This window comes from Brevibacterium sp. 91QC2O2 (assembly GCF_024580695.1).
GTDB classification, from domain to species: Bacteria; Actinomycetota; Actinomycetes; order Actinomycetales; family Brevibacteriaceae; genus Brevibacterium; species Brevibacterium moorei.
In genome coordinates this window covers 1-57,671 of the sequence record NZ_JANIJY010000015.1, presented here as the reverse complement: position 1 = coordinate 57,671, position 57,671 = coordinate 1, and the positions used below count along the sequence as shown (strand labels likewise).

Below are 57,671 nucleotides of genomic sequence, written 5' to 3'. Positions count from 1 at the left end.
GCCCCATCACCGCCCAGGACATGAAGTTCGGGATCGAACACGCGCTGGATCCCAGCCTGGCCATCGGCCTGGACGATGTGCAGAGTTATATCAAAGGCGCCTCGAAGTACAAGGGCGTGTTCGAGGATCCCAAGGGACTCGATTCCATCAAGGTGATCGACGACCGGACCATTCAGATCACAACCGAACAGCCGATGGCCGATTTTCCAAAGGTGATGGCCACCGCTCCTGCTGTGCCCTTCCCCAAGGACAAGGTGACCAAGGCCGACCAGATTCAGAAGGATCCAATCTCCTCCGGCCCCTACAAGGTCAAGGAGTACAAGCGGGGCGAATCGCTGACGCTGGAACGCAATGAGAACTGGAAGCAGGAAACGGACGATATCCGTCCGGCGAACTTGGACGGCTACAAGTTCCAGCTGGGTCTGGACCAGAACACCATCGACCAGCGGCTGATCTCCGGTCAGGGCGAGGACAAGAACGCAATCGCGTCATCGACCAACCCCGTGGTGTCGGCGAACCTGGCGAAGATCACCCAGGATAAGAAGCTGGCGGCGCGGACCGTGCAGGGCCAGGCCTCGTGCAACTACTACATGGCCATGAATACGACCAAGAAGCCATTGAACAATGTCAAGGTGCGCCAAGCGCTCAACTGGGCAGTCGACAAGTCCAGCGTGGTCAATGCCTCCGGCGGACCGAAGCTGGCGGAAACCGCTCCGAACCTGCTGTTGCCCAACGTGCCCGGCTATAAGTCCGAGGATCCGTACGCGACGGACGGCAACAAGGGCGACCCGGAGAAGGCCAAGGCCATGCTGAAGGAGGCCGGGGCCGAGAACCTGAGCCTGACCATGGACGTGCGCGCCCTGCCGATGTGGCAGGCCCAGGCCGAGGCCGTACAGCAGTCCCTGGCCAAGGCAGGCGTCACCGTCAAGCTCAACGTCATCGACCAGGCCAAGTTCTACGAGGTTGTCGCCACTCCCAGCCAGCAGAAGGACATGACCATCACCGGTTGGTGCGGAAACGGTTGGTTCTCCGGCCAATCCCTGCTGCAGTCGAACTACGATGGCACCCGCATCACGGAGACCGGCAACCGGAACCAGTCGCAGATCAACGACAAAGAACTGAACAAAATGTTCGCCGATGCCGCCATCGATCCGAACCTGGAATCGAAGAACGAGAAGTACATCAAGATCAGCGACAAGATCGCGGAGCTCGCTCCAGTCGCCCCGCTGGTGCGTCCTCGCCCGCTGCAGATGGTGGGAACGAACATCGGTGGTGCCTTCGCGAATCCGTCGAAGACCGGCTACATCGATTACAACCAAATCGGTCTGCTGAACCCGGAGGGATGATCCACTCATGACCGCCTCGCCCAACACCCAAGTTGGAGAGTTTGGTCAACCGGCCCCGGGCGAGTCCTTCTCGCCTGGGGTCCGGGCTTTCCGGAAGATTATCCGCAAGCCCTCGGTGATCCTCTCTCTCGCATTTCTGGCACTGATCGTCCTGTTGGCGATCTTCGCCCCGCTGGTCACCCGGCTGTCCGGCTGGGACCCTTTCACCTATGACGAAGCCGCGGTGGACCCGTCCTCCGGCGGTCTGCCACTGGCTCCGCTGGGTGGCATAAGCGCAGAGCACTGGCTGGGCGTCGAACCACAGAACGGCCGCGACATCTTCGCCCGTATCGCCTATGGGGCCAGAGTGTCGCTGCTGGTCGGCATCTGCGCCACCGCCATCACCATGCTCCTGGGCGTGGTTATGGGGTTGCTGGCCGGATTCTTCGGCGGCATCGTCGATGCCGTGATTTCGCGCCTGATGGACTTCCTCATGGCCTTCCCTGCCCTGATCTTCATGATCGCGATCCTCTCCGCACTACCCCAGGGCAATCGTCCCGCCCTGCTCGTGATCGTGCTCAGCATCTTCAGCTGGCCGGCCACAGCCCGCGTGATCCGCGCTCAGACCATGTCACTGGCGAACCGGGAATTCGTCGAGGCGGCACGAACCTCGGGGGCCGGCTGGGCGCCGCTGGTGTTCCGCGAGGTCCTGCCGAACCTGTCGGGCACGATCATCGTGATGGCCACTCTGGCGATCCCGAACTTCATCGCCACCGAGGCCGGTCTGTCCTTCCTGGGTGTGGGCATCACCCCGCCGAATCCGTCCTGGGGACAGATGATCGCATCGGCTGTTCCCTGGTATTCCAGCGATCCGATGTTCTTCGCGATTCCCGGCATCCTGCTGTTCCTCACCGTCTTCGCATTCACCGTGCTGGGTGACAACCTGCAGAAGATCTTCTCCGGAGGGTTCGAATGATCTCCTATCTGCTCAAGCGCTTCGGCGCGGCGATCATCATCATGCTGTTCGTCGTGTTCTTCACCCTCCTGGTGTTCTTCAAACTTTCCCCGGACCCGGCCGCCAGCATTTGCGGTCAGACCTGTACGCCGGACCGGATCGAGACGATCAGGACCCAGATGGGACTGGACCAGCCCTTCTTCGCCCAGTTCTTCGCATTCCTGGCTGGCATCTTCGTGGGTCGCGATTACGGCGAGGGTGCATCTGCGATCCATTGCGGGGCCCCGTGCATCGGGTATTCGTTCCAGACCGGCCAGAGTGTTCTGCAGGGCATCATGGATCGGATGCCCGTGACCCTGACCATCGCCATCGGCGCTGCCGTTCTATGGCTGCTGACAGGCGTGGCCGCCGGCGTCATCAGCGCGGTCAAGGAGGGTACCTGGTGGGATCGAGGGGCGATGGCCTTCGCCCTGGCAGGCATCTCCCTGCCGAATTACTTCGTCGCACTGGTTCTGCAGTACCTGTTGGTGGTCCAGCTCGAATGGTTGCCATTCCCCACCGCCGTTCCGTTCAGTGAGAGCCCGGGACAGTGGTTCGCCACCTACATCATGCCGTGGATGGTGCTTGCCCTTATGTATGCCTCGATGTATGCACGGCTGACCCGAACGAACATGATCGACACCATGGGGGAGAACTTCATGCGGACGGCCAGGGCAAAGGGTCTCAAACCTGGCCCTATCCTGATCCGCCACGGGCTGCGGCCGTCGTTGACCCCGATCGTCACCCTGCTGGGCGTCGACTTCGCCACCCTGCTGGGCGGTGCGCTCATCACGGAGACGGTGTTCGGCCTGCCCGGTATCGGCAAGTTCGCCTACGACGCGATCTCCGTGAACGACCAGCCGGTCATCATGGGCGTGACCCTTGTAGCGGCATTCGCCGTGGTAATCGCCAATATCATCGTCGACCTGCTGTACCGGGTCCTGGACCCCCGAGTGAGAGTGAGCAGCACATGAGTACTCCCGCCGAAACCGGCCGGACGAACGCGTCCACGGACACCCCCGTGCTCTCCGTACAGGGGCTGACGGTGGAGTTCCCCCTGGGAACCGTCGTCGATGATATCTCCTTCGAAATCGCCCAGGGTCAGACCATGGGCCTGGTTGGCGAATCCGGGTCGGGTAAATCGATGACCTCGCTTGCGGTGATGGGCCTGCTGGCCAAGGAGGCCAAGGCCAGCGGCAGCGTGAAGTTCCACGGTGAGGAACTGCTGCACAAATCCGATGCGGCAATGCGCAAGTTGCGCGGGAACAAGATCGCCATGATCTTCCAGGACCCGCTGTCCTCACTGAATCCCTACTACACAGTGGGCTTTCAGATCGCCGAGGCCTACCGCGCGCACAAGGGCGGCAGCCGTGCCGCGGGGCTCAAGAAGGCCGCCGAGGCCATGGACCGGGTGCGGATTCCCGACGCGGCCGGCCGCGTGAACCACTATCCGCATCAGTTCTCCGGCGGCATGCGCCAACGCGTGATGATCGCCATGGCGCTGGTATGCGAACCGGACCTGATCATCGCCGACGAACCGACCACGGCCCTGGACGTCACCGTGCAGGCTCGCATCCTGGACCTGCTGGCCGAGGTGCAGGAACATACCCAGGCTGCGATGCTGTTCATCACCCACGACCTGGCAGTGGTCAGTCAGATCTCGAACCACATCACCGTGATGCAATCCGGTAAGACGGTCGAACAGGGCACTGCCGAGGGCATCTTCGCCAATCCGCAGAACGCCTACACTCGAAAGCTCCTGGCTGCGACCCCGCGCCTGGACGATGTGGTGAACCTGCCGGAGCCCATTATCGGTACAGGGTCGGCCACCGGACCGGAAACCGCAAAGGGGAAACGACCATGAACACGACGACGCCCCTGCTGCGGGTGAATAACCTGGTCAAAGAGTTCAAGACGGGCCGCAAGGACATCTTCCGCGCCGTCGACGACGTGTCCTTCGAACTCAACCGCCGCGAAACCATCGGGATCGTGGGCGAATCGGGTTCGGGCAAGTCGACCACGGCCAGGATGATCGCCCGACTGATCGATCCGACCTCTGGCACCGTCGAGTTCGAAGGCACCGACATCACCGGTAAATCCGGCAGGGGCCTGCTGGGATTCCGCAGCGGAGTACAGGTCGTCTTCCAGGACCCGTACTCCTCGCTCAATCCGCGCCACACAGTGGAAGAGGTGATATCGGCTCCGCTGCGATATCAGAAGCGCAAGGTCGCCGGCGGCTATAAAACCCTGGTCAAGGCGGCAATGGAGCGCGTCGGTCTCAACCCCGATCACTCCGAACGCTATCCGCGCCAGTTCTCCGGCGGCCAGGCTCAGAGGATAGGGATCGCCCGGGCCCTGGTGGTCGAACCCAAGCTGGTGATCTGCGATGAGGCGGTGTCCGCTTTGGACGTCTCCGTCCAGGCACAGGTCCTCGAACTGCTGGTCGACCTCCAGCGCGAGCGGGACATCTCCTATATCTTCATCGCCCACGATTTGGCCGTGGTCAGGCAGATCGCCCACAAGGTCGCGGTGATGCGCACCGGCAAGGTCGTGGAGCAGGGCGCCCGCGATGAAATCTTCGACCACCCGCGCGAACAGTACACCCAGGATCTCCTGGCCGCAGTGCCGAAGATCAACGCGGCATGGGACACCGCACGCGAACAACACGACGCATAGACGCGACACAGATACAGAACCGAAGGGAACAACCAACCACATGGCACACGAATCGACCGAACCAGCCCCCGGTACTACGGCGAGCCCGGCACCCCAGGACGACCTGGTCACCAGTGAGCACTCCATAAAACTGCCCGCCGGTCCCTTGAACTATCGGGTCACCACGGGTACCACGGTGATCGGCCAGGAGGAAGTCACCGATGGCGTCTATTGCGGTGATGTGCCCGCAGCCCGAGTCTTCTCCACCTCGTATACGGTGACGGACGCCGCAGGCCAGACGGACCCGCAGCGCCCTGTGATCTTCGCCTTCAATGGGGGCCCCGGCTCATCATCGGCCTGGCTGCACATTGGACTGTTCGGCCCGCGCCGCGTCGTCATCAACGACGTCGACGAACCCGCACAGCCGCCCTACGGACTGACCGACAATCTGGAGACGACCCTGGCCGATGCCGACCTGGTCTTCATCGATGCGATCACCACGGGCTACTCCCGCCCGATGGAAGGCCGGAAGGATCAGGAGTTCCACGGGTTCACCGGCGACCGTGACATCGTCGGCGAGGCCATTCGTCTGTGGCTGACCCGGAACAAGCGCTGGACCTCACCGAAGTTCCTGGCCGGGGAATCCTACGGCACGACCCGTGCTGCGGCGCTCGCCGGGCACCTGGCACGGCGTCACGGGATCGCCTTCAACGGCATCATCCTGATCTCGGCGGTCCTGGACTTCGCGACCATCGACTTCACCGAGGGCAACGAAGCACCGTACGTGCACTACCTGCCGACCTTCGCTGCCATCGCCCAGTACCACGGCAAGCACCCTGGTCGTAGCGCCGAGGATGTGATCGCCGAGGCGACCGAGTTCGCCTATGGCGACTACTCACGGGCACTGGACAAGGGCAAGCGCCTGAGTGCGGAGGAACACGCGGATATCTGTTCCCGTCTGGCGGATCTGATTGGACTCGACCCCGAATTCGTGCGGATCTCCGATCTGCGCGTCGACGAATTCACCTTCTTCAACGAGCTGCTCAAGGACCAGCGGCTGAAGACCGGACGACTGGATGCCAGGTGGACCGCACACCAGGGCAAGCTCAGCGGTGAGGTGTTGGGAGACGACCCCTCGTACCCGATGATCCAGTATCCGTACACCGTGGGTATCAACGAATTGCTGCGCAGCGAGTTCGGCTACGAATCCGATATCACCTACGAAGTCCTGACCGGCCGGGTGCACCCGTGGTCGTACAAGGAGTTCGAGAACTCCCATGTCACCACCGCCGAGGACCTGGCCTACGCTATGCGGATGAACCCGGACCTGAAGGTCTACGTCGCCTTCGGATATCACGACTGTGCGACGCCGTTCGCAGCTTCGGAACACGTGCTGGCCCACCTGCGGATCAGCGAGAAGTCCTGGAACCAGATCGTCCGGCGCTATTACCCTGCCGGACACATGATGTACGCCCACCCGGGTTCGCGCATCGACCAGCTGCACGATATTGCGGACTTCGTCGCCTGGAGCACCGGCCGGGCCGATAAGCCGGAATCCAACCAGCCTGCCTGAACGCCGGTAGACGTGAAGTAATCGGGAATCGAGAAGGAGAAGAACGATGAGCGCGAATTCGTCCGACACACGCCGGCAGACTGAAGCCGGAAACCGGTTGTACGACATCATCGAGTCGGAATGCAACTGGCGTGGAGGCGAATTCGGCTCATCGGGCTGGAAATCAGGGGTACGGGACTCGCTTCCCGATGTGTCGGTAACTGCACAGGATCGCCGCACCCGGAAATGGGAAGACACTCTGACCCAGCTGGATACGGTAGACGTTCCAGGGCTCAGTACGGAGGAACTGGTCGATTACCAGGTCTATCGCAACCAGGTCCAGACCCTGCTCGAAGCACAGCAGTACCGGATGTTCGAACGCCCCGCCACCGCCGACACCGCCTTCTGGCGGGACCTGGCCTTCGACGCCTACCGGCTGGCGCTGGCGGATGCGGACCAGGCACAGGCATATCTGCAGATGCTGGGTCAGATCCCCCGGTACTTCGCCCAACAGATCGACAATATGCGGGCGGGCCTCCAGCGGGGCTTCGGCCCAGCCCGAGTGTGCATGACGGGGCGGGAAGAACCCGTCCGGTCGGTCGCCCAGACCTCCGATGTGAAATCCCTTCCGTTCTTCGGACCGTTCACCCGGATGCCGACGGCAACCGCGGCCACCGTGGTAGCAGAACTGCAGGATCGGGCCGTCTCAGTCCTGACCGAACTGGTAGTGCCCGCTTACCAAGGACTCTACGAGTTCTTGAGTGGGGAATATCTGCCGCAGCTACCGGAATCCATCGCGGCGGTCGACCAGCCCGATGGGCCGCAGTTCTACCGTTCGCAGATCCGCGAATATGCGACCACCGAAATGGATCCGCAGCAGATCTTCGACCTGGGGCTGAGCGAAGTTGCGAAGATCCGTGCGGAGATGGACAAGATAGCCGGGGAACTCGGCTACGCCGGCGATCTGGATGGACTGTTCGCCTTTATGCGCACCGACCCGCAGTTCTACGCAACCACGCCCCGGCAGCTGTTGGCCGAAGCCGCCTACACTTGCAAGGCCTTCGACGGAGTGGTGCACCGGTACTTCGGCAAACTGCCGAACGGGCGTTTCTCCATTATGGAAACGCCCAAGGAGATCGCGGCCTTCGATACCTTCGGACGTGGCGCCCCCGACCGCTATCTGGTCAACACCTACAACCTGCCGGCCCGGCCGCTGTATTCGCTGCCGGCACTGACACTGCACGAATCAGCGCCGGGGCATTCCTTCCAACTCTCCCTGGCCCAGGAGATGGACCTGCCGGAGTTCCGCCGCGAATACATTTCGGCCTTCGGAGAGGGCTGGGGTCTGTACACCGAGCGGCTGGGCGATGAGATGGGCATGTACGAGACCCCGTACGAGCGCATGGGCATGCTGTCCTTCCAGATGTGGCGCGCGGTCCGACTGGTCGTCGACCCCGGTATGCACGAACTGGGGTGGACGCGTGAACAAGCGCAGGACTACCTGCGGGAGAACACCGCGATCGCCGAACACGAGATCGTCACGGAGATCGACCGGTACATTTCCTGGCCGGGCCAGGCGACCGCGTACTACCTGGGGCAGCTGACCATTCAGGACCTGCGCGCGGAGGCCGAGGCCGCACTGGGGCCGGCCTTCGACATCCGGGCCTTCCATGACCAGGTGCTGAGCCTTGGTTCAGTTCCACTGACCGTTCTGCAGTCCGAAGTCCGCCGCTGGATAGCGGAGGAATCCGAGGTCATTTCCGGTTGAGAATGTAGCCGCAACCTGACTGCCCGAAGCCATACAACCACAACAAAGGAGTTCAGTCCCATGGCACAACTGGCAATCGTCAACGCCACCGTCATCGATGCGACCGGCGCCCAGCCGATCGACGGCGGCACCATTCTGATCGGCGCCGACGGAACCATCGAAGCGGTGGGTCCCGCCGCCGCGGTGAGCATTCCGGAAGGCGTGCAGACAGTCGACGCGCGCGGAGGCTTCGCGATCCCCGGCCTGATGGACGCCAATGTCCACCTGGTCGCCGCGCGTACCGCGGACACCCTGTTGGACTTCCAAGGGCGTTATGACGAGCTGGCCCGTGAGGCCGCCGAGCTGACCCTGAAGTACGGTGTGACGACGGTGTTCGATACCTGGGGGCCGGCTGCGGCCGCGACCAGGGTGCGCGATGAGATCAACGCCGGGAAGACCACGGGATCGCGGATCTACTGTTCCGGCAATATCATTGGCCTGGGCGGACCATTGTCCGATGACTTCGTGGCGCCGGGCACCTTCCTGCAGAAGGACACGATCGCCTCGGTCAATCACGAATGGGAGCGGGGGACCGGACCCGGTCTGACCACTATGTCGGTGTCCCAGATCGCCGAGGCCGTGGCACAGTACATCGAGGAGACCGGCGTCGACTTCATCAAGTGGGCGGCCACAGACCATCTGGCCATCGCCAGCGGGGCCGCCGTCTTCCTGATGTTCTCCGAAGCCGCCCAGCAGGCGATCCACGATACGGCACACGGTTACGGCCTGCCCACCCAGGCGCATACGACCTCGGTCGACAGCCTGCGGATCTCCGTGGACCTGGGGGTGGATCTGCTGCAACACGGCGATATGACCGTCGGGCAGCCCGCTCCGGCCGAGCTGTTGGACCGGATCGCAGACAAGCGGATCCCGACCGCGGCCCTGGTCTGCACCGATGACTACCTGAAGTGGAGCGCCTCGTTCCCCGGTACTGCGATCTCACACGGGGCAAGGGAGAACTCCGACATCAACCAGCGGGGACTGATCGAACGCGGTGCCCGGCTGCTGTTGACGACCGATGGATTCGCCTACGGACCGCGCATCACCGAACATCCCGGGTTCAGGGCCGGCACGCTCAAGCCCACGGTGCCCGATCAGTGTGTGCAGCTGGGCTATAGCCATTTCAACTGGCTCAAGGGCGCGTGGGAGAAGGGAATGGAGCCCATGGAGGTGCTTCGTTCGGCGACTGCCTACCCTGCCGAGGCGTATGGCGTGAGCGAGGTCGTCGGCACTCTGGAAGTCGGTAAGAAGGGCGATGTGCTGATCCTTGACGCCGACCCGCTGACCTCGGCTGCGGCGTACAAGGAGATCCGGCATGTGATCAAGGAGGGTGCGGTCGTGGATCGCGACAAGCTGGCACGCGATATGCAGGTCGGCCTCGACGTCATGGCCGAACTGGGCTGAGAACCGGCTCATCCGATTTGAGGGTGTAGTTGGGCTCTGAACCCGCCTGTTTCAAGCAGGCAGCGGGCGATGTAGTTAGCCAGGTTGCGGAAGCCGAGGGCGGAGCCTCGGAGGTGCTCGAGCCTGCCATTGATGGCCTCCGTTGGGCCGTTGGATGTGCCGGGGTTGTCGAAGTACGCCAGGATGTCGCTTGCCCGGCGTTTGAGTGTGCGTCCCAGCGTGATGACCTCGCGCAGTGCTTTTGGCACCCCGTGGCTGATGTTCTCGATGAGCCTGGTCATGATGCGCTTGCCCTCCTGCGGATCGGGATGCCGGTAGGCGGCCACGACGTCTTGGTACACGCCCCACGTCGCTTCGACTTCGGCGTGACGCTCATCGGTGAACGCGACCATCAGCTTGGCCCGCTGCTTGTCGGTCAACAGGTCGTCTCCGGTGTGCAGGGTTCGGCGGATCCCGTAGAGCGGATCCCCTGCTCGTCCGCGATGCCCTGTGGTCTCCTGCTGAATGCGCTGCCGATTCCGATCAACAGCGTCACCGGCGAGCTGGACCACGTGGAAGGGATCCATGACCTCGACGGCGTCGGGCAGTTCAGTCTCGGCTGCTGTTTTGAACCCGGTGAATCCGTCCATCGCCACGACCTCCACGTTCTCTCGCCAGTCACGGGGCCTGGCCTGAAGCCAGGCCGTGAACACGGCTTTCGAGCGGCCCTCGACCATGTCGAGCAGGCGCGCGGGCCCGGTCTTGTCCCGTACAGGCGTGAGGTCGATGATGACGGTGACGTATTTGTCGCCCTTGCGCGTGTGCCGCCACACGTGCTCGTCAACGCCGATGACCTGCACGCCGTCGAACCGCTCGGGCCGATCAATGAGCACTCTCCGTCCCTCAGCGAGCACCGCGCTGTTCGCGGTATCCCACGACACGGCCAGGCTCTCGGCGACACGAGAAACAGTGAGGTGTTGGCACACGATTCCCTCCAGCGCCCAGCGCAGTCCTGTCCGGGACAGCTTGGCGCGGGGCTCGGCCGCAGCGCTTGTGTCCTGCCGCCACACGTGGCCGCATTCTGTGCACTTGTAGCGGCGGACGCGCACGTGCAGAGTGGTCGGCCGCCAGCCCAGCGGCTGATGGGCAAGCCCGCGCACCAGTGTGTCCCGAGGAACTCCAGGAGAGCCGCAGCGATGGCACCAGTCATCCGGATCTACCACGACACAGCGCAGGACAGCGCGGTCCGGTGCCAGGTACTGCCCGACGGCCTGCAAGCCAAGGCTGTCGAGTCCGGTGAAAGTCGTGAGGTCAGGAGTCGTGAAGGTAGGCTTGAGCATCGAAGGCCTTGCGTTGTGGAACCGGTGTCTAGACAACTTCGATTCTCACCGCAGGGCCTTCTTCACACCCCTACGACACGCATACCCTTGTCGGATACCTCTCTACACCCTCAAATCGGAAGAGCCTGAGAACCAACCCGGGCCCCGAACCGTCGAGTGGCTGGGACACGCCGGAACCTGACTTCGGGTTTAGGCGTGTCCCAGCCACTCGACGGTGAACCGGGGGATCCGGTTTCAAGCCTGTGAGACCTGCGGGAACCGGGCGAAGGTGAACGGCTCCAGCTCGGCGGGGCGCTCACCGGAGGTGATCCACCCCGCCAGCAGTGTTGCCACCGCCGGCGAGATCGCGAAACCGTGGCCCGACCAGCCGGTGGCGAAGAAGACGCCGGGGTTGCCGGGCACTTCGTCGATCACCGGGATGTCGTCGACCGTCAGCGATTCGGGCCGGGAGGCGTCGGTCACGACCACCTCGGCGCCGGCAAAGGCCGGATAGATCGAGGTGGCGTCGATGATGGACTTCTCCGCCGTTTCCGGGCGCGGAGTGCCGATTTCGGACTCGTAGTCCCAGTCGCCGGTCCGTCCGCCGGAGAGCATGACCACGTCCTCACCGTCGATCGTGATGGTCTTCGCCGCGAAGGGCAGCGAGTGGTGGCCCAGCAGGTGCTTGAAGGTGAACCCGCCGGCCGCCCGCACGGGTGTCATCTGCGGGTTGAAACGGGTGATGGGAACGTCGATGCCGAAGGAATCGGCCAGCAGCCGGCGGCTATAGCTGTTCGCCGTCACCAGTACGCCACGGGTGGCCGTGTGGGCGGTGCCGTCTTCGGTGGTGACGGTGTAGAGGCCCTCGGTGTTCTTGCCGGTCAGCCCGGTGACAGAGGAGTACTCCTTGAGCTCGGCACCGGCGGTCTGAGCCGCGGTCGCATAGCCGCGGGTCACCTCGGTGTGGTCACCCGTGCCGTCGGCCGGGCAGTACAGGGCACCGGCTACGGTTTCCGACGAGGCCCCCGGTTCCAGGGTGTCCAACTCTGCCCTGTCGATGATGCGGGTCTCGATGCCGAAGGCCGACTGGACGCCCACCCGGGTCTTCAACTGGTCGTGCAGGCTCTTGTCGGCGAAGACATCGGGGCCGACGAGCTCGATCCCGCCGGTGCGCTCGTAGCCGACCTGCAGGCCCAGCTCCTCATTGATTCCTGGCCACATATCGTAGGCGATCTTCATCAGCGGCAGTTCGCGGATATCGCGGGCATTGGCCCGTACCCCGCGCTTGCCCACTCCACCCGAGGCGCCCGAAGCGACGGTCTTGGCCTCCAGTAAGAGGACGGAGACGCCGGACTTCGCAAGGTAGTAGGAGGCTGCGGAGCCGTGCACGCCGGCGCCGATGACGATGTAGTCGTGGGGCATCAAACCTGCTCCGCATCGTCTGCATGTCGTCCGAGCTTGAGATCGTCTAGGTAGAACCGCTCTGGGCGCATCGCAGCGAGCTCGGGCTGTACGTCTTGCTGGAGAATCTCACGGGCAGCCATGATTCCCCAAGTGGGCCCCCAGCCAATTCCGCCGTGGGAGACAGTGAAATACAAGTTTGAAAGCCAAGGAACACTGCCGACAATCGGACCACCCGGAGGAACTGGGCGAATGCCGATAGAGGAGCGAGCAGGAAGAGAACCGACGACCGATGGAATGGTCTTCTTGATAGAGCTGATCATCTCGCTGTCGGCGGCAGAATTGGAGCCGTGATTCTCAGTCTGCGAATGGCCACGCCAGTGAACTGCATAACCACCGCTAGGATCTGGGCGGCCGGCCCACGTAGGTGTGTTGATGATGAACGAGGGTCCGGCACCCGATGCGAATGGTTCGGTGTAGATGATCCGACCAGGAACAAGGTCCAGCGGTATAGCCAGACCTGCCATAGCCGCGATGTGGCTCGACCAACTACCCGCTGCATTGACAACGTAGTCTGCTTCGATCCTGCTGCCATCGTCAGTCAGAACTGCCTTGACAGACTCACCTTGTATGTCGAAGCCGCGTACCTGACTACGGAACTGTGTCTTTCCGCCTAGCTTGGAGAAAGCACTGATCAGGGCCTGAACGACTGCAGGCGCGTCAACCCAGCCCGAGTCCTTCTCGAGGAACACTGTCTCCTCTGGATCGATGCGTAGAGCGGGTTCGAGCTCCATCGCAGTCTTACCCGAAATGATCTCTACGCCGACGCCGCGCGCCTGAGCGATCTTGGCCAGCCGCGTGAACTCTGTCCGTTCCTCTTCTGAACCCCAAAGCAGAGTCCCAGACCAAGAAAGGTAGGAGCCCGGAACCTCCAGCGCAAGTTCCTTGAAAAGTTCATCGGTGGTCACACGCAAGGCGGCTTTTCCGGGCTCTTCCTCCCAAGCGCGTTGAGGAAACTGCGAAAGCCACGCGATCGAAGATGCCGAGGTCCCGGTACAAGGATCGGCCGCATCGAGCAAAGTAACTGAGGCTCCCTGTTCTTGCAACCTATACGCGACATGGGCGCCGACTGAACCAGCACCGATAACAACGATTTTCATATTAGTTCTCACTTTCCTTTAGCTATTTAGCTAAATTGCTCCATCAGGATTACGCTTGGGCCGCTCAATCTTGGGGTCGGGAATCGGTGCCGCGGAAACCAGCTGCTTAGTATAGGAGTGCGAAGGCTCGTTGATCACTTGACTAGTCTCCCCGATTTCGACTACCTCTCCAGACTTCATCACAGCAATTCTGTCAGAAATATGTGCGACTACCGACAAATCATGAGTCACGAAAATGTAGGTGAGTCCACGTTCATCTCGCAAATCCTCAAGTAGATTGATGACCGCAGCCTGCACGGAAACGTCCAATGCGGAAACAGGCTCATCTAAAACAATTACTTCAGGATCAGTAGCCAATGCTCGAGCAATGGCAATACGTTGGCGCTGTCCACCCGAAAACTCATGAGGGTAACGATCGGCCATGTCGGGAGAGAGGCCAACGCTTGTTAGGAGTTCATCGACACGATCGCTCCAGCCCTGCTTGCTAACCCGTCCTAGGCGCATGGCTTCGGTTAAGACCTCTTCAACCGACATACGTGGATCCATGGACGAGTAGGGATCCTGAAAAACCATCTGAACTTTGCGACGGTACTTTTTCCGGGTACTACGACTACCCTCAGAAATGTCCGAACCATTAAGCCTGATAGATCCGCTCGTTACATCATGAAGACCCACGATAGCGCGACTGAGTGTCGATTTGCCGCTTCCGGACTCGCCAACAATACCGAGAGTCTCGCCGTTCCTCAGCGTAAACGAAACATCATTGAGAGCCCGGTGAGACTGCTTTCTAAAATGCTTTTTCGAGCTAACCGAATAGTCTTTTATAACATTCTCAACCTCCAGCACTATATCGTCACTCACCTGTCGGGATGAAGGTGGTTGAGTGCCGGAATCGGACGAGGGAGTTTCCTCTATGCCGGGAAGCTCTAATGCATCGAAGTTATCATCATCTAGAACATCATCCAGCTGCTTGGTAACTTGACGTGGAATAGGCAGGAGGCGCTCTGAGCGCTTATCGATTCGTGGGATCGCTCGGAGTAAGCCTCGCGCGTACGAGGTTTTAGGAGACTCAAAGAATTCGTTTATACCACCAGTCTCGAGAATCCGACCGCCATACATGACGGCCACCCTGTCAGCGTGACCGGCGATCACACCTAAATCATGTGTCACGAGAATCATCCCGGCGTTGACGTGCCGGCGTGCGGCATCCAGGGCGTGGAGGACCTGGTTCTGGACCGTAACGTCTAGAGCAGTTGTCGGCTCGTCGGCGATGATTAAGTCAGGCTTGTTCGCAAGTGCAATAGCGATCACGACTCGTTGCCTCATACCGCCGGAAAATTCATGAGGATAACTATCCATGCGATTTTGCGGTTCAGGAATTCCAACGACGTCGAGTAGCTCAATAGCTTCCTGTTTTGCCTTTTCCTTACCCATCGGTCGATGTATGAGGATGGCTTCGGTAATCTGATGACCGACCGTCAAAACTGGATTGAGGGTAGACAGAGGGTCCTGGAAAACCATGGAAACCTTGGAGCCACGCAGTTTGCGCATGACCTGATCCGATGCCCCAACAACCTCTGTTCCGACGAGTGACACCGATCCCGTGACATTCGCAGTGTCGGGGAGAAGTCCGATAGAGGCCAAGGACGTCATAGACTTTCCCGAACCGGACTCGCCAACGATAGCAAGAGTTTCACCCCGGCGAACGTCGAATGAAATTGAGCGAACAGCTTTCTTCTCGCGACCAGGTTTCCCGAAACTCACCGTGAGGTCTCTGACAGACAAGAGAGTAGTTGAACCACCGGTTGGCGTGGTAGTCATGCTCGGCCTCCTCGGCTCTGGCGCGGATCAAGGGCACGGCGTAGTCCATCGCCGATGAAGCTTGTGGACAAGGCGATTAGGATAATGAACAGACCTGGGAAGTAGAACAACCACGGACGAGTGCTCACTGCATTCTGTGCCTGGGATATAAGCAATCCAAGAGAGGTATCGGGAGACTGTACACCGAACCCTAGATAGGACAGGGCGGTCTCCGAAAGGATCGCAGTCGAAGTAAGGACCGTGACGGCAACCGTGATCGTACCCATGCAGTTAGGAATCAGATGACGGATGATTATCGACCAGTCAGATGCTCCCAAACCTCGCGCCGCTGAGATATATTCAGCCTGCATAATGGATAGTGCATCGGACCGGACTAGACGAGCGACGATTGGCCAAGCCAGTGCCGCAAGGACGATAGCGATAGCCCACCAACTGGTCTGTGTTCCCATTGTCATGAAGGCGAGTACGGCTGCCACAGCGATAGTTGGGAAAACAAGTACCAAGTCGACTGTACGCATGAGTATTGAATCGACGACTCCACCGTAGAAGCCGGCAAGCGAGCCTACAAGGGCGCCGAGTACGGTTGCGATGATGGCGACGGACAATGCAATTTGTATAGAACGCTGCGCTCCTCGCATTACCTGAGAAAGTGTATCGTATCCCGTGCTATCGGTTCCAAAAGGGTGGTCGGGTGAAGGAGGAGCCGAATTATCAGAGGTGAAGACGTCGAACTGATACTTCCAGAGATGCGGGCCAATAAAGGCAAATATCACAATCAACGCGAAACAGCACAGAGCTATGACCGATAGGGGATTTGAAAAGTAGTTTACGATAAAAGGTGGCAGCTTTCCCCTTCTGGCCCTGCTTGACGAACTCACTGCCGGCTGGTTCCGGCCGATGTCGGACTCGGGAATTCCTTGTAGCGTCATGGTTAACCTCCTCAGGCGGACAGTCGTATTCTCGGATCCAGAAGACCGTAGAGCAGGTCAGCCAGAAGATTAAGCAGTATTGTAAGAGCTGCAAACAACAGTAGCCACGCCATGATCACGTTGACGTCGAGATTGTGAACTGCGGTAAGGAGAAGGTCGCCCATCCCTCTCCATTGGAAAACGGTTTCAGTTACGACTGCTCCACTGATGAGTGAGGCAAAGTCCATGGCAACAACTGTAACGAATGGAAGGAGCGCATTTCGCAGTCCGTGTCGAATAACTGCCTGTGCCTTCGATAGGCCTTTTGCTCGCGCTAGTCGCATATAGTCGCTCTGCAATACCTCGATCATCGATGCTCGAACGTATCGGCTCCAGGATGCAAAAATATTGACTACTAAGACAACTATCGGCAATAGGATGTATCCGAACAGCCCGAACCCGGTAACTCCGGAGCTGGTCCCATCGCCAATTGTGTATAGCGCGGTGTGTCCGACGGTCTTATTGAACTCAACTGCTGCCTGTTTGAGCAGGATTGCAATCCAGAAGACGGGCAGGGCCATGGCGATAAAGATTATCGCACTTAGCGTCATGTCTAACTTGCCATATTGCTTAAGCGCGCTTACGATTCCGACGATAATCGCAAGGATTGCAGCGATGACTACTGCGAGTACAACCAGGCGCAATGTGATTATCAAACGCGCGCCAAGTTCATGTGAGATATCCACGTTGTACATTGACTGACCGAAGTTTCCGGTGAACAGTCCCAGCAGCCACTTGAAGTATCGCAATAGTACGGGCTGGTCTAGGCCAAAGTCATGTTCCATGGCCTTGATCGAGGCCTCGGGTGGTGGTGGATCAGTGTCTCTGAACCGTGACATTGGATCTCCCGAAAGAGAGACCATCATGAACATAACGAACGATGCTATTAAGAGCATCGGTATGGTTACTAATAGACGTTTAACTGCGTAGCGCCACATTCGTGATAGACCTTCCGAGTAGTGGACTATGGGAGCTGGCCGCGGGGCCGGTTCCATGTCTAGCTGGAGCCTGCCCCGCGGCCAGAGCCTTGTCGGGTTTTGTCAGCCTTCCGACCTAAGCCCCCATTCGGCCATGTTGTAGGTGGGCCCGTTTACAGTTGGGTTGTCCCTGATGTTTCCAACTTTCTTGTTGTAAGCAAGAAGGGACGGTTTCTGGTATAGTGGGGCGACATATACGTCATCCTGCATTAGCTTGTCGGCTTCGTTGATGAATTTGATCACGTCTTCGGGCTTACTGGATTGACCTGCCTTGTCGACAAGGTCATCCACCTTCTTGTTCGAGTAATGAAGGTTATACCCGGTATCCGTGGTGTAGCGCTTGGTTGCATTGGATGCCAGGAACGGCTGTCCCGTATATCCGACTACGATGATGTCGTATCCGTAAGGCTTGTTCTCCGAAGTGCTGTCACCGAGGGAGTCAGTCGTCTCGATTTTCATCTGCACCCCGATCTGTTTGGCGGCTGCAGCTACGATGTTTGCGGTAGATTCACGAACAGGGTTGTTCACGGTGTATACCAGACGGAGCGGTGGCACAGTCTTACCCGCAGCGTCGACCAACTTGTCTCCGTCGATCTTGTATCCCGCATCTGTCAGAATCTTCTTGGCACCTTCGACGTCGCCCTTGCCGAACCCTAGTTCTTCGAGATGGTTCTCATATCCATCTTGCTGCGACATGATCATTGAATTCCCAAGTGGCTCTACAGAGGAATCGAACTGCCCGACGCCTTTATCAATGATTTGCTGTATGTCGAGCGTTTTCATGATTGCTTGGCGCAGCGGCTTCTGCGACAGGAAGCTATTCGAATGGTTGAACATGAGAGCTTCCATGACCAGCGACTTGTTCATTTGATAGTCGATATTGGCGCCGGCCATGCCTTGAATCTGCGTTAGCAGGTCTACCTGGGGCTGCGGATATGAAGCATCGATCTCTCCATTTTGCAGGGCCGTCGGGATCTGCTTTGCGTCCGTGATCATCTTGAAGGTGACGCTTTGTAGTGTGGGCTTCTTTCCCCACCACTTCGGGTTGGGAGCTAGTTTCACCGACACGTCCTTTTTGAAGTCGTCGATGATGAATGGACCGCCGGAGAACGTTGGCTGGTTCTTGTTGAACCAGTCGAAAGCCTCTTTGTAGCTGCCATGCTCTTTGGCGATGTGTGCGGGGAGGAGTCGCGGGAATCCGGCCTTCCAATCGGAGTATCCAGCGTTGTACTCCACCGTGACAGTTTTTCCGTTATCGCTGCCTTTGATGGACTTTACCTTTTCCATGCCGTAGCTGTCGGCGGTAGAGCACTCCTTGCAATCTTTTTTGTTCAACACGTGGTATTGCCAGATGAAGTCATCGGCGCTGATGGGGGTTTCATCAGACCAGACTGCGTTCTTGTTGATCTTGTACTCTACGACCGTCGGCTTGTCTTTGATGGTCTTCGCACTGTCGAGTAGGTCAGAATTCATTGCGACGTCAGAGCCGTTGGGCTGCTGGGTGAATGCGGATGGGTAAATTGAGTTGGTTACCCAAACCGTTTCGGAGATGTCGCCGGCGGCGGATATTGTATTCCAGTTGGGGATAGTTTTTTCGATAGCGAAGGAAATGTCGCCACCAGTTAGATTATCGTCGGAGTTGACGGTGTTGATATCGCCTGTGACTTGGTTTTCGGGGGTGGTGCCGCTGCCGCCGCCGCTGGAACACGCGGTGGTTGTGGCCAATGCGAGCGTGGCAACCGATGCCAGCGCAAGTTTGATGTGCTTCATCTCGTTCTCTTTCTGCGAGGTGAGTGTTCGTGGCCGCTCTAGAGACCAACTGCGGAGGCGTCGCGGAAGTTCTGCGGCGTGAGCTCTGTGACTGTCGAGCAACCGAGGTGGCCCATAGTCATCCAGAATTCTTCGCGAAGAATGTCGAGAACGGCCTCGACGCCTTCTTCTCCGTCAGCGGCAAGCCCTAGCCCTGTGAGACGCCCGATTGCTACGGCATTGGCTCCTAGCGCGAGTGCCGCGGCGATGTCTCCGCCACGGCGGATGCCCGAGTCGATGATGATCGGCATGTCGGGCCCTGCGGCCTTTCGGATCTCCGGCAGGGTTTCGATGCTTGAAAGTGTCCGATCTACGGTTCGGCCGCCGTAGTTCGACACATATAGTCCAACAGCTCCTGCATCGATAGCGGCTGTGGCATCAGCGGCCGAGCTGATGCCCTTGATAACGATGGGAAGCGGGCTTTGGGGGATGAATGCCTTCACGCGTGCCCAATCCCAACGTGATTCGGTGAAGTTGATCAGTTCTTCCAACGGCGCAGGGTTGGACAAGCTCGGGTCGAAATTGTCGTGGCCTGAGGAGAACCGGGAGACAAAGCGGTTTTCAAGAAGCCGCTCACGCCATTGCCGAATGGGGGAGTATGTCGCGATGATGTATTTGTAGCCTGCCGCCTTGGCACGCTCGATCATCTGTAGGCAGTGTTCTTCCTTCCCAACGAAACTCATTTGGAACATTGCTGCTGCATCCGAGGCTTCGGCGATCTGCTCGAGCGTGAACGAAGCGGCCACTGGGACCATTTGCTTGACTCCCGCAGATTGTGCTGCTCGGCCCACCGCCTTATGCCCATCAGGGTGGAATACTGCTTCCTGACCAAAGGGCGCGGTGAACAGCGGGAAGGAAAGATCAAGGCCTAATACGTTCGTTTCTGTCTTGGGCTTCGTCAATCCTGCGAAGAGGGGGACTTCCCAGAGGAGTTCGTCGAACTTCTGCGAGTTCCGATCGGTGGTCGTTTCGCCGCTGGTCCCTGTCCATAGGTAGTCCCAGATGCTTTCGCTCATCTGGTGGCGGGCGGCTTTCATGATGCCCGAGATGGTGGTGTATTTTCGGGTGCTCGCAAATTTGTCGTCGAGGATTGCTGAGGTCTGCTCAAGGTTTTTCGCCACGAGGTCGCTGCTTTCTCTAGTCTTGGTGTGTGTCACTGTGTCTTCGGTGGCATGCGGGTGGATGGGCGTCGCGGGGTGCCTGCTGGTAGCGGTTGGGTTTGCGGGGTGCAGCACCTGGTCGATGAGGTGTGCCATATCACTGTGTGATGTAATAGACAGTACAGCGAACGGGGGTGTGTATCAATGGTTACACGGAGTTTTTTTTCGGAGCTCGGGCCCGATGGGGGATCATTCTCGGATCGCGTGGCTGCGACTGCGTCGTCACTGACCGTGAGCCAGTCCAAGGTTGTGCGTTACTTCGAACGAAACGCAACCCTTGCGCTTGCTTCCTCAGCGGAAGATCTTGCCAAGGTTCTGGGTGTCAGTACTGCGTCGGTGGTGCGGGCGGCTCAGGCACTTGGGTACGACGGACTCACGGCGTTGAAACATGGATTGGCCACTGAAGTCTCGGAGAAGGGCGTAGCGCCGGAGCGCGTGCTTGATCGGCGACTTCGCACGGGCAAGCCTGGATTCGACCGCTTTCGGGAAATGCTGGTTGATATGAGTGATTCGATTATCGAGCTTGGAGATACGGTCGATCCGGAGGCCTGGGAGGCCGCGGTCTCGACGCTGTGCGGAGCACACCGCGTGTTTGCGTATGGCGTTGAGGAAGCGGGCCATGTCATCGAGACCCTGGTGCATTACCTGCGCACGTTCGGAGTTGATGCATCGTCGTGTACTAGCACTGGTACGGCATTCGCCCCCTTCGCCACTATGGCGAGTCAGGCTGACTGCATCGTGCTGTGTTGTCCGCTCCGAGTGTTTCCCGAGATACAGGCCTTGCTGGAAGTGTCCGAAGCCTCGTCGATTCGGTGCATTGTGTTGACGGAGGTGGTGGATCCTGATTTTGTTTCGGGCTGTTCTACCGTGCTGACTTGCCCGAGTACGGTACTTACAGATGGGTCCAATGTTATAGCGCCTATGGCCCTGGTCTTTGCCCTGACGCAGCAACTCGCTGCGGCGACCGCACCGGCGTCGATGGCCGCATACGATCGCATGCTTCAGATGCGCTCAATGGCAGGCCGGGGTGCTCGGTAGGCCGGTGACTACAGGGGAGGTGTTGCACTGCGGCTAGGCTGAATTGAGTCTGTGAATGAAGTCACTTCATGTGTATCAGCTTTTCCACCGCTGGTGATAGGCAATCGCCCATACCCAGAGGCGCATCAGCCCCACAGCACCACCCAACAGAAAGGCACAACCATGGCAAACGTCGCAGTCCTGGGCAGCGGGGTCATCGGCTCCGCCGCTGCATACGAACTCAGCAGGGCCGGCCACCACGTGACCGTCCTGAGCGAATCACCCTGGGGCGGAGTGACCTCGCAGACCTCCTTCGCCTGGGTCAACTCCAACAACAAGGACCCGCGCGCCTACCACGACCTCAACGTCGCCGGCATGCGCCGCCACGCGGAGCTGCAGGCCGAACTGGCCCCCGCCCAGCCCTGGTACGTGACCACCGGCTGCTTCATGGAACACTCCAGTGCTACCGACCGCGACGCCGCACGCGCCCGGATGAGCGGCCTCGGCTACCCCGTCACGACCATCGCCGCGGCAGACGCCCCCGTCTTAGAACCCGCCTTCACCCCGCGCGAATCCGAATCCCTCTTCTTCCCCACTGAGGGCTTCATCTACGTCGAGCGCTTCATCCCGGCTCTCCAGGCCGCGGCCGTGGCAGCCGGAACCGAATTCCGGCAGGTGCGCATCACCTCGGTCGACAGCACGGCCACCGGAGTCACGGTCACCTCCCAGCGAGTCGAAGCCGGCGGTGCCCTGGCCGCCGCCGAACAGGCGTCGTTCGACCACGTGTTCATCGCCCTGGGCAAAGTCGCCGACCTGGTCCCGGTCAACGGCGGGCCCGCGGCCGGCGGTGCCATTCTGCCGATGTTCCACAGCGAGGCCACCTCGGTCGACACGCACTGCTACCTGGGCTATGCGGACACGGGAGCGCAGAAGTTCAACCGTGTTTACATCTCCGATGCCGTGAACTTCCGGCCATTCGGCGAATCCGGTCTGGTGCTCCAGGCGCCGGCCCTGGAATACCACTTGGACGGGCCGGACCCCGAAGAGCACTTCGAGGAGGTCCGTGCCTATATGGAGGAGCAGGTCAATGCCCGACTGGCCGGCACCGAGGCCGCACCGATCCACGTGGACCGTGTGATCCTGGCCGAGCGCAGCCTGCCGCTCGACGGCCACCCGATCCTGGGCTTCGTCGACGAACACCACCGGGTCTCCACCGCGGTGTCGCACAGTGGGGTGACCCTTTCGGCGCTGTACGGACGGTTGGCGCTGGAGTTCGTGGCCGGCCGCGAACCCGAATCCGTTGCCCCGTTCAAGCTGGACCGGTTCGATCCCTCGGTAGTGGATGGGACCTCGGCCCCGGAGCTGTTCCAGCAGCAGGGCGTGGGCCGGCAGTAAACGTAGTCGCCGCCGGAAATATCGCAAGCGCGGATTCACATTGTGTGCGGATATCCCAGCACACAATGTGAATCCGCGCTTGCGAAGTGAACCGGGGGTCGGCCCGACTCGGCCCGGCCCGCCGGGTGCACGTCTATCTCCGCGTGTGGCCCGGCGCTTCGCGTTCCTGGACCAAGGCCGCTGCGTGGCGGCTCTCATGGCGGTGGGATAGTGGAGAGCGTGACTGTAGACGGGATGGATGTAGAGAAAGTCGGCACTGCCGAGGATGCCGGCGGCGGGGCGGGAACCGGCAGCGTGGCCGGCAGCGGAGCCGCAGACCTGACCGATGGCCTGGGCGTATTCCTGCGGCGCTTCCCGACGGCGCAGGCGGGGGACCTCGGCGGCACCGGGCCCCTGGCCGGCATGCGCCTGGGCATCAAGGCGCTCATCGCCTGCGCTGAGGCGGTCCCCACCGCGCAGAGCCGCGTCTACGATCCCGACTTCTGCGCCGGGCGCGATGCGCTGGTGGTGGAGCGGCTGCGCGCCGCCGGTGCCCGCATCGCCGGGGTGACGACAATGGCCGAGCACGCGGTGGGTCGGCCGGATCCGGCACTGGACTTCCCGATCCCGCGCAATCCCTGGGACCCCGCGCGCTGGCCCGGCGGTTCCAGCTGCGGTACTGCGAGCGCGATCGCCCTGGGCGAGGTCGATGCCGGCTTGGGCACGGACACCTCGGGCAGCTGCCGGATCCCCGCCGCGTTCTGCGGCATCACGGGTCTGCGACCGAGCTTTGGGCTGTTGCCCCTGGACGGAATCCTGCCCGGGGCGCCGAGCCTCGACGTGGTGGGCCCGATGGCCCGCACCGCCGCCGAGTGCCGCCGCCTGCTCGATGTGATGCGCGGGCGGGCTGCGGGCGGTGCCGAGGACCCGGCCTCGGTCGACGAGGCGCAGGTGGACCTGCGCGGTACCGTGATCGGCGTGCCCGCCGAGCTGCTGGCCGGGGGCGGCCCGGACGACTCGGGCGATCCGGTCCGCGTGCCAGACGGCGCCCGGGGTTGGGATGAGCGGATCGCGCCCGGTGTCGGCGCGGCCTTCGCCGGGGCCCTGGCGGATCTGCGCGCCGCCGGCGCCGAGGTCCGTGTGGTCGAGCTGCCCCCGGTCGACGACATGGTCCGCGTGACGATGACGATCTTCGTGCGCGAACTCTTCGACGTGCACCGGGAGGACCTGGTTGCGCGCTGGAATGACTTCGGTCGGTCCATGCGGCGTACGGCGGCATCCGGGGCGCTGGTCGACGACGCGGTCTACCGGGCCGCGCTGGAACGGGCGGGGGAGTACGCGAACCGGATCGACGAGGTGCTCGCGGCCCTGGACGAGCCGGCAGGGGCCTCGGCCCGGGAATCGCGCAGTGTCGCCATCGCCCTGCCTACCTGGCCGCAGGTGGCCCCACCGCTGGTGTTCAAGGGCGGGGTGCCGCAGAACGACTGGAATCTGACCGGGGCGTACTCGGCCACCGGCCATCCCGCGCTGGCCCTGCCGATGGGATTCGCCGCGCCGGGCCAAGGCGCGGCTGCCGATCCGCGGGCCGCTGCCACGGAGGGCATGGGGCTGCCCGTTTCCCTGCAGCTGATCGGCCGACATGGCGGAGACGACGCCCTGCTCGATCTGGGGCAGGCGTACCAAGCGCTGACCGACCACCACCTGCGGATGCCGGATCGGCGTGCGGCGGCCGCAGGGCTGGCCCGGGTCGAGCCGATGCCGGATCCGGACGCCGAGCCCGTCAGTGAGGAGGAGCTCGCCGCGGTGCCGCAGATCCTCGTCGACCGGCTGGCGGAGTTGGGCATACCGGCAGGGCTCCACGACCTGGTGACGATCGCGGGCATCCTGAGCTGAGGCCGAGCTGCGGCCCGGGGCACCCGTTCGCATCCCATGCGCGCATACACGCATGGGATGCGGGTTCGCACATGGGATATGGGACCCAGGTCTCATTTTCGTTTCGACCGTGATTGGATAGGGGAGAGCCAACTCTACTTGGAGGTACACCCATGTCCCAGACGTCCACCACGCCGGATTTCCGTGCCGAGGCTGCGGCCCTGTCCGATGACCTCGTAGCCCTGCGGCGCGATCTGCACCAGCATCCGGAGATCGGCCTGCAGCTGCCCTATACGCAGGGCAAGATCCTCGAGGAGCTCGAGGGTCTGGGGCTGGAGATCCACACGGGTACCGGCCTGAGCTCGGTCGTGGCGATCCTGCGTGGTGGCGCCTCGGCGAAAGAACCGGCGACCAAGCCGGTCACGGTCCTGCTGCGCGGGGACATGGACGCGCTGCCCGTGGTCGAGCAGACCGGGTTGGAATACGCCTCGACCAACGGCGCGATGCACGCTTGCGGCCACGATCTGCACGTCACCGGGCTGGTGGGCGCGGCCCGCCTGTTGGCCGCCCACCGGGAGGAACTGCCCGGCGACGTCGTCTTCATGTTCCAGCCCGGTGAGGAGGGCGACGGCGGGGCTAAGGTGATGCTCGACGAGGGCATGTGGGACACGGTCGGCGGCAAGGTCGACGGCGCCTATGGCCTGCACGTCTCCTCCGGTCCGCGCGGTGTGTTCACGCTGCGCCCCGGCACCCTGATGGCCGGTGCGAATCGGCTCAACGTGACCTTCCACGGGCGTGGCGGGCACTCCTCGCAGCCCTCGAAGTCGATCGACCCTGTGCGCCCGGCGGCCGAGTACGTCGGCGCGATGTACCAGGCGATTGGCGCGAGCTTCAGCGTCTTCGACCCGGTGGTCACGGCCTTCACGCAGATGTCCGGCGGAGACGCCATCAATGTCATCCCGCCGCACGCCTCGGTGGGCGCTTCGGTGCGCACGCTCTCGCGCGAGTCGACCAGGCGCTTCCCCGAGGTGGCCCGCCGGGTGGCCGATCACGTCGCCGCAGCCCACGGCTGCACCGCCGAGGTCGAGTTCGTCGAGCAGTACCCGGTGACGGTCAACGACGATGCCGAGGCGGCCTTCGTCCTCGACGAGCTGACCGGGGTCTTCGGCGCCGAGCGCGTCATCGAATCGCCCGATCCGCAGATGGGCTCGGAGGACTTCTCCTATGTCCTCGAGGAGGTTCCAGGCGCGTACTACTTCCTGGGTGCCAGCCCCGAGGGTGTGGATCCGGAGACCGCGGCGACGAATCACTCCCCGCAGGTGCTCTTCGACGACGCCCTGCTGTCGGACAGCGCCTCCTCCCTGGCGCTGATCGCCTGGGCCCGCCTGCACCGCTGACACCCACCACCTGAGTTCCACTACTTACCGGAATGGTGAAATCCGACCCGAAACCGCGATTTTTCACCATTTCGGTAAGTAGTGGAACCCTGCGGGACTGAGAAATGGAGAGACATATGTGGGAGCATTCGAGGTTCCTCGTACATGCGATCGTCACCAGGGGACTCGGTACCTCCGCGGTGGGCGTGGACCGGGGCGATACCATTCCCGGGTTGGTGGTCCGGCTGGACACCGACGCCGTAACCGGCGGGATTTCCGTCGTGGCGGAGAACACCGAATACGGACTGCCCTCGTGTGACGTGGGCCGGAACGAGAGCGCTGCCGCGGGCGACGCGGGCCGGGCCGAATCCGAGGCCGTACCCGAGGCCGCAGGCGGGAGCGAATCCGGCGCCCGGGCGGCCGCTACGGCTGTGCGCGACTCCTTCGCAGAGTCTGTGCTGATCGGCGACGCCTCCACGGACACCGGCGACTTCGACCCCATCGCGCTGGGCTACGTCGACTATCTGCGCACCGCCGCGGCCCTGACCAAACGCCACGGCACCGCCTACGAATTCCGTCCCGACCTCAGCCATGTGGCCGAGGTGAAATGGTTCGACGACATCCTGGCGATCGACGCGACCCTGAGCTTCACCCCACGCGGAGCCGGCACCTGGACCGGCGCCGGAACCGGGCTGTTGGCCGGCAGCACAGCGGTGGGCGGTGGGGCCTCGGCGGCGGGAAATGCTGCGGCGGGAAGCACGGCTGCGGTGAAGGCCGATCCCTCGGCCGGGCCGTATCCGGGCGTGCCCGCCGGGACGGCGGAGAACGCCTCGGGCCCCACCCCGCCTCCGGGCCGCCCCGGTGCACCCGCCCCGGCCGAGGCCGTGACCATCACCCAGCGCGTGACCCTGCGTCCGCTGCCCGAACCCGGCTATCAGCCGGTGCCATTGGACCCGGAGTCCGGCGCGATGGCCTATTTCACGACCCACCGTTTCGACGAAGTCGGGCATACGGACGCGCGGCGCACCTACGCGCCCCGGCACCGGCTGGCCCACGACATCGTCTACCGGCTGGACCCCGCGATCCCCGAACCGTACCGCGCGGCGATGCTCGCCGGCTTCAACTGGTGGGCCGAGGCCTTCGCCGCAGCCGGCCACCCCGGCCGGTTCCGCGTCGAACTCCTGCCAGCCGGCGAAGACCTCTACGATCCGCGCTACGGCACCATCACCTGGTGCCACCGCGCCGACCGCGGCTGGTCCTTCGGCAAGGGCCAGCTGGACCCGCGCACCGGCGAGATCCTCAAGGGCTGTGTGGTCATGGGCTCGCAGCGCATCGAAGAGGTCCGCGCCATCACCGAGGCCGTCTTGGCGCCGTACGGGCAGTCGGCGGCCGCGGCGGACGGCTCGACCGAATCCGAGCCCTCCCGCCCGAGCGGCGCGCGGCTCGTCGAATCGGTCGTAGTGGCGCGGATGGCCGCGCTCGCGGCCCACGAGATCGGGCACTCGCTGGGCGTGGCCCACAACTTCGCCAGCCACCACCACCCGCACCTGTCGGTGATGGACTATCCGGGACCGGTGTTCGCCCTTGACGCCACCGGCGCGCCCTGCGTCCCGACCGGCGAGGGGGTCCCGTACCCCACTGGTTTGGGGGAGTGGGACCGCCATGCGATCGCAGCCCTCTACGGTGACAAGGCGCGCCCTGCCGGTGGCGCTCGCGAGCTGGGTGCCCCTGTTGGTGAGGGCCCGCGCCTGGCCGGTGGTACTCGCGAGTTGGGTGCGCCTCAGGTTGAGGGCCCGCGCCTTGCCGGTGGTACCACTTGCGTAGCCCTGGAGTACTCGACGGACGCGGATTCGCGCGAGGAATGGTATGCCGACGCCACCGGCTCGACCTGGAAGGCCCACGGCGAACCCCTGGACACCCTGGCCTCCGTGATCGAGGTACGCGCTGCCGCCCTGGCCCGGTTCAGTCCGGCCGTGGTCCCGGTCGGGTCCGATCCGCACGAGGTCGAGCGCCGCTTCCGCCTGCTCTACCTGCTGCACCGCTTCCACGCGGTCAGCGTCCTCAAGGCCATCGGCGGCACCCGGCGCTCCTACGGGCTGGTCGGCGGCGGTCCGGCTTCCAGTGCGGCTTCTTCCGGCTCGGCGGCTTCCAGCGCGGTTGCCGGCATCGCCTCCGGTTCGGTGTCCGCCTCGACTGCTCCGCCGGCCTGGGCGGTGTCGGCCGTTCCCGTCGATGAGCAGTTGGCCGCGCTCCAGGCCGTGAACCGCGTGCTCGCCGCGGACTTCCTGAGGGTGCCCGAACACATCCGCCCGCTGCTGGTCCCGCCTGCCGGGGGAGTGACGCCGCCGGCCGGCGGCTTCGCCCACCGGACCTCGGGGGCGGCCGACATCGAGGCGATCGTGCGCGCCGGCACCGAGGCCGTGGCCTCGCCCCTGCTGGCCCCGGCCCGCCTCAACCGGGTGGCGCAGCAGGCCCCCGAGGTCCTGGCAGCCATCGTTGCCGCGACCGCCGGCCGCGCGCTACGCAGCCTGGACGAGGGGTTCGCCTTCGGTGCGGGTGGGTGTGGTGCTCGGAGAACCGACACCGCGGAAACCGGAGGGGACTCCGCCGGCGCTGCGGTGGCTTCGGCTGAGGGGAAGACGGAGCGGACGATCGCCTGGGCCCTGCTCAACCGGTTCACCGCGAGCCTGCTCAGCGCCGACCTGCATGAATCGGTGCGCTTCGAGATCCTGGACCTGCTATCTGGGGTCGAGCCGCGTAACCGGCTGCTGGCCCGTCGTTGGGAAAACATCGTCGAGCGCATCATCAGCTTCGACGACACCCTCCCACAAGTCCCCCTGGGTGCCCCGATCTAAGTTCCACTACGCCCTGAATTGTCGAAATTCAGCCCGAAACGCCGATATATCGACATTTTGGGGCGTAGTGGAACTCTGGGGCTTCAGCGGGTCAGTTCGTGACGGCCTGGAACAGGGCGCGGGAGATCCGGGCGATGGTGTCGCCGGGGGTGTGTGCGTCCTCGGCGCTCAAGTCGCTGCCCAGGATCGACAGGCTCAGGGCGTTGCCGCCGGGTAATTCAACTACACCCGTATCGTGATAGATCCCGGCCAGGTCGCCGGTCTTGTGCAGCACGGGAGTACCCTCGGGCAACAGTGCGGGGATCCTGTCCCTGAACTGCTGGCGAGCCAGCATCCCCTTGGCCCGCCGGACGGACTCCTCCGTCAGCGCCGGTTCGGAGGTGGTGTCCTCGGGCCCAGACTGCGCTGACTCCGGATCTGCGGATTCCGGCTGCGAGGCCGCGGGCGTGCTGGCCCCGGCACCTGCCCCAGACCCGGCCGTGACGCCGGCAGGGACCCCAGCACCGGCTTCCGGCGCGGAGGCATCGAGTGAATCCACCCCGCGAATCCCCGTCAGCGCTTCGATCAGGAGCACCTGGTCGTGCGCACTGGTGAGATTGTCGCGCCCGGCCGCGGCGGCCTCGGCGTCCATCATGTAGCGTGCCAGCACCGTCTGATCGCAGCCGAGCGAGGCCGCTGCCGCATTGACCTCGGCGAATCCGACCACGTCGATCGCGGCGTTCGTCGCGTCGTTGTCGCTGACCGTGATCATCAGGCTCAACACCTCGCGCAGCGGCAGCGTGTGCACCGCTGGCATATCGGCCAGGACCCCGGACTCGCCCACGCGCCGCACCGCCAGGTCGACATCGGTCGAGAAGCGCAGCCTGCCGGATTCGACCGCGCGCAGCACGGCCAGCAGGATCGCCAACTTGATGGTGCTGGCCGCCGGCACCTGCGCGCCGGGCTCGCGCGTGTAGACGGGCACCCCGTCGAAGTGCGCTGCGATCCGCCAGGTGCCGGGGGCCGCCGAGACGACGGCGTCGACGCGCGCGAAGCTATCCGGTGCGAACATATCAGTCCTCCAAGGGGTTGGTGGGGTGGGCGGTTCGGTGCTTCGAATATACCGCCGCCGAGGCCGCCGCGCCCGGGTGTCCCGTGCCTGTTTTCCACTGTCCGAGGTCCCGGCGCTGCCTGGGTGCGGACCGAGCGCGCCGGGCGCGGGCGCGGAGTCGCCCGGGTGCGGGCGCGGGTGTGGCGTCGGCTCAGGCCTCCGCCTAGGCCAGGCCCAGGTAGCGCACGGCCGTGAGTGCGAAGACCTTCGCGGTGTCCACCACATCGGTCACCTTGCAGCGCTCGTTGAAGCCGTGCACGCAGGGCAGCTCGGCCGGACCGTACTGCAGGACGGGGATGCCATGGGCGCGGAAGAAGCGCGCATCGCTCGATGCCCATTGCAGCACGCCCTTGGCTTCGGGCCCGACGACCTCGCGCAGAGCGCCGACCAGGTCCACGACGATCGGGTCCGCGGGGTCGGTCCAGTTCGCCTCCGAGGCCTGGGCTGCGATCTCGAGTCGGGCGTTGGGTGTGTGCCCGCCGGCTACGGCCGCGGCGCGTTCGTCGGTCACGTGGACTCCGGCGCCGGCCAGCAGTTCGACCACCCGTGCGTTGACATCGGCGCGGCGCAGGCCGATCGGGATCCTGGTGTCGACCTCGAGCACGGCCCGGTCGGCCACCACATTGACCCCGGTGCCGCCGTGGAGCGTGCCGATGTTGACCGTCACATGGCTGAAGACCCGGCTGATGCCGGGGCGGTAGGCGCCGGGCTCATCGCCGGTACGGGCCTCGGCGTAGTCGATGGAATCCGCGATGAGCGGGCGCACCGACTCCGGTGGCTCGGCCTCCAGTTCCCAGAGCTTCTGCAGCGCGAGCGCTGCCCTGGCCGCCAGCAGATTCGCCGAGGTCCCGTGCAGGGGTTGGAGCGAGCCGTGCCCCGGGGTGCCGTCGATCGTGATGCGCAGCTTGTTCAGGCCCTTCTGCCCGATCGTCGGGAAGCCTCGCTCGGCCGGCTCTGCGATGACCGCACCGGTCACCGAGTCCAACAGCCCGTGGTCGAGCACCCAGGGTGAGCCCGTGACACCGCCGGTCTCCTCATCGCAGACCGCCGCGAAGGTGATGGGACCTGCCAGTGGTACGCCCAGATCGCGCAGTACGACCATGGTCAGCATCTGTCCTGCCAGCCCCGCCTTCATATCCGAGGCGCCGCGGCCCCGCAGGTACCCGTCGACCACATCGCCGGCGAGGGGCGGGAAATCCCAGCGCTCGGCATCGCCGATGGGCACCACATCGTAGTGGCCGGCCAGCGCCAGATGCCGCGGAGCTTCGGCGAGGAGGTGCTCGGGGCTCAGCCGGGCCACTACATTGACCCGGCCGGGGCCCGCGTTCGGCACATCGTCGACGGTGTGGAGCTGCGCCTCGATCCCGTGCTCATTCAGCCAGCCGGCGGTGAAGGCGGCGATGGCGCTGCAGTCTCCGGCGGGATTCTCGCTGGGGATGCGGATGAGGTCCCCGGCGAGTTCGAGCAGTTCGGGCGCGCGCCGGTCGAGTTCGGCCAGGATGAGCCGTTCCCACTCGCCCGGTGTGGCTGCCGATGGGTGCGATGGCGTCTGCGGTGATGTGGCGGGTGATGTGTGCGGCGTCTCCGGAGTGCTCATGCGCCCAAACTACCCGATGCCCCGGCTGTGCCCTCCCCATGCCCGGAAACACCATCTCAGCGCGGAAACTACCTGTTACAGCAGGTAGTTTCCGCGCTGAGATGGTGTTTGGGCAGAAGGCGCATGCACCCGGGGTGACCCACACCTCGTTCATCGCGCGTGCTTGAATGGAGGGGTCCGTGAAACTAAGCGTATGAACAAGGCGGGAGAGCCTCTGCCCGCTGGGAAGAAGACACGACGATGAGCACCGACCCGAGCACCACCTCGGCCCCGGACTTCCGCGCGGAGGCCAGAGCACTGGCCGATCACCTGCGGGACCTGCGCCGCGACCTGCACCGCGATCCGGAAACCGGCCTGGAGCTGCCGCGCACGCAGGCCCGCGTGCTGGCCGAACTCGAGGGGCTGGGACTGGAGATCCACACGGGACGGGATCTGTCCTCGGTCGTGGCGGTGCTGCGCGGGGGCGTGCGGGTTCCTGCGGCCGATGCCGCCGGAACCGGAACCGGAACCGGAACCGCAGCCGGGGCGGAAGGTGCCCCGGCTGCTGGGACCTCGGCCGCAGGAACCCGCACGCCCAGCGTGCTGCTGCGCGGGGACATGGACGCGCTGCCCGTGGCCGAGGCGACCGGCCTGGACTACTCCTCGACCAACGGGGCGATGCACGCCTGCGGCCACGACCTGCACATCTCCGGCCTGGTGGGCGCGGCCAAGCTCCTGGCCGCGCACCGCGAGCAGCTGCACGGCGACGTCATCTTCATGTTCCAGCCCGGCGAGGAGGCCGACCGCGGCGCCAAGGTCATGCTCGACGAGGGCATGTGGGATGCTGTGGGCGGCAAGCCGGATGCGGCCTTCGGCATCCACGTGTGGAGCGGCGAACCGGGCCTGTTCCTGACCCGGCCTGGCACCATGATGGCCGGCGCGAACCGCCTGTTCGTGACCTTCCGCGGCAAGGCCGGCCACGCCTCGCGCCCGCAGGACTCGCTCAACCCCGTGCTGCCGCTCATCGACTTCTGCCACGCCTTCCAGGGCATGGTGACCAGCGGGTTCAGCGTGTTCGACCCTGTCGTCGCGACGATCACGCAGCTCGACGGCTCGACGGCCGTCAATGCGATCCCCGGTGAGGCGAAGATGGGTGCCAGCGTGCGCACCCTGTCGGCCGAGACCACCGCGAAGTTCCCCGTCCTGGCGCGCCGGCTGGCCGAATCGGTGGCGGCCTCGCACGGGGCCGAGGCCGTGGTCGACTGGATCGAGCAGTACCCGCCGACGGTCAACGACGACGCCGAGGCGGCCTTCGCCCTTGATGCGCTGCGCGGGATGTTCGGTGCGGAGCGGGTAGTGGAATCGCCGGATCCGGTGATGGGCTCCGAGGACTTCTCCTACGTCCTCGAAGAGGTGCCGGGCGCATTCCTGTTCTTCCAGGTCAGCCCCGAGCACATCGACCCGGCGCAGGCCGCGACGAACCATTCGCCGCTGGTCGAGTTCGACGATGCGCTGCTGCCGGATCAGGCCGCGGCGCTGGCGGGCCTGGCCTGGGCGCGTCTGGCGCGGTAGGGGCTCGACGCTCGGCGTTCGCAAATGGGCGCTGCAAGTGGATCCCGCAAATCATTGGGCTGTTTATCTCAGATTCGACCGTTCATCCGGTCCAATCTGAGATAAACGGCCCAATGATTTACGCGCGCACCCCGCCCGCCCGCAACCCCCGCGCACCATGGTGACCTCAACCACATCATCGCTATAGTGGGAACGATCCCATAGCGAGAGGCGGACAAGCATGACGAACGCGAACATCGACTTCCCCGGCGAGGCCCAGGCCATTTCGGCCGATCTGGTGGACCTGCGGCGTAGACTGCACCGGATCCCCGAACTGGGCAACGATCTGCCGAACACTCAGGCCATGGTGCTCGAGGCCCTGGCCGGCCTGCCGCTGGAGATCACCACGGGTGAGTCCTTGAGTTCGATCGCGGCGGTCCTGCGCGGCGGGCTGCCCGGCCCCACCGTGTTGCTGCGCGGGGACATGGACGGACTGCCCGTGATCGAGGACACCGGTCTGGACTTCGCCTCGACCAATGGGAACATGCACGCCTGCGGCCACGACCTGCACACCGCCGGTCTGGTGGGAGCGGCCCGGCTGCTGGCGGCCCACCGCGATCAGCTGCGCGGCACCGTGGTCTTCATGTTCCAACCCGGTGAGGAGGGCCCTGGTGGCGCGCTGCCGATGCTCGAGGAGGGACTCCTCGACGTGGCGGGCACCCCGGTCGACGCGGCCTTCGGGCTCCACGTCCAGGCGCGGCTGAACACGCCCGGCACCTTCGAAACGCGTGGGAACACGATGCTGGCCAGTTCCAATCAACTGTTCGTGACCTTCCACGGGGTCGCCGGCCACGGCTCCACCCCGTCGACGGCGATCGACCCGATCGCCCCACTGCTGGAGTTCGGCCAGGCCCTGCAGACCATGATCACCCGGCGCTTCAGTGTCTTCGATCCGGTCGTGGCCACGGTGACGAACCTGCGCGGGGGAGAGGCGACGAACACCATCCCCGCCGAGGCCTTCCTCGGCGCGACCGTGCGCACCCTGTCCAAGGAGAACACGGAGAGGTTCGGCCGGCTGGCCACGGACTTGGCGAACTCGATCGCCGCCGGCCACGGGTGCACAGCCGAGGTCGAGTGGGTCAACAAGTATCCGCCGACGGTCAACGATCCGGCCTGCGCGCGGTTGGCGCTGCGCACGATCGAGCCCACCTTCGGCGCCGCCCGCGCGCAAAACATGTCCGACCCCGGCATGGGCTCGGAGGACTTCTCCTATGTGCTCGAGCGGGTGCCGGGCGCCTACCTCTTCTACTACATCACCCCGGCGGACCTGGACCCGGCGACGGCCGCGACGAACCACTCGCCGCAGGCCCGCTTCGATGACGGCTTCCTGTCCGACGGCGCGGCTGCCCTGGCTGCGCTGGCCTGGGAATACGCGGCCGAGGCCACCGCCGGCTGAGCCGGATTCCTCCGTTCGCGCCGGGGTTACCCGGCCCGCTCGCATGGGCGATGTGCGCGGCAGGCGATTTGGTCCGAAGAATCGCCAAATTCTCAGACCAAATCGCCTGCTGTGTTGGTGGGTTCGGTTTGGGGTGGGGTTGGTGGGGCCCTGCCTCTTGACTCGCCTATGACTCAGCGCACATAATCAAGTGTGGGAACGTTCCCAAACGGGATTCCCGCCAGAATCACCACACCCACCAGAAAGGCGGAACCGGCGTGAGCCTACGCATCGGCGTCGACACCGGCGGAACATTCACGGACGTCTGCGTCTTCGACGACGCGACCGGGAGCCTGCACGTGCGCAAGGTCTCCAGCACGCCGGCCGACCCCGGCCAGGCGATCCTCACGGGGGTCGGCGAACTCCTCGGCCGGCTGGGGCGCGACATCGGCGAGGTCGACTACTTCGCCCACGGCACCACGGTGGGGACCAACGCCCTGCTGACCGGGCGCGGCGTGCCCACCGGCTTGATCACCACGCGCGGATTCCGCGATCTGCTGGAGCTGGGCCGCGGTCGGCGCCCCGATATGTATGATCCGCAGGCGGACAAGCCCGAGCCCTTCGTCCCGCGCGAATCCCGGCTGGAGGTCACCGAACGCGTCCGCCACACCGGCGCCGTCGAAATCCCCTTGGACGAATCAGAGGTCCGCGCGGCCGTGGCCACCCTGCGCGACCAGGGCGTCAAGGCGATCGCCGTGTGCCTGCTCTACAGCTACCTGGTGCCGGACCACGAGCGCCGGATCGGCCAGATCATCGCCGAGGAATTCCCCGACTGCTACGTCTCCCTGTCATCGGATGTGCTCCCGGAGTTCCGCGAATACGAACGCCTGTCGACCGTGGTCACGAACGCCTATGTGGGCCCGGTCGTCCACGACTACCTGGTCCGCCTGCGCACCACCCTGGCCTCGGCCGGGCTGGCTGCGACCCCGCACGTGACCCAGAGCAATGGCGGGGTCATCCCCTTCACCGCTGCCGAGGACCTGCCCGTGCGCCTGGTCCTCTCCGGGCCCAGCACGGGTGTGGTGGGCGCCGCGCAGATCTGCCTGGCCGCCGGCCACCCGGATATCATCACCTTCGATATGGGCGGGACCTCATCGGACATCTCACTCGTCCAGAACGGCGAACCCAAGCTGACCGCCGGGATGGAACTGGACGGCCGGCCGATCCGTTCGCCCATGCTCGACATCCACACGGTGGGTGCAGGCGGCGGCTCGCTGGCCTGGATCGACTCCGGCGGCCACCTGCGCGTCGGCCCGCAGTCGGCCGGCGCGGACCCGGGCCCGGCCTGCTACGGAAAGGGGCTCGAGCCGTCGGTGACCGATGCGAACGTCGTCCTCGGCGCCCTGGATCCCGAATACCTGCTCGGCGGGCAGATGAAGATCGACGCGGGCGCGGCCGCCGCGGCCGTGGACCGGGTGGCCGGCCCTCTGGGCCTGTCGACCGCCGAGGCCGCACTCGGCATCCTGCGGGTGGTCACCGCGAACATGGCCAGGGCGATCCGCGTGGTCAGCGTGCGCCGCGGCTACGATCCGCGCGACTACGCGCTGGTCCCGTTCGGTGGCGCAGGTCCCCTGCACGCCTCGCGGCTGGCCCGGGAACTGGGCATGCGCACGATCGTCGTGCCCGAGGTCCCCGGCGCCCAGTCGGCCATGGGCCTGCTCATGACCGACGTCCGCACCGACTTCATGCGCACCGTCATCACCCCGGTCGACCCTTCCGATCCGGCCTCGGCCAGTCGGATCGCCGCGGCCTTCGCCGGCCTCGAATCGCAGGCCGAGGACTGGTTCGACTCCCAGCAGGTGCCTGGGGCCGGCCGGACCCTGGTGCGCCGCGCGGAGCTGCGCTACCGCGGCCAGAACTTCGAACTGCCGGTCGAGGTCCCCGCCGGCCGGATCAGCGCCGAGTTGCTCGGCGAGCTGGTGGTGGCCTTCGGCGCCGCACACGAACGCGTCTACGGCTATGTGGATGAGGAGTCGCCGATCGAGGCGGTCACCTTCCGCGTCCAGGCCAGTGGCGCCGCCCCCAAGGTGGAGGTCGCCTCGGCCGGTGCCGAGGCCCCCGCCGGTGCCGCAGAGCCCGCCGACGCTGCGACTACTGCGGACCCTGCGGGCGCGGCGAACGCTGTGAACCCCGCCGGCGCCTCGGCTGCGGAGAGCGCACGGACCGGGAGCCGGCGGCTGTACACCGGAGCCGGGGTCTACCGGGAGGCCGGCCTGTACGACCGCTCCCGGCTGTGCCCGGGCGATGTGGTGACCGGCCCTGCGATCATCGATCAGATGGACACGACCACCGTCCTGCTGCCCGGCGACACCTGCACCGTGGACGCTCGGCGCAACCTGGTGATCTCGATTGGAGACGAATCCGATGACTGAACAGAAGACCTCGGCCACGCCCACCCTCGACCCCGTGCTGGTGGAGGTGATCGGATCCGCCCTGGCGACGATCGTCGAGGAGATGAGCGAGACCCTGGTCAAGGCCGCCTTCTCGCCGAACATCAAGGAGCGCAGGGACTGCACGGCCTCGCTGTTCGACGCCGAGGGCAATGCGATCGCGCAGGACGAGGGCGGCTCGCCCCTGCACCTGGGCTCGCTCATGGGCGTGGTCGCGGCGATCCGCGAGCGCCACCCGGCCGAGGCGATCGGACCCGGTGATGTGTTCATCGGCAACGACCCCTACACCGGCGGCGGTTCGCACCTGCCCGATATCGTCCTGGCGGTGCCGATCTTCATCGACGGCGTGCTCAGCGCCTGGGCCGCGACCCTGGCCCACCACGCTGACTTCGGCGACCGCGGGCACGCCCACATCTTCCAGGAGGCGATCCGGATCCCGCCGGTCCACCTGGTGCGGCAGGGCGTGCGACAGGACGAACTGCTGGACCTGATCCTGCTCAACTGCCAGATCCCGGCCGAGCGCCGCGCGGACCTGCGGGCCCAGGAGGCCGCCAACCGCGTGGCCATCACCCGCTATACGGAACTGTGTGAACGCTATGGACGCGATACGATGCGCGCGGCCGGCGATGAGCTGCTGGACTACACGGAGCGGCGCACCCGCGCTGCGATCGCGGCCTTCCCGGACGGCGAATACACGTTCACGGACTGCTTCGACTGCCCCGAACTCGACGATGAACTCACGCTCAAGGTGCGGATCGTGGTAGCCGGGGACACCATGCTCTTCGACTTCGCGGGCAATCCGCCGCAGGTCCGCGCCAGCGTCAATGTGGTGTGGACGGGGCTTTACGCATCGGTCTACTACACGGTCAAGACGCTCATCGATCCGGACATCGCGCCCAACGCCGGGCTGTACCGGCCGATCACCATCGAGGCCGAGGACGGTTCGATCCTGAACTGCCGGGCGCCGGCGGCCGTCAACGGCCGCAGCGAGACCAGTCAGCGGATCGTCGACCTGATCCAGGGGGCGCTCGCCCCGGCCGTTCCCACCCGGGTCACAGGCGCCTCGAACGGCGCGAACACCGGGGTGCACTTCTCCGGCTACGACCCCGTGCGCGGCCGCGACTTCGTCTACCTCGAGACGATCGGCGGCGGCTCGGGCGCGCGGTACAACAAGGACGGGCTCGACGGGGTGCAGGTGCACATGACGAACACCTCGAACCTGCCGGTGGAGTCCCTGGAAACCGAATACCCGTTGATGGTCCAGGCCTATGAGCTGATCGACGGCTCCGGCGGCGACGGCGAGTTCCGCGGCGGCATGGGCATCCGCCGGAAGGTGCGGGTGGAGGCCGAGGACGTGCACTTCTGGCTCGACACCTCCCGGCAGCGCTCGCAGCCCTGGGGCCTGTTCGGTGGGGGACCGGGGGCCTCGGCGCGGTGCGAGCTGAGCCCCGACGCGCCCCCGGTGGACCACGGGTACACCGTGCTCCAGCCCGGCCAGTGGGCCTCGATTGAGACGGCCGGCGCCGGCGGTTACGGGGATCCGGCGAACCGGTCCGCCGAGGCCAGGGTCGCCGACCGCGTCCGCGGCACGGCCGGGGACCCGGCCGCCGCGAACCCGGCGGAACGTGCCGATGCCCCTGCGGCGCAGTCCGAACAGACGAACGAGAGGACGAAGTGATGGCTTCGCAGTACTATCCGGCGGGCGCGCCCGCGGCCGTGATCGGCCCCAAGCCCCGGGTCGAGGGCGAACGCGGCCTGGTCGTGACCAGCCACCCGGCCGCGGCCCAGGCCGGCGCCGATGCGCTGGCGGCCGGCGGCAATGCGGTGGACGCCGTGCTGGCGGCGGCGGCCACCCAGCTCATCGTCGAACCGCATATGACCTCGCTGACCGGCGGGCTGAGCCTGCTGTCGCGCACGGTGGACGGCGAATCGACCTATCTCAACGGCAATGTGCACGCGCCGCTGGCGCCCTTGCCGGGCTTCGGCGGGAACGAGGATCTCAACGGCGGGCGCGGCAATCCCGTGCCCGGCTGGTGGCCGGCCTTCCGCGATGGGGCCGCCCGGCTGGGCCGGCTGGGCGCGGCGCGACTGCTGGCACCGGCCATCGCCTGTGCGCACGAGGGAGTGGAGGTCAATCCCTTCCTGTACGCGCTGATGTACGAATCGCAGGCCAATCTGGGCATCAACGCCGATATGCGCAAGGCGTTCTTCCCCTCGGGCAGCCTGCTGACCCCGGGCGAGACACTGGTGCAGCACCAGGCGGGGGCGACCCTGGAGCGCCTGGCGAACGAGGGCGACTCCTATTATCTGGGCGACTTCGCCCGTGCCGTGGTCGCAGAGAACCGGCGCGGCGGTGGGGTGATGGCGCGTGAGGACTTCGAGTCGGCCCAGCCGCAGTGGGACGATGCGGTCACCGGGACGTACCGGGGCCTGGACGTGCTGGGGTCTGCGCCGCCGGACGACGGCGGGCAGATGCTCGTGGAGGCGCTCGCGATGCTCGACCACGTGGACCTGGCCGCGATGGGCGCGCCGAGCGAGTCCTTCGAGACGCTCAAACTGCTGGTCCAGGTGCACAACGAGGTCTACTATTCGACCCCGCACCGCGGCCGGCCCTATGAGTCCGCCGAATACCTCGCTGGTCTGCGCGATCCCGGTTTCGCCGCCGCGCGCCTGGCCCGGGTCCGGACCCAGGGTGGGGTGCCCGGTCCCGCGGCGATGCCGGTGCCCGGCACGATCCACGTGTCCGCCGTCGACGCCGAGGGCAATGTGGCCAGTCTGACGCACTCGCATATGGCCTCGGCCTGGGTCAACGGGCTGTTCGCCGAGGGCTTCCAGCTGGCCGGCGGCGGCTCCTTCTTCCAGCGCGGGATGCCCGCGCCGGGGGAGAAGGCGATGGTCTACCTGGCCCCGCACGTGCTGTTGCGCGACGGGGTTCCGGTGGTCGTCGGCGGTTCGCCGTCCGTGTCGATCGTGGCGTGCGTGCTGCAGAACGTGGTCAACCTGGTGGACTTCGGGATGACGATCGAACAGTCGGTGGCGGCACCCCGGTTCGGCGCCCGGCCGCATGATCCGGCCTTCGGTTGGCGGCCCGGCGTGATGTTGGAATCCGGTTTCGCGCCGGATGTGCAGCGCGGCTTCGAGGACTGGACCTCGCAGGTGGGGCTGTGGTCGAAGCCGGCCGGTCCCTGGTACACGCTCATGGGCAATTACGAGGGCATCACGATCGATGCGCACGGCCGCGCTGCGGCCAGTGCCGACCCGCGCCGCGCGGGCGGTGCGGTGGCCGCCGACTGAGCGGGGACCTCGGGTGCGGTGTGTAATGTGCCGTGGCCGAGGTCCCGGAAGTCCGGGAGAGGTCCCGGAATTTCGGGTGCGGTGCGCGAGGCGCGGAAATTGTATTGACACCGTCTGTGATCCACAACATACTTGAACCGGCAGGTGGTTGGGAGCGTTCCCAATGATGGGGTGAGGGCCCCGCACTCCTGGACGGACTCTCGAAAGGAAGAGAGATGAAGAAGCGAATCCTGAGCATCGGGGCGGCGGTCGCCACGGCGGCGCTGGTGCTGGCCGGGTGCACCCCGAACAATGCCGGCGGAGGCTCCGCCGATGCCGCTGGCGGTGGCGAGGTCAAGGTCATGTGGAACCAGCCGTTCTACTCCTCGAACATCTGGTCGAGCGCGTCGACGGCGACCACGAATGCCAACACCGTGTACCTCATGAGCGACTCCTTCAAGTACTACGACAAGGACTTGAAGGTGGCCGACAACAAGTCCTTCGGCACCATGGAGAAGGTCTCCGACAAGCCGATGAAGGTCAAGTACACGATCGCGGACACCGCCACCTGGTCGGATGGCACTCCGTACACGGCGGCCGACCTGGTGTTGGGCTGGGGCGCGCGCAGCGGCAACTTCAACACGGGCGACCTGGAGAAGGCCCAGGACGACGAGGGAAACGTCAAGAAGCAGAAGGGCGAGAACGTCTTGTTCAACGCCTCGAGCTTCGGGCTGCGGAAGATCACGAAGTACCCGGAGGTCTCCGATGACCTCAAGAGCGTGACCTTCACCTACGATCAGCCCTTCGCCGACTGGGAGACGAACCTGTCACTGCAGGACTCCGGCCTGCCCGCGCACATCGTGGCGAAGAAGGCGCTGGGCATCGACGATGCCACCAAGGCCAATGATGCGATTCTGGGGGCGTTCAAGGACGACGACAAGACCTCCCTGGCCAAGGTCGCCAATGTCTGGAATACGGGTTTCAACTTCACCAAGATGCCCGAGGACAAGGACCTGCTGGTCAACACGGGCCCGTATCAGATGACGGACTACCAGGAGGGGCAGTTCCTCACCCTGGAGAAGCGCGATGATTACAAGGGCGAGCGGAATCCCAGCATCGACAAGGTCACCATCCGCTACAACTCGGACCCCAATGCGCAGGTGCAGGCGCTGCAGAACGGCGAAGCGGATCTGATCAATCCGCAGGCCACCGCCGACATCCTCAAGTCGATGCAGGCGATCGACGGAGTCAAGATCGATTCGAACTACGGCGACTCCTATGAGCGCCTGGATCTGGCGCAGAACAATGGGGGTGCCTTCGATCCGAAGACCTATGGTGGTGATGCGGAGAAGGCGCGCAAGGTCCGCGAGGCCTTCCTGCTGACGGTCCCGCGCGAGAAGATCGTCAGCGATATCGTCAAGCCGCTCAAGGACGACATCACCGTGCGCAACTCGTTCACCCAGGTGCCCGGTTCCCCGCACTACGACGAGGTCGTCAAGGCCTCGGGCTTCGATTCGGTGCTGGGCAAGCAGGACATCGACAAGGCCAAGCAGCTGCTGAAGGAAGCAGGGGTGTCGGGCAAGCCGAAGGTCCGATTCCTTTACGCCAAGGGCAACGAGCGGCGCGAGCAGATGTTCCAGCTGATCAAGGAGGCAGCGGATTCAGCCGGCTTCGACGTGCAGGCGAATGCGCAGGTGCAGTGGAGCGCGCTGCTGCCGGACACCAGTCAGTACGATGTCTCCACCGCGGGGTGGGGCAATGAGCACCTGGGCGTGACCCAGACCGTGCAGTTCTGGCGCTCCGGGGGCAACCACAACCACGGCGGATACAAGAACCCGGAGGTCGACAAGCTCTACGATCAGCTGCAGGGCGAGACCGATGAGTCCAAGCAGGTCGCGATCGAGGAGCAGATCGAGAAGAACATCGTCAACGATGCGGTGTCCCTGCCGATCTTCCAGTTCCCCGATATCGTGGGCGCGCGGAACACCGTTTCGGGGGTCGACGCGATCGCGGTGGCACCGAATATGTTCTGGAACTACTGGGAGTGGAAGCTGCAGTAACGGGGGAAACGGGGAATCGACACTCGATTCCGGCTTCTGACATCGACTGACCGGTTCATGTCGTTCGCACCGCCTGCGGACGACATGAACCGGTCAGTCGATTCACGCCTCGGCCAGCGAGTGTGCCGGGGGCCGTGCGGTGGAGCCCCGCACCATCAGCTGCGCCGCGAGCTCCGTGTGCTTTGCCCCCGCCCGGTCGCCGCGGATTCGGGCGATCAGCGCCGAGGCGGCCTGCTGTCCCAGCTGCACGTCCGGCTGGGCGATCACGCTGACCGCCGGGCGCACCATCGTGCACCAGTCCTGATCGTCGAAGGCCAGGAAGGACATATCGTCCGGGTAGGCGATGCCCGCGTCGATCAACGCCCGGTAGCCGGCCGTGGACATGAGCGAGTCCGTGCACAGCAGGGCCGTAGCCGAGGTGGCGGTGGGGGTGCCGTCGCTGCCGGCAGGGGCCGTGCCCGCGCTGCCCGCGTCGCGTGTGCCGGTGAGGAAGTCTCGGACGGCCTCCTGCGCTTCCTGCGGAGTGTAGGGGACCTCGACGACCAGCTCGGGATCCGGCTGCAGGCCGTGGGCCCGCAGCGCCCTGACGTAGCCCAGGAGGCGCAGCTCATCAGGGCGCAGGACCTCGTCGTCGAGGCGATCGGCCGGCGCGTCTGCCAGGATGCGCGGGATTCGGGTGGAATCGGAGACGACCACGGCGATGGCCCGGTGGCCCTGGTCCAGGAGGTGTTCGGTCGCCAGCGCTCCGGCCGCCGCATGGTCCAGCCCTACAACGTCGGCCCCCGGGGCTGCGGGAGTGGGACGGTCGAGCATGACCAGGGGGAAGCCCCGGTCGATCAGTCGGGCCAGGGGCGCTGAATGAGCGCGGTTGTGCGGGGCCAGGGCGATACCGGCCACGCGGTGTTCGATGAAGACCTCCAGGCTGCGGTCCTCGTCGGCGTCGGTGCGGTCGGTGTTGCCCAGCATGACCTCGAAGCCGGCGGCCCTGGCGGTGTCGGTGAAGCCGCGGACCACTGCCGCGAAGAAGGCGCTGGCGACGTCGGGGACCAGGATGCCGATCGTGTGCGAGGAGCCGGAGACCATGGCCTTGGCGATGGCATTGGGGGTGTAGCCCAGATCGGCCGCGGCCTTCTTGACCTTCTCGACGGCCTGGGCGCTGGCCGAGCCCTCGCCGGCCAGGACCCGGGCGGCGGTGGACTTCGAGACTCCGGCGGCGCGCGCCACATCGAACAGTGTGGTGCCGCGGGGTCGTATAGCCATCGTCGAGGTCCTTGTCCGTTGGGTGCGAGGGGCGCGGATCGTGCCATCCTCCCTCATCCTATGCGTCGCCGTGCCCGCCACGTGGACGGTTTCCGCCATCCCCTTTCCCCAGCTGGCCACGCCTCGCCGAGCCCCTGTCTCGGGGCTCGGCACATCGTGGCCACTCGGCGTTGTGCCCGGCGTGCTCAGAAGTAGTCCGCACAGGTGCGCGCGACAGCCTCCACATCCGTATCGTCGACGTCCAGGTGGGTCACCCAGCGCAGCGTCCCATAGCCGCCCACAAAGATTCCCCGTTCGGCCAGGAAACCGGTGAAGGCGGCGGCGTCGAACCCCGCTACCGGGGTCATGAAGACCATATTGGTCTGCGCATCGCCCGCACCGAGCTCGGGGTACTCACGGAGTACCTGGGACAGGCGCTGTGCCCGTTCGTGGTCCTCGCGCAGGCGGTCGACATTGTTGTTCAGAGCGTAGATCCCGGCGGCCGCCAGGTATCCGGTCTGCCGCATGCCCCCGCCCACCATCTTCCTGACCCGCCTGGCCCTCTCGATCAGATCCCTGGGGCCGATCAGCAATGAGCCGATCGGTGCGCCCAGTCCTTTGGACAGGCACAGGGAGACCGTGTCGAACCAACTGGCGATCCACGCGGGGTCGCGCCCGGTTGCCACCGCCGCGTTCATCAGCCGGGCGCCGTCCAGATGGGTTGCCAGACCGTGTGCGTGGGCCAGCTCGGTGGCCTGCTGCAAGTACTCATCCGGCAGGGGGATGCCGTTGAAGGTGTCCTCCAGGGCCAACAGCTTGGTCATTGCATTGTGGAAATCGTCGGGCTTGATCGCCGCGGCGATGGCCTCGAGCGCGATGGTGCCGTCGGCCTCATTGGGCAGCGGCTGGGGCTGGATCGATCCGAGCACCGCCCCACCGCCGCCCTCGCTGCGATAGACATGGGCCTGCTGGCCGGCGATGTACTCATCGCCTCGGCCGCAATGGGCCATCAACCCGGCCAGGTTCGACTGGGTCCCGGTGGGGAAGAACAGTGCCGCCTCCTTGCCCAGTCGCTCGGCGGCCAGCCGTTCGAGCGCCGAGGTGGTGGGGCAGTCGTCGTAGACCGCATCGCCCACCTCGGCCGCCGACATCGCTGCGAGCATCTCGGGTGACGGGCGGGTGACGGTATCGGATCGGAAGTCGCTGAAGGTGGTCGGTCTGTTCACTGTCTGGTTTCCCCTTCTGGTGGAATCTGTGGAATCGGGCCGGTTCACCGGCGCTGGATTCCGTCCTGGTAGACCGCCGCGACCCGCTGCCGGATATCGCCGACGCCCACTTGGGACAGGTCGCCGTCGAACAGCACGATGTCGGCTGCCAGCCCGGGCGCGATCCTGCCGACCCTGTCCTCGATGTGCATGAGCTCCGCAGCGGTGGCCGTGGACGCGGTCAGGGCGTCCTCGATGCTCATGCCGACTCCGGCCATGAGTTCGATCTCCTCGAGGTTCTGACCGTGCGGGCCGACTCCGGCGTCGGTGCCCATCGCGATCTTGACGCCCGCCTCGTACGCCCGGGCGACGGCCTCGGCGTGGATCTGGGCGACGGTGCGGGCCTTGGCCACGGCGACCGGGGAGATCGGCATGCCGGCATCGGCGTTCTTGATCACGGCCAGTGGCGCCTGCAGGGTGGGGACAAGGTAGGCGTCATTGGCAAGGAACAACTCGATGGTGGATTCGTCCAGATAGATGCCGTGCTCGATCGACCTGACGCCGGCGCGCAGCGCGTTGTTGATCCCCTGCGTGCCCTGGGCGTGGGCCATGACGTAGGTACCCTGTGCCTCGGCCTCCTCGACGATGGTGCGGATCTCGTCGTAGGTGAACTGGCTGTGTCGGGGGTCGTCGGAAGGGCTCATAACGCCGCCGGTCGAACAGATCTTGATCTGGTCGGCGCCGGCGCGCAGGATCTCCCTGGTCTTCTTGCGCACGCCGTCGATTCCGTCGGCCACGGAGTCGGGCTTGCCCGGATAGCTCAGGCTATTGGGTCCGGGGACGCCGGACGGCGTGAGGCTGTCGCCGTGTCCGCCGGTCTGGCTCATCACGGTGATCGCCAGGCGCAGCTTGGGCCCTTCGATGTCGCCGCGCTCCAGAGCCAGGCGCAGGCCGGCGTCGGCGTGCCCGGCGTCGCGGGCGAAGGTGACACCGCCGTGCAGTGTCGCCTTGAGGTTCACCACCGACTTGTAGAACGGATAGGAGAAGGGCTCTGCGTACTTCATGAGGGATCCTGCGTCCCACATCTTCACATGCACATGGGTGTCGATGATGCCCGGCGTCAGCGTCTTGCCGACGGCGTCGACGACCGTGGGTGTGGGGGAGCCCTGTGTGGTTTCGGCAGCAACGGCGGTGCCGGCCGGGACGACCGAGGTGATTGTCCCATTGGTGACGACGACGTCCTGGGCGCCGAGGAAGGTGTGGCCATCGAAGACTTGAGCTCCGGTGAAGATCTGAACGGGGTGGTCGGTGGGCATACGCGTCTCCTGAGCTCATTGCTTATGGGTGATGTGGCACACATAATGATACTTGTGTGGGATGCCACTGGCGCGTTCGCGGCAGGGTGGTTATAGAGGTCGGGTTGTTCCGCGACGTATGATCTTGTGTTCCAAGACAAGGTGGGAGGGTTCGGCTGATGCGCTTGGCGATTGCAGTCGCTGGAGTAGAATCCCTGCAGCCCTAGTTCCCATGGACGTGATCGAGTGAGCCACCACTGTTAGCGGAGGGTTGGTGAGCTTAGTCCACTCGACGTCGTCGAACGCGACAAAGGAAAGTTGATCCGGCACCGTGATTTCATGGGCGGAGAATGAAAAGTATGACCCAACTGATAAGACGTTGTCTGTTGCGAAGATAGCGTCAACACCGTAGCTGAGCAGTCGGTCGGTGGCCTCCAAGCCTGCTTTGTTGCTCTGTTTCGGGGCGAACGCGATGAGGTCGGGGTCAGCGCGCAGGCCAGCCGATCGTAGGGCTTGCAGGTAGCCTAAGAGTCTTTGCGGGGATGGGTTGAGCTCGTGTGGGTTTGGAGTGTCCAATGCTGCCCAAATCGCCGCGTGTGGTCGCGGGTCATAAGTCACAATGCCGATTCTCTTGCGGCCCTCTTCTATCAGCAGGCAGGTCGCGTCGTATCCTGCTTGCACGTTATCGATTGAGACTGTGTTGAGCTGAGACGCTACTGGTATGCGGTCAATGGCGACGACCGGTACGCCGACCGCTGTAACAGCATCCAGGTGATCAGTTGCCGAAGCTGAGTTGGGGGCAATGATCAGGCCATCGACTCGCTGAGCAAGCATGGCCTCGACTGCCTGCGCTTCCACCGTGGAGTCGCCTTCCGAGCTCATGATGAGCGTTTGGTAACCAGCTGCCTGGGCTGCGCGACACACCTCGGCAACGATGGTGGAGAAATAGGGGTTCTCGATGTCGACTACGATGACGCCGACGGTCCCGGACCTGCCTGTCAACAACGTCCGGGCTGCGGCGTTCTGCCTGTATCCGAGCGATGTGGCAGCTGCTTTGACTTTATCGATCGTATCGGGACTGGCGTAGCCATAGCCGCCGAGTACGCGATTGACCGTGGGTCTGGAGACTCCTGCCAATCGTGCAACGTCGGCGGATGTAGGGGCGGACTTGGACATCTATGCTCCATTCGACGGCTCAGGCCACAAGATACTCAGGACGCCCCTTGCAGAGATGCGTTTCTGTGGCATACTATTCCATAAATCTCTAGCGAGTGGCTTGAGTCACATCAATCTGATCACGTGATCAGGTCAGTGTGAGTACGTGATCAGAAGGAGGAGCCTGGTGGAACTTGATGCGGAGTTCGCAGTTGTCGGCTTGGGGGCGATTGGCTCAGCCGCCCTATGGCGTCTGGCTGCTCGTGGCGAGGACGTCATTGGAATCGAACAGTTCGCAATAGGGCACAATCAAGGATCGTCGCACGGCGAGACCAGACTTTTTCGCACACTGTGCATGGAAGCGCCAGAGCTCGTCACGGTCGCGCGTCGTTCCCAAGAGCTGCTGCGCGAACTGGAGAAGGATTCTGCGTCGGAGCTGCTCAGGCTCAGCGGTGGCCTATTCATCGGAACGCCCGAATCAGATGTCATTGACGGGGTGGTCAAAGCAGCTGATGCCCACGGAGTGGCTCTTGAGAGGCTGAGCCGCCAAGAACTACTCGACCGATTCCCTCAGCATGAGAATCTTGATCCTCGAGATATCGGCCTGTGGGACCCGGAATCAGGCGCGGTACGGCCGGAGGCATCTATTGTCGCGGCGGTGGATGCTGCTAGATCTGCAGGTGCTCAAGTCATTGCTCAGACCGCCGTGACAGACATCAAGTTCGACGACAGTGGAGCTCTGGTTGTCACTCCGGCCCGCACCTTCCGCGTAGGGAAAGTAATAGTTTCCACCGGAGCCTGGTTAAGCAAATTCGTACCGAGTATGCCGCTGAATCCATTGCGCACTCCGATGACGTGGTTCGCTCCAAAACCAGACGCCACAGCCTCCTTCGATCTAGAGAGCTTCCCGATCTTCGTCAGAGCAGTGGCGAACGGCGATCGACTTTGGGGGCATGGAGCGGTGTTCGGGCATGCAGCGAAGATTGGTCCAGAAGATTCCCCAGAGTATGACACGGTAGACGCGGACCATGTGGATCGAGGCGTCAGCGATCGGGACTGGAAGCACATTTCTGGGTTGTTGGACAACTACATTCCGCAACTGGATTCAACTCCGTCCCGCACGACCACATGTATGATCACGCGCTCACCCGACATGCAGTTCCAAATTGGCCCGCTGGCCTCCGAGCCGCGACTGTATGTTGCCGGTGGTGACTCCGGGCATGCGTTCAAACATGCAACAGGCTTGGGGGAGTACATCGCCCAGCAACTCACTGGCGAGACGCCGTACGTAGATCTGTCCTTCACGGACCCCAATCGATTCTGAGCTATCCCAGTTCAGGGCACGACAAGAGGAGAACGACATGCGCTCACTTAGGAAAATCGCGGCAATAGCCGCGGCGGTGTCGCTCGTTGCGGGGCTATCCGCCTGTGGCGGAAGTACCGAGGCGAAAGAAGAGAGTCTAACCAAGACCGAGGGCACGCTCGTCGTCGGAACAACGACTGACTCGAAGCCGAACGCATATCTGGAAGACGGCAAGCGGGTGGGCTTCGACATCGAGTTCACTGAAGCTGTCGCAAAGGAAATGAACCTGAAGGTCGAGTGGCGCTCTATGGAGTTCTCGGCACTTCTGCCGGCAGTAGCCAGCGGCCAGCTGGACACGGCGACGAACTCAATCGCTGCTACCCCGGAACGGCAGAAGATGGTCGATTTCGCCGAGGGAAACCTGGTCGGAGCGATCTCAGTCATGACGAAGCCGGGCACCGGCATCACTGAAGACAAAGGGTCAGTTGGCAAGAAGCGGATTGGATTGGTCCAAGGGTCGATCCAGGAGGCGTACGGGAAGCGAGAGTTCCCCGACGCACAAATCGTCCGATTCCCGGATAATAATGCTGGTGTTTCGGCTTTGAAATCCGGACGAATCGATGCCTACTTCCTCGACACCGTGGTTGGCGCTGACTACGCGAAGCAGGACAAGAACCTCTCGATGCCGATTACAATCTGGACGCTTGACCTGCCTGCAGCCCTCGCTGTGAAGAAGGGCAATGACAAGCTGCGGGAAGCGATGAATGAGGCACAGAAGAAGGTCTTCACCAATGGAGAATGGGAGAAGATCTATCGAAAGTACATGATGCCCGGTCTGCCATACCCTGACAAGGACAAGCTTCCCCCGTACACGAATCCCGATCCAGAGAGCTGAGTCTAACTAATGGATGGGTTTCTAAGTAACTTCTTCAATTGGGAACTGATAAAGGGAGCAATCCCTGATGTCTTGAGTGTTGGCCTGCCAAACACGCTCATTCTCAGCGTTATCTCAGTCCTACTGGGATTGCTGGGCGGCTTGCTGCTGGCCGTTATGGGAACCTCTCGGACGAAGTGGTTACGATGGCCGGCCCGTGTTTACACTGATATTTTCAGAGGGTTGCCTGCCGTACTGACAATCCTGATCATTGGTCAGGGGATGGCGCCGGTGACGAGCTGGCTCGGACCGTCACCATTTCCATTGGCGATCCTAGCTCTAGCCCTCATCACTGCTGCTTATATGGGTGAGATACTGCGCTCAGGAATCCAGAGCGTCGGTGTGGGTCAGATGGAAGCCTCCAGAGCCCTGGGTCTGTCCCGAGGACAGACGATGCGCTTGGTCATCGTCCCGCAGGGTGTAAGGAACGTGCTTCCGGCTATGGTCAATCAGTTCATAGCGGTGTTGAAAGATACGTCTCTGGTCTATTTCCTGGGGCTCACCGAAAGTGAACGGGAGTTGTTCCGCGTAGGGCAGGACGCTGCGGTGACTTACGCGAACCTTTCTCCGTTGGTCACAGTTGGCGTCGTATACCTTATCATCACCATTCCTCTGACCTTCCTGGTGAACTTCATTGACAACAGGTTGAGGGTCGGGGTTCGGCCAAAAGCTAAGCGGACAGCTGCCAAAATGGCCTTTTCTACAAAGGGCGATATTACGAGGGGGGTGTGAATATGACTGTGCAAAGCTCGGATTCCGACTCGATTTTGGCTACCCCAACGCGTGGTAAAAGTATCACAGTTGATGATGTGTCCGTGGTTCTCGGTGGAAACGAGATCCTGCATAATGTGTCGTTTTCTGTCGCTGCTGGCGAAGTGGTCTGTATTATTGGTCCCTCAGGGTCCGGTAAGTCAACCGTTCTACGCACACTGAATCGGCTGGTTCCTATATCCGGTGGGAGAATTCTCCTCGACGAAGTCGATGCGGCGACTATCCAGGAAGACTTGTTACGGCAAGATATTGGAATGGTTTTTCAGCATTTCAACTTATTCCCACACAAGACGATTATCGAAAATATCATGTTGGCTCTGCGTGCCGTCAAGAAGATGGGCAAGGGCGAAGCTCGTAGTCGGGCACAGGCTGGCCTGGACGCTGTGGGGCTCGACGACAAGGGACCATTCCGTCCAGCTCACCTTTCAGGTGGACAGCAGCAACGTGTGGCAATCGCACGAGCTCTTGCGCTCGACCCGCATGTGATGCTCTTCGATGAGGCCACCAGCGCACTCGATCCAGAATTGGTTAAAGGCGTCCTCACCCTGATGGGTGAGCTTGCGGGGACGGGTATGACAATGCTGTGCGTAACCCACGAGATGGGATTCGCACAGAGCGTTGCAGACACGGTCATCTTCATGGATGATGGGAGGATAGTCGAAACTGGAACACCCGCCCAGATTTTCGATAATCCACAAAGTGATCGACTGCAGCGCTTCTTGGATCAGGTCCTGTGAATGAACTGAGGGGGAAATATGAAGTTGGATCTAAGCCATGCGCATATAGGAATCCAGGTTGAGAACCTTGATTCTGCGACTCAAGAGTTAAATCGGTTGTTCGGGTTTACATTTGCTGAACCTGCGAGCCCGGATATACAGGTCGATGTACCTGGCTCGTCGATTCGTGAGGCGCTCTCCGGTAGCTTGACGGTGACGAGGCAAGGTCCTCCTTTTATCGAGGTGAGTCAGGATGACCCGGAGTCGAAGATTTTCAGGACTAATCCCGGTGAGCAGATCAGTTTCCATCACCTGGGGTTCTGGGTGGATAACTTGCAGGCGCATATCGACGAGTTGGTTGCCGCAGGTTATCCGATCGAAGGAGCCGGGCTGAATGATTTTGGAGAGTATCGGTATTCATACCATATTGTGCAAGGCTTGAGGATTGAACTTGCGGATTTGCGCGTTAGGGATCCGTTTGAAGAGTGGGGTTGTATCGGTAAACCCAATATGAAGGCTCTGTTTCACCCGGGTTCTTGATTGTGTTGATGGCGGATACTGATCCGCATTGTCCCGATTTTTGGGCGTGATTGTTTATTTGGGTGGGGTCTGTTGCGATTGAGCGCAGTCCCCACCCGTGTATGAGGGGACTATGAAAAATTCGCTTGGTATTCATGCTGGTGTATGGACTGGGGACTGGAGTCCGGAGAATACGAAACTCGCTGTAGCAAAGACGGTGGAGTCCGGATACTCGATTATTGAAGTGACTGGTAGTGATCCTACCTCGATCGACACCGGGCTTCTTAAGGCGGAGATCGAGGGTGCCGGTCTTACGGCTGCGGTTTCTATGGGGTTGACCTTTGACGCGGACGTTAATACCGAAGATCCAGTCATATTGGCACGTGGGCGTCGTCGTCTAGACGAAGCACTTGAGATGGCCTCCGCTATCGGTACCAAATATCTCGCCGGCTGCTTGTACTCGACTCTCGGAAAGTACCCTGGACCGGCAACGGCAAAGGCTCGTGCGAATTCGGTGGCGGCGGTTAGGGACCTTGCTCAAGGTGCTGCGGAGTCTGGCATCACAGTCAGTTTGGAAGTGGTCAATCGATATGAGTCGAATCTGATCAACACCGCCGAGCAAGCGCTCCGTTACATCGATGAGGTTGGGGAAGATGTTTATGTACACCTTGACACCTACCATATGAATATCGAAGAAGGCGACTTGGCCAGGCCTGTTGCGCTGGTCGGTGAACGTCTTGGTTATGTGCATGTTGGGGAGAGTCATCGTGGTTACCTCGGTTCGGGGACGATTGACTGGGCTAGATTCTTTAGGGCTTTGGCAGACTCCCAGTATGGCGGGCCGATAACATTCGAGTCGTTTTCAACGGCGGTCGTCGATCCAATTCTGTCGAATGGACTCTCGGTCTGGCGTAATCTGTGGAGCGACAGTACCGACCTGGCTCTGCATGCGCGGTCGTTCATCGAGGGCCAGCTCACCGCAGCGCTACAGGGAGAGAATCAGGCATGAAATCCACGAAGACAGCACTGGTCACAGGGGCCTCGCGTGGGATCGGGCGGGCCGTCGTCGAAGATCTGGTGCGCGATCACACGGTCTTCGGCGGGGCCTCGCGCCCGGTGGAGGAAGCTGACCGGATCGCCGGAGTCGACTACTTTGCCTCCGACCTGGCCGCCCCGGCGGTCGACTTCTCCACCTTCCCGGACCTGGCCGATATGCCCGATGGGCTCGACGTACTCGTCCAGTCGGCAGGTATCGCGATCCAGGATCGGCTGGAGGACCTCGACCGTGCGGCCTGGGAGAAGTCCTTCGCCGTGAACGTGTTCGCCGTCGCCGAGATCACCCAGCGCTACCTCCCGGCTCTGCGCAAAGCCCGCGGCACGATCGTGTTCATCAACTCCGGCTCCGGCCTCATGTCCTATGCGCGCGGCCTGCCCTACACCGCGACGAAGTTCGCCCTGCACACCTTGGCCGACTGTGTCCGCGAGGAACTGCGCGACGATGGCGTACGCGTGGTCTCGGTGCACCCGGGCTTCGTCGACACGGATATGGGCAAGGCGGTGCGCGGCAGTGGCGGCCGAGACTACGATCCCGACTACTTCGTCAAGGCCGTCACCGTGGCCGAAGCGGTGCGCGTGGCGGTCGACGCGGACCGTTCCGCGCAGTTCGAAACCATCACGGTGCGTCCGGCCAAGAAATGAGGTCACACTCGATTGCACCCCAGGGCATCGAGTGTCCGGTTCATGTCGCCTGCAGGCCGGTGTGGGCGACATGAACGGGACACTCGATGTAGGGGTCGTTCATCGAGCGTGAACATTGACGCAGGTCACACCGACCGCATAGCGTTAGGAGTGATTGGGAACGCTCCCATAGCTCCCACGACTCTCGTGACTCCAGTTTGAAAGGTGTTCCATCCATGCAGGCCAACTCCACCCGCCCCTATCGTGTGGGCATTGTCGGGTTCGGGACCTCGGGCCGGGTGTTCCACGCCCCGTTCGTCCTGGAGCACCCGGCCTTCGAGCTGGTGGGCGTAGTCACCCGCGATCCGGCCAAACGCGCGGACCTGGCGCAGCTGGCCCCGCAGGCCGAGGCCTTCGATTCGATCGAGGACCTGCTGGCCTTTCATGCAGTCGCGGCCCGCGCTGCCTCCGGCCCAGCCGGCACCGGACCAACGGCATCCGACCCAGCCGCCGACCGGCATTCGGGTCTGGACCTGCTGATCGTCGGCTCGCCCACTGGCCTGCACGCCGAACACGTGCGTCAGGCGATCGAGGCCGGCGTCACGACCCTGGTCGACAAACCGATTGCGCCCACGGCCGCAGCCGCCCGGGGACTGTTCGACCTGGCCGAGGCTCGCGGAGTCGGCCTGAGCGTCTTTCAGAACCGCCGCTGTGACGATGATTTCCGGACGATCAAGGCTCTGGTGGACCACGCGGCCTTCGGGCGGGTCTACCGCTTCGAATCGCGTTTCGAATGGTTCAAACCCGCTCCCGGCAAGGGCTGGAAGGCTCGTACCACGGCAGCCGAGGGCGGCGGCCTGCTGCTCGACCTGGGCCCGCACCTGATCGACCAGGCCCTCGAACTCTTCGGCCCGGTCGAGCGTGTCGAATCGGTGCACCTGGACCGTCGCGCCGAAGGAGCCGTCGCAGAAGACGACGTGCGGCTGGATCTGGTCCACACCTCGGGTGTGGTCAGCGAACTGCGGATGAACGGTCTGGCGGCAGTCCCCGGCCAACGGTTCCGCGTGCTGGGCACCACGGGCGGCCTGGCCTCGGCCGGCCTTGACCCGCAGGAGCCCCTGCTCAAGTCCGGCATGCTGCCCGGCGACGCGCAGTACACAGACCCTGCGGCGCCGGCCCGCGCCCAGCGCACCGCCACGGTATCCGGCACCGCCGTGGCCTCGGCCGCCGGAATCGATGCCGGCCCGGCGGAGATCGCCCTGCCGGTGAGCACCTACCTGGACTTCTACGACCGCCTGGCCGCCTGGCTGGACGGTGGCCCGGCGCCCGTGACCCGGGAGCAGACCCTGGCTGTCATGGATGTCATCGAAGCGGCCCGCGCCGCAGCCAGCTGAACAGCCGCAGCCAACCGAACAACGGCCCAGCGAACAACAAGGAGCACCCCATGTCCGAACCCACCGCGGCACAGTCCACCACAGACCAGCCCGCCGTCGTCGTGATCGGCGCCGGCATCATCGGCGTCTCCACCGCCTACCACCTGGCCACCCGCCACCACCTGCAGGTCACCCTGGTGACCGACGGCAACCCGGTCTCGGGCGCCTCCGGCAGGTCGCTGTCCTGGCTGAATACGGCCGGCGCCACGAGCATCCGCACGCCCGAATACCACGGCCTGCGCCGGGCCGGTATGGAACGTTACCGGGCCCTGTCCGGCGACCCCGCCTCGGCCCGCTTCCTGCGCTTCGACGGTGGCTTCACCTGGGCTGACCCGGGCGAGTCCTTCAAGGCCCGGCACGCCGCCGAGGTCGACGTCGACTACCCCTCGGAGTGGATCTACCAGGACCAGGTGGCCGAACGGCTGCCCGGCGTGGCCGCCGATGTCGTTGCGCCCGAGGGCGGCATCCTCAACCCGAACGAGGGCTGGGTCGACCTGCCCGGCCTGGCCGCCTACCTGCTCCCGCGGTTCGTGGCCGCCGGCGGGCGGATCGTGGCCAATGCGGGCACGTGGAACGCCGAGGTCGCCGCCGGCCGGGTGACGGGTGCCCGGTCCTCGCAGGGCCAGTTCATCCCGGCCGACCGGGTGCTCATCGCCACTGGTCCGTGGACCCCGGCGCTGCTGGGCGAGCTGGGCGTGAACGTCCCGGATTCCACGCCCAAGTCCCTGCTCATCCAGGCCGCCCCCGCCGATGCGCCGCACCCGCTGCGCGCGGTGCTCAACACCCCGCGGGTGGCCCTGCGCCCAGCACCGGGCGGCCTGTTCGCGCTGGACTCCGACTGGGCGACGGCCGGGGTCGAGGTCGACGAGGCCGGACGCTTCCACGTTGACCGGGCCGTTGCGCTCGAACAGGTCGACGAGGCCAGGGCCGTGTTGGCGGGCAATCCGCGCCTGGAGATCGTGAACATCTGGGCGGGCATGAAGCCTGTGCCCGGAGACGGAGATCCGGTGCTGGGGCCGGTGCCAGGCATCGAGGGGCTGTCGGTCGCGTTCACCCATTCGGGGGCGACCCTGGCGCTGGTAGCGGGCGAACTACTGGCAGGGGAACTGGCGACGGGTGCTCCGGCGGCTGCGCTGGAGACATTCCGACTGTCGCGTTTCGCGCAGGGTCCACAGGCCTCGGTGGCGTTCACCGGGCGCTCCGATGGGATCCGCAAGGTCAAGGGCTGAACTGAACGTCAAGGGCTGAGCCGAATTCCAAAGCGATCCCTGCACTCCGAAGCGCTACAAGGCTTTGGAGTGCAGGGATCGCTTTGATGTTCAGGGGTACCGGTTCAGCGCAGGCCGTTGTGCCTGGCCCGCATGATCGCCCCGCACGACAACCACGACATGACGGCAACAGCGGAGACCGCCGATCCGATCGACAGCACCGAGGCGAACGACCCGATGGAACCGATCGACAGGGCCGAACCGACGCTGCCGATGGACAGCACGGAGTTCTTCGACCCGATCGATAGGATCGATCCTGAGGACCGGATGGACAGGATCGACGGGGTGGCGCCCTGGCAGTTCTGCGTGGGCTGCGTTGCGTGGCTCATAAGGCGATGGTCCCATACAGGTGGCCGCTCGGCCACCACTTTGCGGGAACTCGGCGGGCTGCAAGGTGCTCTGTGAGGCTGTCCGTGCTGCAGTCCGGTCGACAGACCGCACCCGCCGCCCAGCGCGCACATTCACCTGCTGTTCAGATCGCGGTCAGACTCAGGGAGGACACTGACCGTATCCGCTGGAAGATCCGACCCAACAGAGGAGATACCCATGGATGCCGCATACACAGTCGAGGCCCTGTCCACCGGCAATGGCCGGGACGGCCACGTCACCGCGATGGACGGTGCGCTGGAATTCGAGATGCGCACGCCCAAGGAGATGGGCGGCGCCGGTGGTGGAGTCAATCCGGAGGCCCTGTTCGCCTCGGGCTACGCAGCCTGTTTCCACAGCGCCCTGCGCATGGTGGGCGGGCAGGAGAAGGCGGATCTGGGCGATTCCACCGTGGGCGCCCGGGTGAGCATCGGCGATAACGGCCAGGGCGGGTTCCAGCTGGCGGTGGCCCTGGAAGTCGTCATCCCGAACTTGCCACATGATCAGGCCCAGCGCCTGGCCGATGCCGCGCATCGGGTCTGCCCCTACTCCAATGCCACACGCGGCAATATCGAGGTCACGGTCACCGTCACCGACGACTGAGCTCTATCCTTATCACCACACGGACCTGGATGTGAGTTCACGCTGTGAACTGACATCCAGGTTTTCGTTTGAAGGGATGATGCCGTTTCCCTCCCGGCGGATAGCGTAGGGCCGGCAGGGTCACGGCGCGGTCCGCATTGCCCCACCTCACTAGACTGGGTCCATGACGGAAACCTCTGCGAACTCCGGTTCTCACCCCAGCCCCGTGCCCGCCTCGAACCCCTCGGCCACAAGCACGGCCACAAGCGTAAGCACAAACGCGGATCCCACCAGTCAGTCGATGGACTCGGCCGCCGCGGTGCACCCGGTCGAGACCGCCTCCTTCGGCGCGGATTCCGGCCCGCTGCTCATCATCCATGGTGGAGCCGGCGCCCGCAGTGCGCCCCTGGCCCCGGAAGACGCGGCGGCCGCCGAGGCCGGCCTGACCTCGGCCCTGGAAGCCGGGCAGGCGGTGCTGGCCGGCGGAGGTTCCGCGCTCGACGCGGTCGAGGCCGCGGTGATGGAACTGGAGAACGCCCCACACTTCAACGCGGGCCGGGGTGCTGCGCTGACGCTGGCCGGGCGGGCGGAGCTGGACTCGGCGATCATGGCCGGCGACGGCACGGCCGGGGCCGTGACCGCGGTGCAAAACGCGAAGAACCCGATCACGGCGGCGCGTGCGGTCAAGGAGCACACCCCGCACGTGCTCATCACGGCGCCCGCGGAGGAACTGCTGGCCGAATGGGGCGTGGAGACCGCGCCGGCCGAATACTTCATCACCGAGAAGCGCCGGGCACAGCTGGCCGATTTCCAGGCGTTGCGCTCCGCCGGGCAGACCCATGGCACGGTCGGCGCGGTGGCCCGCGACGCGGCAGGACACGTGGCCGCGGCCACCAGCACAGGAGGAATCAGCGGGCAGATGGACGGCCGGATCGGCGACACCCCGAT

Annotated in this window: 45 protein-coding genes (1 of these 45 running past the window's edge); 30 read left to right on the top strand and 15 right to left on the bottom strand. The window is 64.0% G+C overall.

Features of this window, described 5'->3' with window-relative positions; all coding sequences use genetic code 11:
* The 8 genes in view from NQ036_RS10970 to NQ036_RS10935 are tightly spaced (at most 60 nt apart) and all read left to right on the top strand, a layout consistent with a single transcriptional unit that may run on beyond the window.
* Window positions 1-1,346 carry the 3' portion of an ABC transporter substrate-binding protein gene (locus tag NQ036_RS10970; RefSeq protein WP_257049825.1) on the top strand. It extends 394 nt beyond the left edge of the window, so 1,346 of the gene's 1,740 nt are visible here — the last part of the coding sequence; its start codon lies beyond the left edge, outside the window; its stop codon occupies window positions 1,344-1,346.
* Window positions 1,347-1,353: 7 nt separating this feature from the next.
* Window positions 1,354-2,301 carry an ABC transporter permease gene (locus NQ036_RS10965; protein ID WP_257049826.1) on the top strand — a complete coding sequence of 316 codons (948 nt, stop codon included), beginning with the start codon at window positions 1,354-1,356 and terminating at the stop codon, window positions 2,299-2,301.
* The gene (locus NQ036_RS10960) at window positions 2,298-3,293 is read left to right on the top strand and encodes an ABC transporter permease (RefSeq protein WP_257049827.1); all 996 of its coding nucleotides are present in this window, start codon (window positions 2,298-2,300) and stop codon (window positions 3,291-3,293) included. Before NQ036_RS10965 ends, NQ036_RS10960 begins: the two co-directional genes overlap by 4 nt.
* Complete coding sequence (locus NQ036_RS10955; protein WP_257049828.1) at window positions 3,290-4,183, top strand: ABC transporter ATP-binding protein; 894 nt, start codon at window positions 3,290-3,292, stop codon at window positions 4,181-4,183. Before NQ036_RS10960 ends, NQ036_RS10955 begins: the two co-directional genes overlap by 4 nt.
* The gene (locus tag NQ036_RS10950; RefSeq protein ID WP_257049829.1) at window positions 4,180-4,995 is read left to right on the top strand and encodes an ATP-binding cassette domain-containing protein; all 816 of its coding nucleotides are present in this window, start codon (window positions 4,180-4,182) and stop codon (window positions 4,993-4,995) included. The genes NQ036_RS10955 and NQ036_RS10950 overlap by 4 nt, the downstream gene beginning before the upstream one ends.
* A gap of 40 nt (window positions 4,996-5,035) precedes the next feature.
* Window positions 5,036-6,547: a S10 family peptidase gene (locus tag NQ036_RS10945; protein WP_257049830.1), complete on the top strand. Its 1,512-nt coding sequence runs from the start codon at window positions 5,036-5,038 to the stop codon at window positions 6,545-6,547.
* A gap of 46 nt (window positions 6,548-6,593) precedes the next feature.
* Window positions 6,594-8,294 (top strand): DUF885 family protein, encoded by a 1,701-nt coding sequence (locus NQ036_RS10940; protein WP_257049831.1) that lies wholly within the window; start codon window positions 6,594-6,596, stop codon window positions 8,292-8,294.
* Window positions 8,295-8,354: 60 nt separating this feature from the next.
* Entirely contained in the window at window positions 8,355-9,737 is a 1,383-nt protein-coding gene (locus tag NQ036_RS10935) for an amidohydrolase family protein (protein WP_257058925.1), read from the top strand.
* An 8-nt stretch (window positions 9,738-9,745) separates the two neighbouring features.
* On the opposite strand, the gene NQ036_RS10930 is transcribed toward NQ036_RS10935, so the two are convergent.
* From NQ036_RS10930 to NQ036_RS10895, 8 genes are all read right to left on the bottom strand, one after another.
* Window positions 9,746-11,056 (bottom strand): ISL3 family transposase, encoded by a 1,311-nt coding sequence (locus NQ036_RS10930; RefSeq protein ID WP_257058922.1) that lies wholly within the window; start codon window positions 11,054-11,056, stop codon window positions 9,746-9,748.
* 234 nt (window positions 11,057-11,290) lie between these two features.
* Window positions 11,291-12,457, bottom strand: coding sequence for an FAD-binding oxidoreductase (locus NQ036_RS10925; RefSeq protein WP_257058918.1), 1,167 nt, complete (start codon window positions 12,455-12,457; stop codon window positions 11,291-11,293).
* The gene (locus NQ036_RS10920) at window positions 12,457-13,596 is read right to left on the bottom strand and encodes an FAD-binding oxidoreductase (RefSeq protein ID WP_257058916.1); all 1,140 of its coding nucleotides are present in this window, start codon (window positions 13,594-13,596) and stop codon (window positions 12,457-12,459) included. Before NQ036_RS10920 ends, NQ036_RS10925 begins: the two co-directional genes overlap by 1 nt.
* A 30-nt stretch (window positions 13,597-13,626) precedes the next feature.
* On the bottom strand, window positions 13,627-15,417 hold the full coding sequence (locus tag NQ036_RS10915) for an ABC transporter ATP-binding protein (RefSeq protein ID WP_257058901.1): 1,791 nt from the start codon (window positions 15,415-15,417) through the stop codon (window positions 13,627-13,629).
* On the bottom strand, window positions 15,414-16,346 hold the full coding sequence (locus NQ036_RS10910; RefSeq protein ID WP_257058899.1) for an ABC transporter permease: 933 nt from the start codon (window positions 16,344-16,346) through the stop codon (window positions 15,414-15,416). The genes NQ036_RS10915 and NQ036_RS10910 overlap by 4 nt, the downstream gene beginning before the upstream one ends.
* 11 nt (window positions 16,347-16,357) lie before the next feature.
* On the bottom strand, window positions 16,358-17,323 hold the full coding sequence (locus tag NQ036_RS10905) for an ABC transporter permease (protein WP_257058897.1): 966 nt from the start codon (window positions 17,321-17,323) through the stop codon (window positions 16,358-16,360).
* A 102-nt stretch (window positions 17,324-17,425) separates the two neighbouring features.
* On the bottom strand, window positions 17,426-19,132 hold the full coding sequence (locus NQ036_RS10900) for an ABC transporter family substrate-binding protein (RefSeq protein ID WP_257058892.1): 1,707 nt from the start codon (window positions 19,130-19,132) through the stop codon (window positions 17,426-17,428).
* A gap of 38 nt (window positions 19,133-19,170) precedes the next feature.
* Window positions 19,171-20,427 carry an alpha-hydroxy acid oxidase gene (locus NQ036_RS10895; protein WP_257058889.1) on the bottom strand — a complete coding sequence of 419 codons (1,257 nt, stop codon included), beginning with the start codon at window positions 20,425-20,427 and terminating at the stop codon, window positions 19,171-19,173.
* A gap of 48 nt (window positions 20,428-20,475) precedes the next feature.
* On the opposite strand from NQ036_RS10895, the gene NQ036_RS10890 reads away from it, so the two are divergent.
* The 5 genes from NQ036_RS10890 (at window position 20,476) to NQ036_RS10870 (ending at window position 28,825) form a co-directional block, all read left to right on the top strand.
* Window positions 20,476-21,369 carry a MurR/RpiR family transcriptional regulator gene (locus NQ036_RS10890; protein WP_257058887.1) on the top strand — a complete coding sequence of 298 codons (894 nt, stop codon included), beginning with the start codon at window positions 20,476-20,478 and terminating at the stop codon, window positions 21,367-21,369.
* Between the two features lie 162 nt (window positions 21,370-21,531).
* The gene (locus NQ036_RS10885) at window positions 21,532-22,743 is read left to right on the top strand and encodes an FAD-binding oxidoreductase (RefSeq protein WP_257058884.1); all 1,212 of its coding nucleotides are present in this window, start codon (window positions 21,532-21,534) and stop codon (window positions 22,741-22,743) included.
* A 234-nt stretch (window positions 22,744-22,977) separates the two neighbouring features.
* Window positions 22,978-24,615, top strand: coding sequence for an amidase (locus NQ036_RS10880; RefSeq protein ID WP_257058882.1), 1,638 nt, complete (start codon window positions 22,978-22,980; stop codon window positions 24,613-24,615).
* Between the two features lie 152 nt (window positions 24,616-24,767).
* Window positions 24,768-25,991, top strand: coding sequence for a M20 family metallopeptidase (locus tag NQ036_RS10875; protein ID WP_257058879.1), 1,224 nt, complete (start codon window positions 24,768-24,770; stop codon window positions 25,989-25,991).
* Window positions 25,992-26,107: 116 nt separating this feature from the next.
* The gene (locus NQ036_RS10870; protein WP_257058874.1) at window positions 26,108-28,825 is read left to right on the top strand and encodes a zinc-dependent metalloprotease; all 2,718 of its coding nucleotides are present in this window, start codon (window positions 26,108-26,110) and stop codon (window positions 28,823-28,825) included.
* A 91-nt stretch (window positions 28,826-28,916) separates the two neighbouring features.
* On the opposite strand, the gene NQ036_RS10865 is transcribed toward NQ036_RS10870, so the two are convergent.
* Window positions 28,917-29,876, bottom strand: coding sequence for a serine hydrolase (locus tag NQ036_RS10865; RefSeq protein WP_257058872.1), 960 nt, complete (start codon window positions 29,874-29,876; stop codon window positions 28,917-28,919).
* 202 nt (window positions 29,877-30,078) lie between these two features.
* Complete coding sequence (locus tag NQ036_RS10860; protein WP_257058869.1) at window positions 30,079-31,512, bottom strand: M20/M25/M40 family metallo-hydrolase; 1,434 nt, start codon at window positions 31,510-31,512, stop codon at window positions 30,079-30,081.
* 240 nt (window positions 31,513-31,752) lie between these two features.
* Between NQ036_RS10860 and NQ036_RS10855 the strand changes: the two genes are divergently transcribed.
* From NQ036_RS10855 to NQ036_RS10830, 6 genes are all read left to right on the top strand, one after another.
* Entirely contained in the window at window positions 31,753-33,063 is a 1,311-nt protein-coding gene (locus NQ036_RS10855; protein WP_257058868.1) for a M20 family metallopeptidase, read from the top strand.
* Between the two features lie 220 nt (window positions 33,064-33,283).
* The gene (locus NQ036_RS10850; RefSeq protein ID WP_257058865.1) at window positions 33,284-34,498 is read left to right on the top strand and encodes a M20 family metallopeptidase; all 1,215 of its coding nucleotides are present in this window, start codon (window positions 33,284-33,286) and stop codon (window positions 34,496-34,498) included.
* A 257-nt stretch (window positions 34,499-34,755) separates the two neighbouring features.
* Window positions 34,756-36,909, top strand: a complete 2,154-nt coding sequence (locus tag NQ036_RS15830; RefSeq protein ID WP_257049972.1) for a hydantoinase/oxoprolinase family protein — start codon at window positions 34,756-34,758, stop codon at window positions 36,907-36,909.
* On the top strand, window positions 36,902-38,605 hold the full coding sequence (locus tag NQ036_RS10840) for a hydantoinase B/oxoprolinase family protein (RefSeq protein WP_257049973.1): 1,704 nt from the start codon (window positions 36,902-36,904) through the stop codon (window positions 38,603-38,605). The genes NQ036_RS15830 and NQ036_RS10840 overlap by 8 nt, the downstream gene beginning before the upstream one ends.
* Window positions 38,605-40,221 (top strand): gamma-glutamyltransferase family protein, encoded by a 1,617-nt coding sequence (locus tag NQ036_RS10835; protein WP_257049974.1) that lies wholly within the window; start codon window positions 38,605-38,607, stop codon window positions 40,219-40,221. The genes NQ036_RS10840 and NQ036_RS10835 overlap by 1 nt, the downstream gene beginning before the upstream one ends.
* Before the next feature lie 215 nt (window positions 40,222-40,436).
* A complete protein-coding gene (locus NQ036_RS10830; RefSeq protein WP_257058861.1) occupies window positions 40,437-42,260 on the top strand; it encodes an ABC transporter family substrate-binding protein in 1,824 nt (607 codons plus the stop codon).
* 102 nt (window positions 42,261-42,362) lie between these two features.
* On the opposite strand, the gene NQ036_RS10825 is transcribed toward NQ036_RS10830, so the two are convergent.
* From NQ036_RS10825 to NQ036_RS10810, 4 genes are all read right to left on the bottom strand, one after another.
* A complete protein-coding gene (locus tag NQ036_RS10825; protein WP_257058859.1) occupies window positions 42,363-43,520 on the bottom strand; it encodes a LacI family DNA-binding transcriptional regulator in 1,158 nt (385 codons plus the stop codon).
* Between the two features lie 185 nt (window positions 43,521-43,705).
* Window positions 43,706-44,725 (bottom strand): low-specificity L-threonine aldolase, encoded by a 1,020-nt coding sequence (gene ltaE, locus NQ036_RS10820; protein ID WP_257058856.1) that lies wholly within the window; start codon window positions 44,723-44,725, stop codon window positions 43,706-43,708.
* 44 nt (window positions 44,726-44,769) lie between these two features.
* A complete protein-coding gene (locus NQ036_RS10815; protein WP_257058854.1) occupies window positions 44,770-46,020 on the bottom strand; it encodes an amidohydrolase family protein in 1,251 nt (416 codons plus the stop codon).
* A 90-nt stretch (window positions 46,021-46,110) separates the two neighbouring features.
* Window positions 46,111-47,175, bottom strand: coding sequence for a LacI family DNA-binding transcriptional regulator (locus NQ036_RS10810; RefSeq protein WP_257058851.1), 1,065 nt, complete (start codon window positions 47,173-47,175; stop codon window positions 46,111-46,113).
* A gap of 166 nt (window positions 47,176-47,341) precedes the next feature.
* On the opposite strand from NQ036_RS10810, the gene solA reads away from it, so the two are divergent.
* From solA to NQ036_RS10765, 9 genes are all read left to right on the top strand, one after another.
* Window positions 47,342-48,478, top strand: a complete 1,137-nt coding sequence (gene solA / locus NQ036_RS10805) for an N-methyl-L-tryptophan oxidase (RefSeq protein ID WP_257058849.1) — start codon at window positions 47,342-47,344, stop codon at window positions 48,476-48,478.
* Window positions 48,479-48,515: 37 nt separating this feature from the next.
* Complete coding sequence (locus tag NQ036_RS10800) at window positions 48,516-49,352, top strand: ABC transporter substrate-binding protein (protein WP_257058846.1); 837 nt, start codon at window positions 48,516-48,518, stop codon at window positions 49,350-49,352.
* Between the two features lie 9 nt (window positions 49,353-49,361).
* Window positions 49,362-50,123, top strand: coding sequence for an amino acid ABC transporter permease (locus tag NQ036_RS10795; RefSeq protein ID WP_257058843.1), 762 nt, complete (start codon window positions 49,362-49,364; stop codon window positions 50,121-50,123).
* Between the two features lie 2 nt (window positions 50,124-50,125).
* Window positions 50,126-50,899, top strand: coding sequence for an amino acid ABC transporter ATP-binding protein (locus NQ036_RS10790; protein WP_257058840.1), 774 nt, complete (start codon window positions 50,126-50,128; stop codon window positions 50,897-50,899).
* Window positions 50,900-50,917: 18 nt separating this feature from the next.
* On the top strand, window positions 50,918-51,418 hold the full coding sequence (locus tag NQ036_RS10785; protein ID WP_257058837.1) for a VOC family protein: 501 nt from the start codon (window positions 50,918-50,920) through the stop codon (window positions 51,416-51,418).
* A gap of 112 nt (window positions 51,419-51,530) precedes the next feature.
* Entirely contained in the window at window positions 51,531-52,406 is an 876-nt protein-coding gene (locus NQ036_RS10780) for a sugar phosphate isomerase/epimerase (RefSeq protein WP_257058835.1), read from the top strand.
* Entirely contained in the window at window positions 52,403-53,095 is a 693-nt protein-coding gene (locus NQ036_RS10775) for an SDR family oxidoreductase (protein WP_257058833.1), read from the top strand. Before NQ036_RS10780 ends, NQ036_RS10775 begins: the two co-directional genes overlap by 4 nt.
* 215 nt (window positions 53,096-53,310) lie before the next feature.
* Window positions 53,311-54,468 (top strand): Gfo/Idh/MocA family protein, encoded by a 1,158-nt coding sequence (locus tag NQ036_RS10770; protein ID WP_257058831.1) that lies wholly within the window; start codon window positions 53,311-53,313, stop codon window positions 54,466-54,468.
* A 50-nt stretch (window positions 54,469-54,518) separates the two neighbouring features.
* Complete coding sequence (locus NQ036_RS10765) at window positions 54,519-55,736, top strand: FAD-binding oxidoreductase (protein WP_257058828.1); 1,218 nt, start codon at window positions 54,519-54,521, stop codon at window positions 55,734-55,736.
* A gap of 104 nt (window positions 55,737-55,840) precedes the next feature.
* On the opposite strand, the gene NQ036_RS10760 is transcribed toward NQ036_RS10765, so the two are convergent.
* Complete coding sequence (locus tag NQ036_RS10760) at window positions 55,841-56,104, bottom strand: hypothetical protein (protein WP_257058825.1); 264 nt, start codon at window positions 56,102-56,104, stop codon at window positions 55,841-55,843.
* Window positions 56,105-56,321: 217 nt separating this feature from the next.
* Here NQ036_RS10760 and NQ036_RS10755 point away from each other — a divergent pair, with 217 nt between their 5' ends.
* Entirely contained in the window at window positions 56,322-56,744 is a 423-nt protein-coding gene (locus tag NQ036_RS10755) for an organic hydroperoxide resistance protein (protein ID WP_257058811.1), read from the top strand.
* A 163-nt stretch (window positions 56,745-56,907) separates the two neighbouring features.
* A partial coding sequence (locus tag NQ036_RS10750) for an isoaspartyl peptidase/L-asparaginase (RefSeq protein ID WP_257058808.1) occupies window positions 56,908-57,671 on the top strand: 764 nt, incomplete at its 3' end.

Excerpts from the sequence above, each read along its gene's own strand:
- NQ036_RS10965 (WP_257049826.1), top strand. The coding sequence starts at position 1,354 with ATGACCGCCTCGCCCAACACCCAAGTTGGAGAGTTTGGTCAACCGGCC.
- NQ036_RS10960 (WP_257049827.1), top strand. The coding sequence starts at position 2,298 with ATGATCTCCTATCTGCTCAAGCGCTTCGGCGCGGCGATCATCATCATG.
- NQ036_RS10955 (WP_257049828.1), top strand. The coding sequence starts at position 3,290 with ATGAGTACTCCCGCCGAAACCGGCCGGACGAACGCGTCCACGGACACC.
- NQ036_RS10950 (WP_257049829.1), top strand. The coding sequence starts at position 4,180 with ATGAACACGACGACGCCCCTGCTGCGGGTGAATAACCTGGTCAAAGAG.
- NQ036_RS10945 (WP_257049830.1), top strand. The coding sequence starts at position 5,036 with ATGGCACACGAATCGACCGAACCAGCCCCCGGTACTACGGCGAGCCCG.
- NQ036_RS10940 (WP_257049831.1), top strand. The coding sequence starts at position 6,594 with ATGAGCGCGAATTCGTCCGACACACGCCGGCAGACTGAAGCCGGAAAC.
- NQ036_RS10935 (WP_257058925.1), top strand. The coding sequence starts at position 8,355 with ATGGCACAACTGGCAATCGTCAACGCCACCGTCATCGATGCGACCGGC.
- NQ036_RS10930 (WP_257058922.1), bottom strand. The coding sequence starts at position 11,056 with ATGCTCAAGCCTACCTTCACGACTCCTGACCTCACGACTTTCACCGGA.
- NQ036_RS10925 (WP_257058918.1), bottom strand. The coding sequence starts at position 12,457 with ATGCCCCACGACTACATCGTCATCGGCGCCGGCGTGCACGGCTCCGCA.
- NQ036_RS10920 (WP_257058916.1), bottom strand. The coding sequence starts at position 13,596 with ATGAAAATCGTTGTTATCGGTGCTGGTTCAGTCGGCGCCCATGTCGCG.
- NQ036_RS10915 (WP_257058901.1), bottom strand. The coding sequence starts at position 15,417 with ATGACTACCACGCCAACCGGTGGTTCAACTACTCTCTTGTCTGTCAGA.
- NQ036_RS10910 (WP_257058899.1), bottom strand. The coding sequence starts at position 16,346 with ATGACGCTACAAGGAATTCCCGAGTCCGACATCGGCCGGAACCAGCCG.
- NQ036_RS10905 (WP_257058897.1), bottom strand. The coding sequence starts at position 17,323 with ATGTGGCGCTACGCAGTTAAACGTCTATTAGTAACCATACCGATGCTC.
- NQ036_RS10900 (WP_257058892.1), bottom strand. The coding sequence starts at position 19,132 with ATGAAGCACATCAAACTTGCGCTGGCATCGGTTGCCACGCTCGCATTG.
- NQ036_RS10895 (WP_257058889.1), bottom strand. The coding sequence starts at position 20,427 with ATGGCACACCTCATCGACCAGGTGCTGCACCCCGCAAACCCAACCGCT.
- NQ036_RS10890 (WP_257058887.1), top strand. The coding sequence starts at position 20,476 with ATGGTTACACGGAGTTTTTTTTCGGAGCTCGGGCCCGATGGGGGATCA.
- NQ036_RS10885 (WP_257058884.1), top strand. The coding sequence starts at position 21,532 with ATGGCAAACGTCGCAGTCCTGGGCAGCGGGGTCATCGGCTCCGCCGCT.
- NQ036_RS10880 (WP_257058882.1), top strand. The coding sequence starts at position 22,978 with ATGGATGTAGAGAAAGTCGGCACTGCCGAGGATGCCGGCGGCGGGGCG.
- NQ036_RS10875 (WP_257058879.1), top strand. The coding sequence starts at position 24,768 with ATGTCCCAGACGTCCACCACGCCGGATTTCCGTGCCGAGGCTGCGGCC.
- NQ036_RS10870 (WP_257058874.1), top strand. The coding sequence starts at position 26,108 with ATGTGGGAGCATTCGAGGTTCCTCGTACATGCGATCGTCACCAGGGGA.
- NQ036_RS10865 (WP_257058872.1), bottom strand. The coding sequence starts at position 29,876 with ATGTTCGCACCGGATAGCTTCGCGCGCGTCGACGCCGTCGTCTCGGCG.
- NQ036_RS10860 (WP_257058869.1), bottom strand. The coding sequence starts at position 31,512 with ATGAGCACTCCGGAGACGCCGCACACATCACCCGCCACATCACCGCAG.
- NQ036_RS10855 (WP_257058868.1), top strand. The coding sequence starts at position 31,753 with ATGAGCACCGACCCGAGCACCACCTCGGCCCCGGACTTCCGCGCGGAG.
- NQ036_RS10850 (WP_257058865.1), top strand. The coding sequence starts at position 33,284 with ATGACGAACGCGAACATCGACTTCCCCGGCGAGGCCCAGGCCATTTCG.
- NQ036_RS10840 (WP_257049973.1), top strand. The coding sequence starts at position 36,902 with ATGACTGAACAGAAGACCTCGGCCACGCCCACCCTCGACCCCGTGCTG.
- NQ036_RS10835 (WP_257049974.1), top strand. The coding sequence starts at position 38,605 with ATGGCTTCGCAGTACTATCCGGCGGGCGCGCCCGCGGCCGTGATCGGC.
- NQ036_RS10830 (WP_257058861.1), top strand. The coding sequence starts at position 40,437 with ATGAAGAAGCGAATCCTGAGCATCGGGGCGGCGGTCGCCACGGCGGCG.
- NQ036_RS10825 (WP_257058859.1), bottom strand. The coding sequence starts at position 43,520 with ATGGCTATACGACCCCGCGGCACCACACTGTTCGATGTGGCGCGCGCC.
- NQ036_RS10815 (WP_257058854.1), bottom strand. The coding sequence starts at position 46,020 with ATGCCCACCGACCACCCCGTTCAGATCTTCACCGGAGCTCAAGTCTTC.
- NQ036_RS10810 (WP_257058851.1), bottom strand. The coding sequence starts at position 47,175 with ATGTCCAAGTCCGCCCCTACATCCGCCGACGTTGCACGATTGGCAGGA.
- NQ036_RS10800 (WP_257058846.1), top strand. The coding sequence starts at position 48,516 with ATGCGCTCACTTAGGAAAATCGCGGCAATAGCCGCGGCGGTGTCGCTC.
- NQ036_RS10795 (WP_257058843.1), top strand. The coding sequence starts at position 49,362 with ATGGATGGGTTTCTAAGTAACTTCTTCAATTGGGAACTGATAAAGGGA.
- NQ036_RS10790 (WP_257058840.1), top strand. The coding sequence starts at position 50,126 with ATGACTGTGCAAAGCTCGGATTCCGACTCGATTTTGGCTACCCCAACG.
- NQ036_RS10785 (WP_257058837.1), top strand. The coding sequence starts at position 50,918 with ATGAAGTTGGATCTAAGCCATGCGCATATAGGAATCCAGGTTGAGAAC.
- NQ036_RS10780 (WP_257058835.1), top strand. The coding sequence starts at position 51,531 with ATGAAAAATTCGCTTGGTATTCATGCTGGTGTATGGACTGGGGACTGG.
- NQ036_RS10775 (WP_257058833.1), top strand. The coding sequence starts at position 52,403 with ATGAAATCCACGAAGACAGCACTGGTCACAGGGGCCTCGCGTGGGATC.
- NQ036_RS10770 (WP_257058831.1), top strand. The coding sequence starts at position 53,311 with ATGCAGGCCAACTCCACCCGCCCCTATCGTGTGGGCATTGTCGGGTTC.
- NQ036_RS10765 (WP_257058828.1), top strand. The coding sequence starts at position 54,519 with ATGTCCGAACCCACCGCGGCACAGTCCACCACAGACCAGCCCGCCGTC.
- NQ036_RS10760 (WP_257058825.1), bottom strand. The coding sequence starts at position 56,104 with ATGAGCCACGCAACGCAGCCCACGCAGAACTGCCAGGGCGCCACCCCG.
- NQ036_RS10755 (WP_257058811.1), top strand. The coding sequence starts at position 56,322 with ATGGATGCCGCATACACAGTCGAGGCCCTGTCCACCGGCAATGGCCGG.